The sequence below is a fragment of the Paraburkholderia sp. UCT2 genome (assembly GCF_014397665.1).
In the GTDB taxonomy this organism is placed as follows: Bacteria; Pseudomonadota; Gammaproteobacteria; order Burkholderiales; family Burkholderiaceae; genus Paraburkholderia; species Paraburkholderia tuberum.
Genome location: NZ_VZQO01000015.1, coordinates 57,672 through 112,757, shown reverse-complemented (window position 1 = coordinate 112,757; position 55,086 = coordinate 57,672). Strand labels below are relative to the sequence as shown.

Genomic DNA, 55,086 nt, shown 5'->3' with positions numbered 1-55,086 from the left:
GTTCTTCGTCGTCAGCGTGGTGGGCGTGTTGTCCGCCAACTGCACGACCGATCTGATGCATCGCTATCCCGCCAACGCGGGCGCCGCGGCGGCCGTGTTCGGCGCGGTGCAGCTCGCGCTCGGCGCACTGTCGAGCCTCGCGGTCGGACTGTGGCAGGACGGCACGCCGAAGGGCATGGGTATCGTGGTCGGCGTGGCGGGCTGTCTGTGCTTTGTCGGACGCATGCTCGTGATGCGTTGGCACGGGACGAAGTCGCCGGTTGCGGCTGTGTGAGCGTGTTGTTCGGATCTCGAGGGTGAGCACTGCGCGAGCGCTGTTAAAACGGCGTGAAAACTGGATGACGATCGTGCTATTGCGGCTGTGGGCATCGGCCGACGCGTGAGTTCATCGGACGCGTCTCCGGAAAACACCTGGTGTTGCGCGCGCACCACCGTGCGTCGCGGTTTGCATTGCTATGATGAAGTCACTGTTCCTCGGAGCGGCACTCATGGCGATCAAAGACCTGATGAACGGCGCACGGCAATTTGCCGCATTCGCCGAAGCGCAACGGCTGGCCGACAGCGGCGCTTATTACGATTACACCGACATCGAATACGTGTTGCGCTTTGATCACGGTTTGACGGATGTATCGGCTCTGCTCGATAGCCAGTTGATGCATCGCGATCTGAATCGTCGTTGCGCGGATGCGCGCGAAAAGCTCGAGATGGCGGACGCGTGATGCGTGTTGCGCCGTGCGCGGGTTCGTGCTGGATGAAGCACGGCGATGAATCGCTCCGAGATTTTCACTTCTGGAGTGGTGGATGACCGATAGCACGCACGCCTCACGTTTGCCCCACACCGACAATCCGGCCGCGCTGGCGAAACCCGGCGGCCACTACAGTCATGTCGCGGTCGCGAATGGCTTCGTCTTCGTGTCCGGGCAATTGCCGATCAACGCACAAGGCGAAAAGCTCGCCGATGCGTCGTTCGACGCGCAGGCCGAACAGGTTCTGGCCAATGTGAAGGCGGCGCTCGAAAGCGTCGGCAGCAGCGTCGCGCAACTGGTGCAGGTGCGCGTGTATGTCGTCGATGTCGAACATTGGGCGAGCTTCAATCACATCTGTGCGGGCTGGGCCGGCGAGGCAAGGCCGGCGCGCTCGGTCGTGCCGGTGCCGCAGTTGCACTATGGGTTCAAGATCGAGGTTGAGGCGGTGGCGGTGGTTTAGGTCGTGATGGTGGGTACGGGGGCCGTGCCTGTTTGCAGCATAGAGGATTAATTCAGAAGTGCGGCCCATAACACTCGCGCTGTGCCTTGCAGGGTTGCAAAAAAAGCCAATTCCCGAGCATCGGCTTGTGCATTCGAGCGAGGCTCTATCGATATTCATCGATCTCGACCGTGCCGCCCATGGCTTCCATCATGGTGCGAATATCGTCGGGCACGTCAGGCACGCGGTCGCCGCTCTCGTTGTCCCAATAGCAGAAGAAGCGCATCTGCGCGCAAGTGCGCTCGATGAGTTCTCGCAAATCGGCACGGGGTAGCCCGAGGTGGCCCACCAGATAGCGAAGATGAGGCGTCAGATCGTCGCTCATTATTGCCTCCGCGCTCGAAACGATCCATGTGCCTTGCCGCCAAGGAATGCTGCTCATCATGCCGGACGGCATTAACCTGGGCTGCCCTTTGGCTCCCGCGCGAGATGGTGATACGCCAAAATAGTTCGTCCAGAATTCGGGCGGCTCGGTGTCCTGATAGATCGTGAACGCTGCGTGGGCGAGTTTGTGTTCGGGTGCCATCTCTGTTTCTCTCAGGGTGCCCAGCTATGCATGTTGTCGATGATCGCGCCTCTGAACTCGACATTCCCATCGTCGTGCCAAATAACGTTGTCGTCCCCGCGCATTCGATTGTCTTCTTTCATCATATGGATCATCCTGCCGAAGGTCTTGCGGTCATACCCCAGCATCTTCGCCGCGTAGTTTGGGTTGTTCGTGCTCTCGGCGAGTTCAACCACATCGCCGCTCAACGCATCAGGCACATACTCAAACGGCTGCGCGTCGCCGAGCAGCGTTGATGAGCCTCTATCGCCAGCCCTGGCTGCCCGCGCAGCGTTCAACCGGGTTTGCCAGGTGGCCGGATCATACTGGACGGACAAAATGGGTTCGCCGTCCGGGTGACTGCCTGTCCTCGCTACGGGATTCATTAACGGCGTGCTGCTGTACGGTGACGGAAACAGGCCATTACGCGGACCTTTAACGGCAAGCAGTTTGCCCCGGCGAATCTCTTCGAGAAGAGCAACGATCACCCACCAGCCATCGGTATCAGGGTTGCGGTCCCGTACATCATGAAAAAACAGCCAGTGACTGCCAATGAGATTCCTAATCAGTTTCCGGTCCTCCTCCCACTTCCTGCGATTCAGTGCGGCGATAGCAAGAAATTCCCGGGTCTCCGCCCTGGCCCTCTGAAGGTCTGCGGCCTTGCCGAGGCACGCCTTATAGTGCCATTCGTCGCAGATGACATAACAGGCACCCGGTGGCCGCTGGCAGAACAGCTCCACGGAGTGCATTTCAAATACGGACAGGGACATGGGTGTGTCGATGGTCTATCTGAAGTCGCTGCCGGAGTTGACAGCAGTCAGATAATTACTGTGCGACAGGCAGTCCGTACATGGGCGACCACCCAAAATCTCGACGGCTCTCGACGAAACGGAAAAAAGCGCCCGCACGAACATTGCGGCTTTTCGCGCCCGTAGCGCGGATGTTCGCGGGCAGCGACCGTACCGCTGGTCTATCAGAGCGGAGAACTGCTCCACCTCGGGCCAGAAAAACAAAAACCCCGTAAGTCACTGAACTTACGGGGTTTTTCTTGAAAGCCTGGCGGAGGCGGTGAGATTCGAACTCACGGAAGGATTGCTCCTTCGCCGGTTTTCAAGACCGGTGCCTTAAACCACTCGGCCACACCTCCAAGCCGCAAATTGTAACCTGAAAAGACTTCGCTGCCGAGTCCAGGTGACCCGCCATCACTGCGGATCTTTCAGGAACAGCGCCTGCAGGTCGTTCAGGAACGCCTGGCCGAGCGGCGTCGGCGCGATCCGTTCGTGGTCGCGTGTGATCAGCTTGCGCTGTTCCGCTTCCTGCAACGCCGGCTCGATCGTCGTAATCGACAGGCCCGTGCGCTCGATGAACCGATGCACCGGAAATCCTTCTACCAGGCGCAGCGCGTTCAGCATGAACTCGAACGGCAGATCGCGCGGCCCGACCTCATGCTCTTCCTGCACGCTTGCACCAGCCCTGGCCTGCTCGATGAACGTGGTCGGATGTTTGTAGCGCGCCTGGCGCACGATGCGATTAGGAAACGACAGCTTCGTATGCGCGCCCGCGCCGATGCCGAGATAGTCGCCGAAGCGCCAGTAGTTCAGATTGTGTTTGCTCTGCCGATGCGGCTGCGCATACGCGGACACCTCGTAGCGCCCGTAGCCGGCCTCGGCGGTGCGTTGATGAATCCAGTCCTGCATGTCTGCGGACGCGTCATCGTCGGGCAACGCGGGCGGAAACCTCGCGAATAGCGTGTTCGGTTCGAGCGTCAGGTGATACAGCGACAGATGCGGCGGCGCAAACGACAACGCCGTTTCCACGTCGGCCTGACATTCGGCGAGCGTTTGCTTGGGCAGCGCGAACATCAGGTCGAGGTTGAAGTTGTTGAACGTGGTCGCGGCGACTTCGACCGCGTGGCGTGCCTGCGCCGCGTCGTGAATGCGGCCGAGCGCCTTCAGATGCGTTTCGTTGAAACTCTGGATGCCTACCGACAGCCGGTTCACGCCGCTCGCGCGAAACTGCGCGAACTTGTCGGCTTCGAACGTGCCGGGGTTCGCTTCGAGCGTGATTTCCGCGTCGGCGTCGAGCGGCAGCAGCGCGCGAATATCCGACAGCATGCGATCGAGCCCCGCCGCCGACAGCAAACTAGGCGTGCCCCCGCCGATGAACACCGTATGCACCTGGCGGCCCCAGATCAGCGGCAAGGCCATTTCCAGGTCGGCGCGCAACGCGTCGAGGTAGTCGTTCTCCGGGAACGTCTCGCCTTTCCACTCGTGCGAATTGAAGTCGCAGTACGGGCACTTGCGCACGCACCACGGGAAATGCACGTACAGCGCAAGTGGCGGCAGCGACGTCAAACGGATGCTGCCCGGCGACGTGAACGCACTGACGACACCCTTGCCGATGTCCGCCGGCGTCGATCGGATCGGAATCACGCTTCCTCCGACAGACGCGCGAGCAGTTGCCGCAGCGCGATCGCGCGATGGCTGCTCGCGTTCTTGACCGCCGGCTCGAGTTCGGCGGCGCTCGCGTTCAGCGACGGCAGATAGAAGTACGGGTCGTAACCGAAGCCTTGCTCGCCGCGCGGCGCGTTCAGGATTTCGCCATGCCAGCGGCCTTCGGCGATCAGCGGTTCGGGATCGTCCGCGTGACGCACGAGTGCGAGCACACAGTAGTAATAGCCGCGGCGGTCGCTCACGTCCCGCAGTTCGTCGACGAGGCGCGCGTTGTTCGCCGCGTCGCTTTTCTCGCCGCCGGCGAGTTGCGCGAAGCGGGCCGAGTAGACGCCCGGCGCGCCGCGCAGCGCGCGCACGCAAAGACCCGAGTCATCGGCGAGCGCGGGCAGGCCGGTGAGCCGCGCAGCGTGACGGGCCTTCGTCAGCGCGTTTTCGACGAAGGTGGGATGCGGTTCTTCCGCTTCCGGCACGTTGAGCTCGCCCTGCGCGATCAACTCGATGCCGGCCGCGCCGAGCAGCGCCGCAAATTCGCGCAGCTTGCCCGCGTTGTTCGACGCGAGCACGACCTTTTTCAGCGGCATTCCCGACGTTACGCCGTGAGCATTGTTCCCGTCACCGTCCTGACGAACCTCATTCACTGCTGCACTCCCAGCGCCTCTTTCTGCTTCGCGATCAGCGTGCTGATGCCGTCGCTCGCGAGATCGAGCAGCGCATTCATTTCTTCGCGCGAGAACGGCACGCCTTCCGCGGTGCCCTGAATTTCGACGAAGCCGCCCGCCCCCGTCATTACGACGTTCATGTCGGTGTCGCACTGCGAGTCTTCGTCGTAGTCGAGGTCGAGCACCGGCACGCCGTCGTACACGCCGACCGAAATCGCGGCGACGTAATCCAGGATCGGCGAGCTTTCGATGCGGCCCGTGGCAAGCAATCTGGCGACCGCATCATGCGCGGCGACGAACGCGCCGGTAATGCTCGCGGTGCGTGTGCCGCCATCGGCCTGGATCACGTCGCAGTCGAGATTGAGCGTGCGCGCGCCGAGCTTCTCGAGATCGAACACCGAGCGCAGCGCGCGGCCGATCAGCCGCTGGATTTCCTGCGTGCGGCCGGTTTGTTTGCCGCGCGCGGCTTCACGGTCGCTGCGGGTATGCGTGGCGCGCGGCAGCATGCCGTATTCGGCGGTGAGCCAGCCCTGGCCGCGATCGCGCAGAAACGGCGGTACGCTCTCGCTGACGCTCGCGGTGCAGATCACCTTGGTGTCGCCGAATTCGACCAGCACCGAGCCCTCCGCATGCTTCGTGTAGTGACGCGTGATGCGCACGTCGCGCAACTGGTGGGGCTGGCGGCCGCTGGGGCGTTGGGTGTCGTTGCTCATGTCGGAATGGGTCGGGATGGGCTGGAGGAGGGCGGAGGAAAAACCCTGATTTTACCGCCGATCGGATAGGGCGGTTGCCCATACGGATGGCTGCGACAAAAATGGGATAATGCCGATTCCCCGCCCCGCGTCTCGTACACGCCGGGCGATCCGCTTCTCAGGCCATCGTCTACCGCATGGCCCCAATCGCGAGAAATACGATGATCTACAGCATGACTGGCTATGCGAGCGCCACGCGCGAACTCGTGGCAGCCTCGGGCACGGGTGGCGTCAGCGTGTCGGTCGAATTGCGCACGGTGAACTCGCGCTTTCTCGATCTGAACTTCCGCATGCCGGAAGACGTGCGCGTCGTCGAACCGACGCTGCGCGAGATGCTGATGAACAAGCTGTCGCGCGGCAAGGTCGACATTCGCGTGAATCTGCAGCGCAGCGAGCAGTCGGCGAACGCGGGCGCGATCAACCGCGACGCGCTCGCCCAACTCGCGCAGCAGGAACGCACGGTGCTCGGCACGTTTCCTGAAGCCGGCCGTCTGCGCACCGGCGAAATTCTGCGCTGGCCGGGCGTGCTCGCCGAAAGCGGCATCGCGCCCGAGACGCTGCGCGAAGCGGTGCTCGGATGCGGCAAGCAGGCGATCGCGGACCTGATCGACGTGCGCGCGCGCGAAGGCGCGCAACTCGCGACGATGCTGCTCGCCAACGTCACCGAAATGGAGACGATCGTCGTGAAGATCACCCCGCTTGTGCCCGAGCTGATTGCGCGACATCAGCAGAAAATCGTCGAGCGTTTGCAGGAAGCGCTCGGCATCGCCGCGCCGGATGCGGCCGTGACGATCGTGTCGCGCGAAGAGATCAACGAGCGGATTCGCCAGGAAGTGACGATGTACGGCATTCGCATCGACATCGCCGAAGAGCTGTCGCGCCTCACCGCGCACCTGAACGAAACGCGTCACGTGATCGAGAAGGGCGGCAAGGTCGGCAAGCGGCTCGACTTCATGATGCAGGAGCTGAACCGCGAAGCGAACACGCTCGGTTCGAAGGCGGCGGCGAAGGAACTCGCGGATTCGTCGATGACGCTGAAGCTCTTGATCGAACAGATGCGCGAGCAGGTACAGAATCTCGAATAAGGCTGGAGCACCACACATCATGACCGACCACCATCCACGCGAAACCGGCGCGGCGCGCCATTCGTACGCCGGCGCTTATCCCGGCAACCTGTTCATGGTCGTCGCGCCGTCGGGCGCGGGCAAGTCGACGCTCGTGAACGCGTTGCTCGCGAGCGACGACGCGATCCGTCTGTCGATCTCCTACACGACGCGCCCGCCGCGTCCGAAGGAGCAGGACGGCGAGCACTATCACTTCACGAGCGTCGAAGATTTCATGCAGCGTCACGACGCGGGCGAGTTTCTCGAAAGCGCGGAAGTGCACGGCAACTATTACGGCACGTCGCGCGTGTGGATCGAGGAGCAGATGAAAAACGGCCATGACGTGCTGCTCGAAATCGACTGGCAGGGTGCGCAGCAGGTGAAGAAGCAATTCAATAACGCGGTGGAGATTTTCATTCTGCCGCCGTCGCTCGAAGCGCTCGAAGAGCGTCTGAAAAAGCGCGGCCAGGACGAGCCGAACGTAATCACACGACGCTTGCTCGCGGCGGGCGGCGAGATCGCGCACGCGGCCGAAGCGGAGTACGTCGTGATCAACGAGAACTTCGATCGCGCGCTGGCGGAGTTGCAGTGCCTCGTCGGCGCGACGCGCTCGCGCTTCGCGTCGCAGTACGCGCGTCACACGCAGCTTTTCATGCAGCTCGGCATCCACCTGCCGCATGCGTGAGCGCGGCGTGGTGTCAAGCACATAAGGTAGAATAAGCAACATACTGAGAAGGAACCCAACATGGCCCGCATTACCGTCGAAGACTGCCTCAAACAGATCCCGAACCGTTTCGAACTTGCGCTTGCCGCAACCTATCGCGCGCGTCAGCTCGCTCAAGGCCACACGCCGAAAATCGAAAGCCGCGACAAGCCCACCGTCCTCGCGCTGCGTGAAATCGCATCGGGTCAGGTCGGCGTCGAAATGCTGAAGAAGGTGCCGGTCTAAGGCCCACGGATTTTTCGTTTTCGACTTGCCGGTATTCGCCACACCGGATTGCTCAACGTGCAGAACTGCGTCCAACCCTGACCGCTACCGGAGGCGACCATGAGTGCTACCCCGCCCACCGCCACGGAAGCGGAGCACGACACCGACTCGCCGTCCTCTGCACGCAAGTACATCGACGCGGTCCTCGAGCAATCGTTTCGCCATCTGTTCGGGCCGACCGCCACGCCGGAGCAGCCGCGCCGGCATGACGTCGTCTCCATCGCCAATCTGACGTCTGCGCTGTCCGGCTATCTGCAGCCGGAAGAGATCAAGGACATCAAGGCGGCGTTCCACTTCAGCGACGAAGCCCACCTCGGCCAGTATCGCCAGAGCGGCGAGCCCTACATCACGCATCCGGTCGCCGTCGCGGAAATCTGCGCGGGCTGGAATCTCGACGCCCAGGCGATCATGGCGGCGCTGCTGCACGACGTGATGGAAGACCAGGGCGTGACCAAGGCGGAGCTCGCCGAGCGCTTCGGCGCGAAGGTCGCGGAGCTGGTCGACGGGTTGTCCAAGCTGGACAAGATGGAGTTTCGCAATCGCGAGGAAGCGCAAGCGGAGAACTTCCGCAAGATGCTGCTCGCGATGGCGCGCGACGTGCGCGTGATCCTCGTGAAGCTCGCCGACCGGCTGCACAACATGCGCACGCTCGGCGCGGTGCCGTCGGAGAAACGTCGCCGTGTCGCGCGCGAAACGCTAGACATTTACGCGCCGATCGCTCACCGGCTCGGCCTGAATAATACCTATCGCGAGCTGCAGGACCTGAGTTTCGCGAACTTCAACCCGCACCGTTACGCGACACTCGAAAAAGCCGTGAAGGCGGCGCGCGGCAATCGTCGCGAGGTGGTCGGCAAGATTCTCGAATCGGTGCAGCGCGCGATTGCGGACGCGAAGCTCGACGCCGAAGTCACCGGTCGCGAGAAAACCATCTTCAGCATTTACAAGAAGATGCGCGACAAGCAGCTGTCGTTTTCGCAGGTGCTCGACGTGTATGGTTTTCGCGTGGTCGTCGAGAGCGCGCTCGAGTGTTATACCTGCATCGGCGCGTTGCATGCGCTTTTCAAGCCTGTTCCGGGCAAGTTCAAGGATTACATCGCGATCCCGAAGGTGAACGGCTATCAGTCGCTGCACACCACGCTCGTCGGCCCGTTCGGCGCACCGATCGAGTTTCAGGTGCGCACGCGCAAGATGCACGAGATCGCCGAGGCGGGCGTTGCCGCGCACTGGCTGTACAAGAACGGCAGCGCGGATCTGAACGACGTGCAGATGCGCGCACACCAGTGGCTGAAGTCGCTGCTCGACATTCAGAGCGAAGCGGGCGATTCGAGCGAATTCCTCGAGCACGTGAAGATCGACCTGTTCCCGGATGCGGTCTACGTGTTCACGCCGAAGTCGAAGATCATGGCGCTGCCGCGCGGCGCCACCGCGCTCGACTTCGCGTACTCGATCCACAGCGACCTCGGCAACCAGTGCGTCGCGGTGAAGATCAACAACGAGCTGTTGCCGTTGCGTACCGAGCTGAAGAGCGGCGACATCGTCGAAGTCATCACGGCGCCGTATTCGAAGCCGAACCCCGCATGGCTCGGCTTCGTGCGCAGCGGCAAGGCGCGCTCGGCGATCCGTCATTATCTGAAGACGATGCGTCTGAACGAGTCGGTGCAGCTCGGCGAGCGTCTCGTCGATCAGGCGTTGAAGGGCTATGGCCTTGCGCTATCGGATGTGACGCCGGAGGCGTGGGAAAAGCTCGTGCAGTGGACGGGCAACAAGAACCGTCAGGAAATTTTCGCGGACATCGGTCTCGGCCGGCGGGTCGCCGCGGTGATGGCCAAGCGCATCGAAGTGCTGATGAGCGGGCGCGACGCCGACGACGACGGCTCGCGCTCCGAGTCCGGTTCGACGCCGCACGCGCCGCCGGTCGTCATCACCGGTACCGAGGGCATGTCGGTGCAGCTGTCCGCGTGTTGCCGTCCGATTCCGGGCGACGACATCATGGGCTATATCGGCATCGGTCTCGGCATGGCGATTCATACCACCGACTGCCGCGTCGCGCAGCGTATCCACCGGCGCGATCCGGGCCGCTGGATCGACGTCGCGTGGGCGCCGCAGCCGGGGCGGCTGTTCGATGTCGCGGTCAAGGTACTGGTCAAGAACACCAAGGGCGTGTTCGCCCGCGTAGCGGCCGACATCACATCGGCGGACGCGAACATCGTCCATATCGCGATGGACGAAGATCTGTCGCAGGAATCCACGATTCTGCGCTTCGTGATCCAGGTCAGCGACCGGGTGCATCTGGCCAACGTGATGCGGCGCGTGCGCACGAATCCCGATGTGATGCGCATCACGCGTGAGCGGCCGAGCGAAGAAGGGCATCACCGCCACGACGGCGGCATGCGCATCGACCGCGAGCGCGCGGATTACTGAACGGCTTCCGGCTGGGCGTCAGCGCGGCTTGGACTGGCGCTTCACGCCAGTCAGGCATCTTTCGTGCGGCGGCTCGGGATACAACTCAAGGCAGGTCTCACCTGAACTCCAGGGGGAACGCAGATGAACGTGTCCGACCTCGCTGGCGTGGCGCTCGATTACTGGGTGGCGCGCAGCCTGCACGACTTCGTGCGCGAAATCTACTTTACCGATAGCGGCGAGACTGTTGCGATCCGCGGTAACGATCGTGGTCGTCCGTGGGACGGGCGTTTCACGCCTTCCGCGTCATGGGAGGCGGCTGCCGTTGTGCTCGAGCGCGCGATGCGGCTCGACGTGCGCGAGCAGAGCGATAAAGGCGCGGTATGCGTCGCTGAGTTCAAGGGCGGGCAACGAGCCTCGGAGGGAATGGGCGACTCGCTGCGCATTGCTTTGCTGCGGGCGTTTGTCGTGAGCCGTTTCGGCGATACCGTCGACGACGTGCTGCGCGAGCGCCAGGCACTGACCGGCATGCGGACCGAGACGATCAGCGAGCAAACGGTGGGCGGGGTCGTCGAGGACTTGCCGCACCCGGATGGGCAAATTGGGGATATCCAGTCGCCGCCGCGATGAGTGGTGGCGCACGGGCACGGCATGGTGCGCCAGAAAAAACAAAGGGCCTTCCGGTTGGAAGGCCCTTCAGAGGTGGTGCGGCTGGCAGGATTCGAACCCACGACCCCTTGGTTCGTAGCCAAGTACTCTATCCAACTGAGCTACAGCCGCACGCAAAACGGTGATGCTTACTGTAAAAACTGATGAAACCTGAGAGCTCCCTGTAAGGGCGCTCTCGAATAAGGTGGCGCGGCTGGCAGGATTCGAACCCACGACCCCTTGGTTCGTAGCCAAGTACTCTATCCAACTGAGCTACAGCCGCACACAGAAACGAGATTATAGCCAACAGATTTGAAAAACGGAAGCCCATCACGGCGATTTGTGTCGCCGGCCCGATCGTGTAACCATTTATGAGATTGTTGCTAGTTGCTGTTAATGGATGATTATGAACAAGGCCTTTGTCAAAGAGTCGAGCGAAGACAACGATGACGATCTCGACATCGCCCAGCCCGACGTGCCCGCAGGCACCAAAAACTACATGACTCCCGCCGGTCATCGGCGTATGCGTGATGAATTGCTGCATCTGATCGATGTCGAGCGGCCCGAGGTTGTCAAGCTCGTGTCGTGGGCGGCGTCGAACGGCGACCGCTCGGAGAATGGCGACTACATCTACGGCAAACGCCGTCTGCGGGAAATCGACCGGCGCATCCGATTTCTGACCAAGCGGCTCGATCTAGCCGAGGTCGTCGATAGCAGCCGGCAGGAAAACGTCGACCAGGTGTTTTTCGGCGCGACGGTCGACTATGCGACCGAGGACGGCGAAGAGCATCAGGTGACGATCGTCGGTGTCGACGAGGTCGACCTGGACATCGGGCACGTAAGCTGGATTTCGCCCATTGCGCGTGCGCTGCTGAAGGCTAAAGTCGGCGATACGGTCACGCTATTCACGCCGGCCGGTCCGCAGCCGATCGATATTCTCGACGTCAAGTATCCGCTGCCTGACAGCGGCCGCTAGGCCTCTGGCGAGGACGTGGGCTCACGTGCACGCACGCAGGCCTGCGCACAAAGCGGCAAAAACCCACGTCGGCACGGACATAAAAAAGGCGCCGCGAACGGCGCCTTCTCTACTGCCAGTCCTTGCGCAGTGCTTAGAAGCGGTGACGCAGACCTGCGGTCACAGCGACTTGCTTGTTGTTGCCCGAAGCACCGCCCACGCCATTGATGTAGGCGTTAACGATCGAGTCTTCGTTTGCTGCCTGATACACGCCTTGCAGATACACGTCGGTACGCTTGGACAATGCGTACGCGGTTTGCAGGTTGACCTGGTTCCAGTGCACGTGCGAGCTCGACAGGTTCGCGCGCGTGTACGTGTACGCGCCAGCGATGCTGATTGCCGGCGTCAGCGCGTAACGGGCGTTGGCTTCAAAGTTCTGGAACTGAGCGCTGTTGGTCGGGAAGCCGACGCCGCTCGTTATGCCCGATGCGGACGCGCTGATACCTGCCAAGCCATGCAGGTTCGTCTGCGAGTACACGAGGCCGACCGTTGCCGGGCCGAACGCGTAGTTGGCGCCTGCGCCCCACGTTTGCTGACGCTGAGCGAAGAACGTGTTGTCGCCCGACACCGCGCCACCCGAGTTGAACGCAGCGGCTGCGCTGTTCGCGCCATTGCTGTTCAGTTGCATGTACGCAGCGGCAACGTTCAGGCCGCCCCAGTTATACGACGCGCCCGCACTGTAAGCGCGGTTGTTGGCGAAGCCGGCAGCCTGGTTCGAGAAGCCGTACAAGCCGCCAAACTTGAAGCCGCCGTAGTTCGCGCTCTGGAATTTGGCCGAATTGTTGATACGGAACGAGTTGTTCAAGTTGTCGTTGTCGAACGGGTGCGCGAACTGCGTGCCGCCGTATTGCGTACCGGTCAGTGCCAGCGGGCCGACGTAGTCGACCATGCTGTCGTATTGACGGCCGAGGGTCACGGCACCGAACTGGTCGCTCGACAGACCGACGAAGGCCTGACGGCCGAACAGACGGCTGTTCTGCTTGAGCGTGCCGTCATTAATGCCGAAGCCGTTCTCCAACGTGAAGATGGCCTTCAGACCGCCGCCCAGATCTTCAGCGCCACGCAGGCCGAAACGGCTGCCGTTCACCGAGCCGCTCGTCATCGCCACGTTGGCGCCGTGCTGGTTACTACTCGGATTCGGATGCTGGTTGTTCGTATAAGTGATACCGGCGTCGATCAGGCCATATAGGGTGACGCTACTTTGCGCGTGCGCTGCCGTTACGAAAACGCCCGACAGGGCAGCGACCATGAGTGTCTTCTTCATTGATATAACTCCAAGAGCGAGAGAGGTATAAAACCCTGGCTTGGGAGACCTTCACGCGAGCGCTGCGAGAAGCGGAATCCGCGTGAGAAGCGCGTTGACCAGATCCGCGCCGGTTTCCGATTAGGCAGAGTGTAGAGAGACACTTCCGGGAGTTGGCGTTCCGATTCGCGCAATAAAGTATTACGCGAGGAGAAACGATCGTTAATCGCCATTCGAGCCTTATGGATAAAGGCTTTGCGCCGACTGGGCGGATTCGGCGTCTGAATTTTCCTAAAGTGCGTTGCTGATTCGCGACACCGAACGATGCGGAAAAACAACGGGAAGAAATGCGGGAAAACGATTGTTGTTGTGGCGGCAATAGACGATTGTTAATTGTGTGAATAATCGAACTTGCATATAACCGCTATACTGTAACTTCTGCTTTCCGAAGCAGACTTTTTCGTTGACGAAAAAGATCTCCAAACCTTTGTCAGCGCGACCCTCCAGTCGCGCTTTTTTTATGGCGGACGAGTTTCGCGAATGTCTCTAATGAGCGGGCGCAGGACCTTCCGCGTCGTCCCAGTCCGCCTGCGCGGGCACGCTCCAGTCTTCCATCACATAACGGCGCGCATCCATTGGCGAGGAGAGCAGGTTCTGCCAGTGGTCTCCGTGCCACATTGGATCGAAGTCGAAAACGGTGCATGAATCCCCGATCTGTGCGGGCTGGTCTGATATGACCTTTGCGTGCGAATGAGTGAGCCAGGTGAAGAGACGGTGAATTTCCTTGGACAGCATGGCAACCTCCTGAAGCGCATCGCTACAACTGACTTGCATCATGCGAGTGAGGCGGCGCCGCAACAAGTCGGACAAACACTTACGCAAAGATAGACTTTGTTACATTCGTATTGCATATTTTCGCAAATTTTCCCGTTTTACGGACTACGTTTATTTTCGTTCAGGTAAATTTGACGCGCCGACCTATATCCGTGTAGTTTGAAGTCTTATCTTTTTATACGCTAAACGCATATGAAAAGTTTACTTGACGGTCATTCTCTGTTCCCCGTATAACGGCAAAGCCGAATTTGATTGGCTGTTTCTGTCTTGATCAGATATAGGCAACTGAATCGGGGTTAGATCGATTCGAGGGCAACGCCCGCTTTGGATTAATCACAGAGGGAAAACAGGAAATGGAAACTGGTGTCGTCAAATGGTTCAACGATGCTAAGGGTTTTGGCTTCATCACGTCGGACGTGGGTGGCGAGGATCTGTTCGCGCACTTTTCGGAGATCCGCAGCGAGGGCTTCAAGTCGCTGAAGGAAAATCAGCGCGTGTCTTTTGAAGTCAAGACCAGCCCGAAGGGCAAGCAGGCGGCCAACATTCAGCCGCTGTAAATGCGCTGGGCTGAGCGCGCCGCCCGCCCAGTCGGGAGCGAAAAACCCTCGCCGTCGCGCGAGGGTTTTTATTTTTATCTGGATGTCTCCCAGGTCGGATCTTCGGTAACTGCGTGGTTCAACAATACGCATTATTGTCGGAAGATAATCCATCGAAACGAATTGACTACGTCTGGATTAATGGTCTGGTTTAAGCGTCTGCGGGATTTCAGCACAAAATCGACGACCCGTGCCGACGCAGTTTCCAGCTGCGCACGCGGCGCTGTCTGGATGCGCAACGTCCAACTGGTGCATACTTGCCGCAAATTCATGCGCCCGAATCCCTTGTCCCATGTCTGAACTGCTTTCGCCGGAACCGGCACTCGATGCACCCATCGTTTTCGTAGATCTCGAAACGACCGGCGGCTCCACGAGCGAGCACCGCATTACTGAGGTTGGCGTCGTCGAAGTCGGGCTGGCCGGCGTCTCGCGCTGGAGCAGCCTGATCGACCCGCAGCAGCCGATTCCGTCGTTCATCCAACAGCTGACCGGCATCACGAACGACATGGTGCGCGGCGCACCGACGTTCGAGTCGATCGCGCCCGCGTTGTTCGAGCGTTTGAACGGCAAACTGTTCGTCGCGCACAACGCGAGTTTCGATCGCGGATTTTTACGCAGCGAATTTCGTCGCGCGGGAATCGCGTTCGATCCGGACGTGCTGTGCACGGTGCGGCTGTCGCGCGCGCTGTTTCCCGGCGAAAAGCGCCACGGTCTCGATGCGCTGGTCGAACGCCATGCGCTGGTGCCGTCCGACCGCCACCGCGCGCTCGCCGACGCCGATCTGATCTGGCAGTTCTGGCAGCGTCTGCCGACGCTCGTGCCGCTGGAAGCGCTGCGCGCGCAGATCGAGCGCACGACGCGTCGCTACCGGCTCGCCGGCGACATCACCGAGGATTTGCTCGACACCGCGCCGGCTGGCTGTGGCGTGTATGCGTTTTATGGCGAAGACGATGCGCCGCTGTATGTCGGTCGCAGCGTGCGCGTGCGTCAGCGGCTGCGCTCGCATCTGACTGGCGAGCGGCGTTCGTCGAAGGATATGCGGCTAGCGCAGCTCGTGCGACGCGTCGAATGGCACGCGACTGGCGGAGAACTCGGCGCGATGCTCGCGGAGGCGCAGTGGATCGCAACGCTGCGGCCGGGCCACAACCGCTTGCCGCGCGTGACGAAGAGCGATCCCGCGAACGCGCCGTGGCCGTTCGAGGGGCCCATCGTGTTCGAGGAGCGTGAGGACGCGCAGGGTATCTTCCACGTGGTCGATCGCTGGCGCTACCTCGGACACGCGCCGTCGCTCGTTGCGGCGGCGCAGCTGCATGCGTCGACGCTGGCGGGGTCGTTCGAACTCTCGACGTACCGTATCCTGCAAAGCCATCTGGCGCGAGGCCTGCGCGTGATGCCGTTGAGCGTGTCGCGTGACAGCCCTGAGTCGAGCATCGTCGCGTGACACTTATGCGACGTGCGCGCGCCGTGGCGTTATCGGAATCAGCCGGTGGCGCCGACTCCGCCCGTCTCGCACACGTGACCTAGTGCGTGCGTCAACGCGCTCGAATGCGCAGAGTCATAGCGCGTCAGCGCCTTCCAGTTAGCCAGCGATTGCGCGACCCGCGACGGACAATCGTCCGCCGCGCGCAGCGGCTGCACGCGCGCCAGACTCGCCATCAACGATTGTGTCAGCTTGTCGAGCTGCGGTCGGGTGCTGGTTGCGAGATCGGGTGCGGGACCTTGCGGTGGCTGGGTGCGACGCCAGTTCGCGAAGAGCGCGTTCTGCACGTCTTTGCTCGCATCGATCTGATCCTGGAAGAACGCGCGGGCGAACGCCGGGTCGACGTTTGCCGCCGCGGCGCGCTTTTCCACCTCGGCGAGCAGCGCGTTTTCACGCGGCGTATCGGTGATCGGCTGGTGGTTCGCCCACTTCCAGCGTGCGACCGGTTCCGCGAGCGCAAGGCGCTGCGAAACCAGCGCGATCAGGCTCGTGAGCGCGGTGTCGTCACCGTCGGCGAGGGCGGGGGCGGGCGAGAAGGCGAAGGCGGCGGCGATGACGAGCGCGCATGACGCGCCGAAGCGATGCAAATGATTCATGAGGTGGACGTGGCCGGGCGGCCGTTGACGGAAAAACAGAAGAATAAATGATGCGCCGCAACCTGCGACCACCGGGTCGATTCACACGGATCGTCGGGGCGAAGTGGGCGAGAGAAGGACGCGCGTATGAAGGCGCTCGAGCCGCGTGGCCCAGTGCAACTGCTGTGCTCAGGCGAACTGATCCAGCGTCATGACGGAGGTGTCGGACGCGTAATGAGGACGCGAGTATTCGCTGCGCGCGAAATCGACGAGCGCGATTGCTGCGCCGCGCCAAGGAACCGTTACTTCGGATCGCACGACTTGCGTTGTTCGTCAAAGAAAGCGCGAACATGCTCGGGCAGCTCGGCTCCCAAAAACTCGACGGCCACAGGTTCCGGATCCGGGTAAAGTACTTTGTCCGGGGTCGGAATCTTCGGTGGTTTGGCATCCATGATCTTTCTCCTTTGCGAATCGATTATCGGCCTCGTTCCCTGCATCGCACCAGTGTCCGATGCGAGTCATACACACTCTGTTGCTTTAACGGCACAAGCCGACACACCAGCGGAGGGATTGAATAAAATTTATCGTCTGACTATTGCCTGCGTTTCGCGGTCTGCCTGATCCGCTTAATTGCCAGCGCGAAATCATCTCCTTCCCGCTCCTTCTGCCAGTCCCTCTCGAGCCTTGCCCAGCCTATGCTTCAGCACGACCGATCGATATTGTCGCCGCGCTGCATCTAACGTTGTTGCATGACTAGAACGTGACAAACTTGTGCATTGTCGCATCGACAGGTTTTTCGCTTTTCCTGAACTGAACGTACGCAATTTGCCGATTGCATAACTCGCCGTCTAATTCTTTGTAAACGACCCATTCCCCATCGCGTTGACCGCGCAAAACACTATTTAAAGATTTGGTCGTTAATCAACTGACTGACAGGGTTGGCAAACTCATTCCCGCATTGCTGTGACAAAAGGACCTCATTTGGTGACAAGTCATGCGCAGCGCACCGGGCCACCTATGATTGAAGCGACTACTGATGGCTCGACGTGCGCTGGCAGACGGACACGCGAGGCGCGGCGCGGACGATGAGGTTCTTCATGTTCGGGGAGAGGTCGCGATGGAAAACGCTGTCTACTGGAACGGACGTCAGGTTGGCCTCGAATGCGCCGGCAGGATCTTGTGGTTCGCGTCGGCACCCGCGCAAGCGATAGCCGCATACGGCGCGCCACGCCAGCAGCCGAGCGCACAGGCCGATACCGTCGTTGCGCGCAACCTCGCGATGCCACGGTCGTACGACCCGCTCCACGTTCCCGACCAGGCTGGCCATGCGTTGCGCCACGACGTCGCGCCGGACGCGGCGCAACGCTGACCGCAAACGGCTGTATCAGGCCCGAAGCGACTCGTCGGCGCGCCCTCGAGACCTTACCGATCAAGCGGGGTGTTAGCGCACACACCGCGTCGCGGCGAACTTATACGATGCAATTGCCGTGCTGCCGTCGGCCTCTCACCCGTTGTCGGGCGAACCGGCAACCACACCCGCATCAGTCTGCAAACAGCCGATATCGAAGGCCGGCTGCGCGAGGAGGGTAGGCCTGTCTCGCAACATCGTTGCATCAACACTATTTGCCGCTGGGAGCCGCGCATCGCGTGGCCGCACCTCTTTTACCTGGCGCTGCGTCGTGCTCACTTGCGTGATCGCCGGGCAATTCAATGCTAAAGATCTACGGCCTGACTGGGCTGCGTGCGTTCGGGGCGTTGCTCGCCGTCGTTCATCACTTTGCCGCAACGAAGGGGGCTGCCACTGGGCATTGTGCAACTCGTCGATAACTGGGTGTGGGGTGTTGACATCTTTTTCATGCTGCGCGGCTTCATCCTTGCCTATACGTATCTTCCTTCGCGAGCGACCGCGTTCGGCTGGGTCGACTATCGATCGTTTATCGTCAAGCGGTTTGCGCGCGTGTATCCGCTGTATCTGGCCACTGCGCTCCGCGATGCCAATGCGGCGGTTTCGGCAAATCTCGTACGTGGGTCGCATATGCGTGCATTGATGCGTCGGATAGCGAAGCGCAGGACGGGGCGCGATGAGGCGCCTGAAATCTATTTCCACGTCACGCATACCATGCACTAGCACTTGCGTGGCCTCGCGCGAGCAGGGAGAGGAGCTTCTGGTTTCGGCCCAGTTTGGGTCGTTCAACAAACAGGAGTTGAGTCCTGAGCTCATTGTCAACGAGCGAATCCAACATCCATCAGCGGCTCTTTTAGCGGTCGCGGTTTAAGCGCGTACAGCACCGCATCTACAGCTCGTTCCCAGATGACCAGCGCGTTCCTCCTTGCCCGTCCGCTCAGGCGACGAAGTGTAGTTGAACGAGCCAGTTTCAGCGCTACGCCGGTTGAGCACCTTTCCTTACCGGCTTCACCTGAGTGGAGCGAAAGGCCTAGTCGCGAGTGGCGCGCTGGATTGCGCCATACCTATCAATGCGCGGATCTTTGCGGCAGGCCCACGACCGTAGATCCGCGCGACAACCTGGTGCTGTACGGCGTGCATGCCGTGCAGAAAGCGATTCAGCTTTCGGTGCGCTCAAGAATCGGTATAAGCGGATACCGCACCACTCCGAATACTCCACCAAATAAGATGTGACTGGCTTGAATTCAACCGGCCTTAACTCACGATGCACCACTGGCAGCGAGCTTGACAAATAGTCTGGCTGCTTCGTTGCCATGGGACAAAGCGCGCAGTGCAAGGGAGAGCGCTAGCTGTGCGTCGTGGGAGGCCGCGCTACGATCCTGATCGAAGAGCTTGACGGCGTGGCGCATATGCTGCGCCGCCTGCGTGTGAAGCTCCACGGCCGCCGCATGATGTTTTGCCACGTCCGCGGCACTTGCGCCTGAGCCGGTCGATGGAGGCGTTATTGATGGCGTATTGGCGCTGTGCGCGCCAGCGTCGTGTGCCTGATCGATCGCATGCAACGTGTGGCCATGGGCCATCATCGCCTGATGCGCGGCGTGGACAAAGTCTTGACCGTCATCGAAATGCCGCGACGCCTCGCGGTGATGTCGCGCGGCCTGCTCGTGGTGTGACGCCGCGGCTTCGAGATGACCTTTCTTGCTGTGCTTCGTGTTCATGCCGGCTCCTGTGCAACTTCAGGACTGGTTCGGATGGCGACCGATTCGAAGACACAGTGGCGGGTCGCAACAAGATCCTAATCTACACGCCCTTGCGCCTTCTGTGGCGTTTGCGTCTCGCGGAGAATCGTCGCGCTGTGGCGATCACCGCGCGGTCAGCATCCGGAGGATTTTCTGCACGATGCGGACTCGGCCAGGAGCAATGGCCCTTCGCAAAGATCGTAATAAGGACATTGAGATGTCGGCTTCGATCAGTTAACGGTCGATCACAGACTCATTTCTGCGCGGCGCTTCCGATTCCTTGATGTGTCTCTGCCCTCTGTAATGCCCAGCAGGAAGCTGTCAAACTGCTGACTTCGGCGCGGCCCTGTCTGCGCGGCTTTCACCCCTACCCGGTAAAGTTGGCGTACTGCCAAAATCTCGCGATGCGGCTGCACGCGAACGGCGGGACGACCGGCACGAAAGCATTGCCCCGACGGTTTCCGTCGCCGGCAGCGCCCGGCGTTGAGAAACGCGCGAAAGATGCGACCATACAGCCGTGGCCGGCTGCTCGCGACGTCAAGATGCGCAACGCGATTGCGGCCGCCAGCCACACAGTGCGGGACTGCTGCGCGCTTGCCGCTATACTTCCCCCTCCACCAACGGACACGTAGCCGGCACACATGGCCACGTTCGTGCAATTCGTCTTGCAACTGGACCAGGACCTCGAAGCGCTGCTGGTCCAGCATGGGCCGTTGGCCTACGCAATCCTCGGGGCGATCGTCTTCTGCAGTGTCGGCGTACTGCCGCTCGTCATTCTGCCCGCGGACATGCTCCTGTTCCTGTCCGGCGCGCTCGCTGCCGTCGGCGTGCTGCAGCCTGTGTGGCTCGCGCCGTTGCTGGTCGCGGCCGCGGTTGCAGGAAAAGTGTTCAACTATGCGCTGGCACGTGCCGTCGCGTCGGTATGGAACCCGAAGCGCAGCGGCTGGATCGACAAGGTGACTGCGCGAACGCGCGCGCTCTACGTACGTCACGGCGCCGCGCTGCTGCTGTACTCTCCGTTCATCGCAATCGTCCGGGCGGTCGCGCCCGCGCTCGCCGGCGCGACGAAGATGCCGTTTCGCCGCTTCGTGCGCTTCGCGACCGGCGGCGCGGTGATCTGGATATGCTCACTTGCGGGTCCCGGGTATTTTTTCGGCAACGTGCCGTGGGTCCGCTCGCACCTGCCGGCTGCGATGGCGATCGTGATCGGCGCGGGTGTCGTCGCGCTCGTCGTCAGCCTGCTGTGGCGAGGACGGCGCAAGCGCCGCACCACCGACCCGACGCTACCCGACGAAAAGTCCCGCTGCGACTGACGCGGCGGCCCACAACCCGCCAGGCAGCGCTGCTCGCGAGGAAACGCATGAACCCGGGTCTGCTGAAATGCACATGTGCGGCCGTGCTCGCCACACTGCTCGGGTGGGGACTGTATGTCGGCCGCCCCGTGCTGGTGCCAATTGCGTTCGGCATCATCGCGACGTACGTGGTCTTCGGTCTCGCCAACCTGCTGCGCCGTATTCCCTACCTCGGTGCACGCCTGCGGGACGGCCTGCGCCACGCGATCGCTGCGACGCTGATGCTCTTCACGGTCTACCTGTCGGTCGACCTGCTGCTGTCCGACAGGGACCGGCTGATGGCCGTCGCGCCGAAGTACGAGGCGACGCTGCTCGTACTGTTTACGAAGTTCGCCGCGCTGCTGCACATCGAAACGGAGGCCAACTGGGCTGCGATCCGCCGCGACCTGTTAGCGAGCGTCAACGTGCAGGCGATCATAACCGCCACGCTGTCGTCGGTGTCGTCGCTGCTCGCGGCGATCATCGTCGTGCTGCTTTATGCGACGTTCTTTCTCATCGAGCACGCGAAATACCGCCGCAAGCTCGTGAACTTCGCGGGCGACTCGACGCGGATCGTGTCGGTAATCGACGAGATCAACTCGAAGATCGGTGTCTATCTCGCGATGAAGACCCTGCTCGGCGCGATCCTTGGCATCGCGAGCTGGATCTGCATGCGGCTCGTCGGACTCGAATTCGCGGAGCTTTGGGCGGTGCTGGCCGGCCTACTGAACTTCATCCCGTATGCGGGCTCGTGGATCTCGGTCGCGGTGCCGACGCTGCTCGCCGCGCTGCAGTTCGGCCAGTGGAACGCGGCGATCGTGCTGTTCATCTCGCTCACGCTCGCGAACTTCGTGGTCGGCCATCTCCTCGACCCGTGGCTGATGGGCGGCTCACTGAACCTGAGCCCCGCGGTGATCCTGATCAGTCTGGCGGTGTGGTCGTCGATCTGGGGCATCGCGGGCGCCTTCCTCGCAGTGCCGATCACCGTCGGCCTGGTCATTGCGTTTTCCACATTCGAATCGACACGTCGTTTCGCAGTTTTCCTGACGAACGATGACTAACGTTGTTCGCCTGTCGGTGACCTCCATTAATTTCAGGGATACTTCGCGCGCGTGGCGCGCGCCTCATCACTCTCATAAAGGGATGCGATGCTGGCGAACCGAGGACGTATGTCCGCCGTCGGGAGCGGGTGTTCCCTTCGCGCTACAGCTGTAGGCCGCCGCCTCGAAGGGGTTGGGCGTCGCGGGCAATCGGTGCCTCGAGGAGACAACCAAACTCGCGGGCAAAGTCGACAGAGACGCGCGCGTGGACGGCGCCCTGCTTGTCAAAGAACCGCTGGGTTCCTTCGAGAGTGAACACACCTTCATGCCAGATGTTTGGATGGATGTAGAGGCCCTGCTGTCCATCAAAGCGAAAGCACACGAACTTCTCTGGCGCTATGTCGTCCCCGGGCAGCGCCAAGGGAACGTAGAACGGGCGATGGTCGAGAGGAAAGAACAGTTGTCCACCGTCTGGGTGGTAGTTCGCGTGCCAAAGCAGCATGCGCTCCGGTACATTGGTGTTGTCGTCACCGGCTGCTTCAGGCTCCACTGCGTACGCAAGGATGTAGTTGCCGCCCACAGCCTCGTTTCGACCGTACAGAATGTCCCCGCGCCATTCGCTCACAAATGTGCCTTCGGTCGTGCCTGCCTCATCACCGGTTCCAGGGTCAATGGGCCTTGCACCTACTGCCGGCCACTGCACAATCTCGATCGAACACTCGCTCGGGTCTGCTACAAGCCTGCCGAATCCATCAAGCGTTGTGGGGGTCGCATCGACCACGGGCATTGACACGCGCCGAAGGCCAGAAGGAAGGCTGGGATTGAGGTAATCGATTTCTTGGGTCATTGCGGCAGTCTACAGGAGTAGCACGTACCGACCGCCGATGGTCGAACAAAGAGTTTGACCGCCGCTTGTCCACGTGGAAACGGCCACTGGCACAACGTCGGACCTGACGTCGGAAGTGGGTCGGCTACGGAATGTCCTGCGCCTTCCAGACAAAAGACTACCAGGTCGATATCAGAGAGACGGTCTGCGCTGTCCTTTGCAAACGACCCCACAACCACCGCACCGGCGCATTCAGGCGATTCTCGAAGAGCATCGGCGATCCGAATGAGAAGCGCGATCTGTAATGTCGTAGAGGGCTTGTTTCGCGACCTTTCGAGGAATTCTTCAAAGCTCATCGGAGACCCCACAGGATTGGAAGCTTGTTAGCGGTGGTCCGTTGACGATACGTTCCGGCGCCAGCCTTCGGTAACTGGCCGCGTTAGCTTCGGGGCGCGGCCTGTCACATCAGCCGCGTCCGGCCGTCAAGAGACATTCGATTTGCACGATCGAATGGCGGAAGTCCGGCGTGGATTTGACGCTGAATATCTGTCCACTTCTATAAAAAAATCCGCTCAATCTCTTCAAACTGGATCGCGCTCGAATGTTGGTCGTAGCGTTGCGTCGCGCGCGTCGACGCGTGAGTTTCCGCGCTTGCAACGTCATCAGGCGTCTGTTCGCGCGAAGCGTTTGCGAACAACGAGGCTAAAACTTTCTTCTAACGTCATAGTTGACGAATGCATCAATATTGGGTGTAATATCACAATACGTCCCGGGCAGGTCGACTGACGACATAGCTGGCTGGCCATTGGCAGCCGGCGATACCTGAAAGGTTCCCTTGTAGCCTAAGGCGCCTGCTGGCTGTAGTTTCCCGACTCCTCGTTGGTTCTCGTTTAAATGGATTGAACGCAAAAATGAAAAAGATTTTGATCGCCGCCGCAGTTGTTTTAAGCACTAGCGTGTTTGCAGGCGAAGCCCTCGTACCGAAGGTCTATCGCGAAATCGCCGTGGCGCCGACGAATCAGCGCGAAGCTGAAATCGCGTCGCTGTTCGATCGGTGGAATGAGGCGCTCGCAACGGGCGACGCCGACTCCGTTGCCAGGCTGTACGCACCCGATGCCGTACTGGAGCCAACGGTTTCCAATGAAGTCCGCACGACTCCCGCCAGCATCAAGGACTATTTCGTGAAGTTTCTGAAGCTGAAACCGCACGGTACGATCAACCTCCGCGAGATCCGCTTGCTGAGCGACGATTCGGCGCTGGACACGGGCGTCTATACGTTCGACATGGTGAAGAACGGCAAGCATCAGAAGGTGCATGCGCGCTATACATTCGTGTACAAGAAGGTGGATGGGGAGTGGAAAATCCTCAATCACCATTCGTCGGCGATGCCGGAGTAACACTCCATTGAACAACGGGTCCGTGCCAGGCGATCAGATCTGAATGGCTGAGCGCGTTAGACGCCTCACGCCAATTGCTGCCGCGCATGCTTCACTCGCAGAATCGAGGGGAATTTCGGCCGCCGCCCCTCATAGATCAAATGAACCTGTCAACTGGCGATTGAGTCCGGCTAGCCCCTCGAGAAGAATTTAAGTTCAACGAATTCCAGGCGCCGCTCCGCCCTGTCGCCAGAATTCTGGATTGACACAATTAATTTGCACTACAAACCTCATGGCGGCCTCCGGAAACTTTCTCGAAGTCGACGCGCTCAGGATCGGCCTCCACACGGTCAGGCTGCTTGCCCGCGTCGATACCGATACGCGGCACGATGTCGTGGCTACGCTGAGAGCTGCCTAAAAGCGAGGCCAGCGATCCGGCCGGCGGCAACACCAACCGCGTGCGTTCCAGAGTCCGTTCCATCGCCATTCAAAGCGAACACATGCCACATTCAGTTGAAATCGCCGGCACAGTCATCTTCGGACTGGCCCTGCTCCATACGCTCCTTGCGAAACGCTTCGAGGTTCTGGCCCACCGGCACCCGCACCACGCGGGCCTGTTTCACTTTCTCGGCGAAGTGGAAGTCGTCTTCGGCCTCTGGGCCCTGATCCTGTGTCTGGCTATCGTCGCGCTGGCCGGTTCTGCGCAGGCCGTGGCCTATGCTGAATCGCGCTCCTTCACCGAAGCCCTGTTTGTCTTCGTGATCATGGTGATCGCCGCGAGCCGGCCCATTCTCGACGCGGTCACGACGCTCGTGTCGCACATCGCGCGTGTCCTTCCCGTCAAGACGGAAACAGGCGTCATCTGGCTTTCCCTGACCCTCGTTCCGTTGCTCGGCTCGTTCATCACGGAGCCGGCCGCAATGACGCTGGCAGCGCTGATCCTGCGAGACCGGCTTTTCAGGTCGCCGATCGCCGAACACTGGAAATATCTCACGCTCGCAGTGCTGTTTGTCAACGTGTCGGTCGGCGGCATGCTGACCGCCTATGCCGCGCCTCCGGTGCTGATGGTTGCCGCCGCCTGGGGATGGGACAGCGCGTTTATGGCGGCGCAGTTTGGCTGGAAGGCGGCCATCGCCGTGCTGGTCAACGCAACAGGCCTGCTGCTTTTCATGCACCGCAAGCTCCCGAAGCACGCAGAGCGCAACGACGCGCCCGCCGCCGCGGTTCCCGTTCCGACGGGCGTCACGCTGATACACACCGGCTTTCTCGTCGCGGTGGTGCTGTCGGCCCATCACCCGGTTATCTTCATCGGCCTCCTGCTTTTCTTTTTGGGCTTCACGCAGGCATACGAGCAGTACCAGTCGCCGCTGATGTTGCGCGAGAGCCTGCTGGTAGCATTCTTTCTCGGAGGCCTGGTCGTGCTCGGGGGTTTGCAGCGATGGTGGCTGCAGCCGGTCGTCGCATCGCTCGATGCTTACGCACTTTATGCCGGCGCGCTTGGCCTGACGGCGATCATGGACAACGCGGCGATTACCTATCTCGGCTCGCTGATCGCGGGCCTTCCGGACCAGGCGAAGTACATGCTGCTGGCCGGCGCAGTCGCCGGAGGCGGTCTCACAGTGATCGCCAACGCGCCGAATCCCGCAGGACTCGCCATCGTGCACAAGGGATTCCATGATGAGTCAGTCAGCCTGCTCGGCCTGTTGCTCGCTGCCGTCGTGCCGACGTGCGTCGTCTCGGCAACGCTGCTTTTGCTGTAGGCTGCCGCATCGCTGTCCGGCAGTGCGCCCAACTGGGTGCGATTCGATGGCGCGCAGTCGCAGGACGCCGGGCCACGATGAATAACGTCTTGCGGCGATAACCAACACCGGCCTGGATTTTGCACGAGACCACCACGACTGCGCAGGTCGCGGCCAGCGGCATGACGAACGCGCGTGACGGCAGCCTGCACTTAGCCGCGCAGACCGGCATTCCATCCCCCTTCCAGTATTAGCGACAGTTTCATTGCATCTTGCGCCGGGGCGAATTCGTTTCGCTCCGGCGTTTCGTCGTTTGTAATTGCTTTGCGCCGCGAGGTACCCCGATGACGTTGCAGATGCAGAAAGTATCTGTTGGGTGAAAGGGTATTGTAATGATGCGTTAAACCGATAAACTGGCTTCAACGACTAAGCACACAGGCTTCCGCCCCGGCGGTCGTTGTTTCGCTAACCCAGTATTTTCTGTTTCTGAAATTTAAATTGGAGAATTAACCATGTCTAAAACATTCATTCCGGTTATCGCACTCGTTTCGGTCCTCGCGCTGCCCACGATGGCATCCGCTAGCAGCAACGGCCCCCTCACTCGTGAGCAGGTGCGCGCGGAACTGGTCCAGTTGCAGCAGGCGGGCTACGACCGCAACCACGGTGACGCGCACTACCCCACGCACCTCCAGGGCGCGCTGAAAAGCGTGGCGGCTCAGCAGGCACTCAGTGGCCACGGTGGCGTGAAATCGGGCTCGGCCGCTTCCGGCGCACCGACCCAGGTGGCCTCGGATCATTCGATCTACAAAGGAAGTTAATGGGCTATCAGCCGGATGGCCGGGCGCTTTCAACTGCCCGGCCCGGTGAGCTCCGGCGAGCGGCATCGTCGCCGCTTCATCGTCTGCAACCGGGCCTGCATTCAGCCGCGCAGACCGGCATTCCATCCCCTTCCAGTATTAGCGTTTCATTGCATTTTTGCGCCGGTGCGAATTCGTCATTCGCTCCGGCGTTTTGTCGTTTGTAATTGCTTTGCGCCCACTGGGGTGACGTTGCAGACGCGACAAGTATTTATTGGGTGAAAGGGTATTGTAATGGCGCGTTAAACCGATAAACTGGCTTCAACGACTAAGCACACAGGCTTCCGCCCCCGGCGGTCGTTGTTTCGCTAACCCGTCTTTTCTTTCTGTTTCTGATGGAGGTCTCATGCAAGTCCTGTTCAAGTCCTGCGACATTGAAGCTGCACGCTTGCGTAGCTTCGCGCGCCAACGCACCCAGTTTGTGTTCCGCCGGATGGCCTGGCTGGTTTCCCGGGCCACCGTCAATCTCTCCGACGTCAACGGCCCGCGCCGCGGACTCGATAAGCGTTGCCAGGTGCAGGTGCAGGTGCCCGGTGCGAATCCGGTCGTGGTGACGTCGATTGCGAAAGACTGGCGCGGCGCCCTCGATCTCGCGCTTGCCCGCGCCGTTTCTTCGATCGTCCGCAGGCGCCAGGCGCGCCTCGCGAAGCGCCGCGCGAGTCAACGCGAGTGCACCTGGAGCGCTGAGCCTGATGCCGTCTAAGCAAGCCATGCATGCACGGCTACGGTGGCATCGTACGAGCGGTATTGCTCGCTATTTGCGGTCCGCGATGGAAAGACGCGTTCGGGCGACCTTCGCGAGTTTCTGTCCTACACGAAAGAGATTCTTATGTATTCGCACACAATCAATCAGTTGCGACGCCTTGCGCGTGTCGTGACGCGCGGTACCGCTGTACTGGCCATGGCGCTAGTGCTCGTCGCGGGCACTGTCGCATCCAACCATGCCGAAGCGAAGCGTATTGGCGGTGGTAGTAGTGTCGGCCGCCAGTCGCAGACGGCGTCGCCGTCCGGGCAAGGTCAACGGAGCCAGCAAGCTCAACCGGCGCAGCAGGCCGCGCCGGCGGCCGCTGCCGCGAAGCCAGCCAACCGCTGGATGGGCCCGCTCGCCGGCCTGGCCGCAGGACTCGGCATTGCCGCGCTGATGTCGTCGTTGGGGCTGGGTGAAGGGCTGGCCCAGATGCTGTCGAACGTAGTGGTGATCGGCCTCGTAATTGTCGCCGGCATCATGCTGTTCCGCTTCATTGCCAACCGGCGCCGTCCGGATCTCGCTTATGGGCACGACGCGGCGAACGGGCAGCGCATGAACGGCTCCTGGCTCATGAATCAGAGCGGGCAGGCGGCGCCTGAGACGAATTTCGGTGCCTGGCCGCGCACAGCGATGAATCCCGCCGCAGCGGCACAAACAACGACAGTGCCGGGGCTGCCTGTCGGGCTCGATCAGGCGGTCTTGCTGGCATCGGCCAGGACCTTGTTCCTGCGTCTGCAATGCGCCTGGGACCAGAACGAACAAGGCGACCTTTTCGAGCTGACAACCCCGGAAATGTTCGCGGTGATCAAGCGGGACCTGGAAGATCGGGGCAACCAGCCGAGCCATACGGAAATCACGCAGCTGGACGTGCAATTGTTGAGCACGGAACACAACGGCAGCGAAACGCTGGTTAGCCTTCGCTTTCACGGCCAGATGCGGGAAGACGAGGACGCGCAGACGGCGCAACCGTTTGAGGAGGTTTGGAACATCGTGGGCCACGGGCATGGCGACCCGGCCTGGCGACTGGCGGGGATACAGCAGATTGGCCGTTAGCATCGAGCGCGGTCGGAACCGGCAGCGGCTCGCTGCCGGTTAGCCCACAAGCGCTATTGCGCGACTCGCAAACGGCAAAAAGACCAAAATCCGACGTCACACAAATCTGGGACTCATTTTATGCGCCGAGACTACTTTTCTCTTTGCCTGGCCACTGTCACGATGACATGCCTGCTAAGCGCTTGCGCGGCCTCGCCGCCCAGCAGCCCGTCACCCGTTGTCGGTGCAGATCGCGATGCACATGGTTGTATTGGTTCGGCTGGGTATTCCTGGTGTGAATCCACGCACCAATGCGAACGTCCTTGGGAACTCGCCAGGCAGAAGGGTTTCGCGCTCTCCGCAGAACAGTTTGCTCACTACTGCACGACTGGATCAGCCGATTGATCAATGACTTCAATGCACGGACGCGTCAACGATGGCCTCGGGCGAGCAGCGTGCATGCTCGATAGAAATCGGCTTGGCCCCACTTGTCGGCACTGGCAGATTTCCTGATTATGCCGGCAGAAGGCTGTGTCGCATCCCCATCTCAAGGCGGCCATTCGGCCGACGGACAAGCAAACGGCAGAGCAGGGTCGAACTCGGCCAGATGCACCAGGCTAGGCTCGGCCGACAGTTCGTGAAATATTCGAGAACCTGGCCGTCCGAAAACACATCTAGTTGACGTGAAATGCCTACACAGCGCCTACACAGACGCCAGAAAACAAAAAGCCCAGTCGCGAGGACTGGGCTTTTTGCTTGAAACTTGATGGTGCCGGAAAGAGGAATCGAACCCCCGACCTTCGCATTACGAATGCGCTGCTCTACCGTCTGAGCTATTCCGGCATCAGGAGAAACGAAATTATAGGGACTACTTTAGTGCCTTGACAAGCCCCTTGAGGCATTTTTTTCTTTCGAGATCACTTCTTCGCTTCGAGGTGATAGCGGGTCACGCGATCGACCTCGTTCTTCGAGCCGAGGAACACCGCGACGCGCTCGTGCAGGCTCTTCGGCTGGACGTCGAGAATGCGCTTCTCGCCGTTGGTTGCGGCGCCGCCCGCCTGCTCGACGATGAACGCCATCGGATTCGCTTCGTACATCAGACGCAGCTTGCCCGGCTTGTCCGGCGTGCGCTTGTCGGCCGGGTACATGAAGATGCCGCCGCGACTCAGGATGCGATGCACGTCGGAGACCATCGACGCGATCCAGCGCATGTTGAAGTCGGCCTGACGCGAACCTTCCTTGCCCGCTTTCAGCTCGCCGATGTATTGCTGAACCGGCGGATACCAGTGGCGTTCGTTCGACGCGTTGATCGCGTACTCGCGCGTTTCGACGGGAATGCGCATGTCGCTTTGCGTGAGCACCCACGAGCCGAGCTCGCGATCGAGCGTGAAGCAGTTCACGCCGTTACCGGTGGTCAGCACGAGCACCGTTTGCGGGCCGTACACCGCATAGCCCGCGGCGACCTGCTGCGTGCCCGGCTGCAGGAACGATTGCTCGGTGGCCTGATGGCCGTCCGGGCAGCGCAGCACCGAGAAGATCGTACCGATCGACACGTTCACGTCGATATTCGACGAGCCGTCGAGCGGATCGAACACGAGCAGATATTCGCCCTTCGGATAGTTGGCCGGAATCGGGAAGAATTGTTCCATTTCCTCGGAGGCCATGCCCGCGAGGTTGCCGCCCCATTCGTTCGCCTCGAGCAGAATTTCGTTCGAGAGGATGTCGAGCTTCTTCTGCACTTCGCCTTGGACGTTTTCGCTGCCCGCCGAGCCGAGCGCATCGCCGAGCGCGCCCTTGCTGACGTGGTAGCTGATCGCCTTGCACGCGCGCGCGACGACTTCGATCAGCAGGCGCAGGTCGGCGGGCAGGTTGTTGGTTTCGCGCTGCTGCTCGATCAGGTACTTCGTGAGAGTGGTACGACGTTGCAAAGACATTGCTGTACTCCGGAAGGCTAGAAGAATGATGGGATTTTAACCGCTCGTTTGTGTCGGCTCCGTGCTTTTGGTTGCACGGCCGGCTTCAGGTCTTGCGGCGCGCCTTGGCCGAGACGGTTCCGCTGACGCTGGCCGCGAGGGCCGCGGCCCGGGCGTGTCCGGCCGGCACGCGGGGCAGTTTCGGGCGCTCGGCGCGCGGCATCGGTTCGATTTCCCGTTCGATCTGCTCGCCGGCGGCGGCGGTGGCGACACGCAGGTCGTAGGCGATTTGCAGATTGAGCCAAAACTGCGCGCTGGCGCCGAAGTAGCGCTCGAGCCGCAGCGCGGTATCGGCGGAGATTGCGCGGCGGCCGCGCACGACGTCGTTGATGCGCGGCGCCGACACCCGCAGCGCGAGCGCGAGCGCGTTGACGGACATGCCGAGCGGCTCGAGGAACTCGCTGCGCAGAATTTCGCCCGGATGGATCTCGGCAATGGCCGCGCCCGTATCGATGTCGGAGAAATCGATCCTGTTGAGCGCGGAGCGTTTGATGACCATGTCGGTCTCCCAGTAGTCATTGATCGTCGATGATCTCGACATTCAGCGCGTCCTCGCCGACGAAGGGAAAACAGAGGCGCCACTGCGCATTGATGCGGATGCTCCATTGCCCGCTGCGCTGGCCTTGTCTGCGAACGTCGTGATCATCGAATCGTATAACGTACCGCGTTAAATGTAAACCATCAAACCTGTTCAAACCTGTACATATACTTTCTGCCCGGCGAGGTCCGATTAACAGTCGGCCAAACGGCTAACGGCGCGACACGAGCGCGTGAACGCAGCTGAAAACAACGCGAAAAAAAGCCGGCAACGCGTGCCGGCTTTCCGATGTGACTCGGGAACTCAGAGAGGCATCACGCCAACGCCTTCTCGACGATCTCGCGCACGTCGCGCGACTTGACCTGTGCGGCCACTTTCTCGAGCGCCGCGCGCATGCTGTCGCGCAGCGCCGGCGTGAAGCGTCGCCACAGTTCGAGCGAGCGCGCGAGGCGCGCGGCCACCTGCGGATTGAGCGCGTCGAGCGCGATCACCTGCTCGGCCCAGAATGCGTAGCCGGAGCCATCTGCCGCGTGGAACTGCGCGGGGTTGGCCGCGCAGAAGCTGAAAATCAGCGAACGCGCCCGGTTCGGGTTCTTCAGGTTGAAGGCCGGATGCGTCATCAGCTTGCGCACCGTATCGATCACCGGATGTCGTGCGCCGCCGCGCTGGGTGGCCTGCAACGCGAACCATTTGTCGATGACGAGCGGCTCCTTCTCGAAGCGTCGATAGAAGTCGTCGAGCGCGTGCTGCGCCTCGGGGCTGCCGCCTTGCGGCGCGGCCGCGTTGAGCAGGGCCGACAGCGCGGCCGCGCGGTCGGTCATGTTGTTCGCGGTTTCATATTGCGCGGCCGCGAGACGCACGGCGTCCGCGGAGTCGTCGAGTTCGGTCAGATACGACAGCGCCAGATTCTTCAGCGCGCGATGACCGGCGGCCTCGGGCGTCGTTTCATAGGCGCCCGGCGTGCGATGCTGCTCGTAGACCTTCAGCCAGTCGTCACGCAGCACATTCGCGAGGCGCTTGCGCACGAACTGCCGTGCCGCGTGCACAGCGGCCGGATTCGATTCGGCCATCTGCTCGGCGAGATACGCTTCGGACGGCAGCATCAGTGCGAGCTCGCGGAACGCCGGCGACAGCGTCTCGTCGGTCAAAACGCGCGCGAACGCGGCGACCACCGAGTCGTCGAACTGCAGCGCCGCGCCCGTGGCCGCGCGCGCGGCCAGCGCGAGCAACTCGCGCGTGGCAAGCCGCTGGCCGGCTTCCCAGCGGTTGAACGGATCGCTGTCGTGCGCGAGCAGGAACGCGAGCTGTTCGCCCGTGTAGTCGTATTCGACGATCACCGGCGCCGAGAAATTGCGCAGCAGCGACGGCAGCGGTTCCTGCCCGACGTTGACGAACGTGAAGGTCTGCTCGGTCTGCGTGAATTCGAGCACGCGCGTGGTCGACTCCGACGCCTTCGCCTCGCCGTCGAGCTGCAGCGGCAGATCGCGGCCGTCCTTGCCGATCAGACCGATCGCGAACGGAATCAGCAGCGGCCCCTTCTGCGTTTCGCGCGCGGCCGGCACGGCATCGCCGTAGCCCTGGCGCAGTGTCACGCTGTAGCGCTGCTGCGCGGCGTCGTAGCGCGTGCGCACCGACACGCGCGGCGTGCCGGCCTGGCTATACCAGCGCTCGAACTGCGCGAGGTCGCGGCCGTTCGCGTCGGCGAGCGCGTGACGGAAGTCGTCGCAGGTCACGGCCTGGCCGTCGTGACGCTTGAAGTACAGGTCCATGCCGTGGCGAAAGCCGTCGCGGCCGAACAGCGTCTGATACATCCGCACGACTTCCGAGCCTTTCTCGTAGACGGTCATCGTGTAGAAGTTGTTGATCTCGACGTAGCTTTCCGGGCGCACCGGATGCGCCATCGGGCCCGCGTCCTCGGCGAACTGCATCTGGCGCAGCACCCGCACGTCCTCGATGCGCTTGGTCGCGCGCGCGGCTTCGTCGGTGGCGCCGCCCGCCATGTCGGCCGAGAACTCCTGGTCGCGGAACACCGTCAGGCCTTCCTTCAGGCTCAGCTGGAACCAGTCGCGGCACGTCACGCGATTGCCGGTCCAGTTGTGGAAGTACTCGTGACCGACCACCGCCTCGATGTTCGAGAAGTCGGTGTCGGTGGCCGTTTCGGGGTTCGCGAGCACGTACTTCGTGTTGAAGATGTTGAGCCCCTTGTTCTCCATCGCGCCCATGTTGAAGTCGCTGACCGCGACGATCATGAAGCGGTCCAGATCGAGCTCGAGCCCGAAGCGCTGTTCGTCCCAGCGGATCGAGTGGATCAGCGAATCCATCGCGTGACGGGTCTTGTCGAGATCGTGCGGCTCGACCCAGACCTGCAGCAGCTTTTCCTTGCCTGAGCCGGTCTTCACGCGTTCTTCGAGCGCGACGAGCTTGCCCGCGACGAGCGCGAACAGATAGCTCGGCTTCCTGAACGGGTCTTCCCAGCGCGCGAAATGGCGGCCGTCGGGCAACTCGCCTTGTTCGAGAAGATTGCCGTTCGACAGCAGCACCGGATAGTCGGCCTTGCTCGCGCGCAGCGTGACCGTGAAGCTCGCCATCACGTCGGGGCGGTCAAGGAAATAGGTGATGCGGCGAAAGCCCTCGGCCTCGCACTGCGTGAAGAAGTTGCCGCTCGACACATACAGCCCCGACAGCGTGGTGTTTTCCGCGGGATTGCAGATGCTGGTGAGGGTCAGCTCGAAGCTGTCCGGCACCTCGTCGAGCAGCAGGCCGTGCTCGTGGGGGTGCGCGTTCGGGAATGGCTTGCCGTCGATCGCGGCGCTGACGAACTCCAGTTGCTCGCCCATCAATTCGAGATGCGCGGCGCGCGACGCATCCGGGTTGCGGCGAACACGCATCGTGTTCCTGACGACCGTGCGTTCTGGGACCAGATCGAACTCCAGCGCGACGGTGTCGATCAGGAAGGCGGGCGGCGCGTAATCGGCGCGGCGGATCACATTGGGCGTTGCGGTATCGGCCATGGCGTTCTGTGGTGGTGTACTCGAGCGGTCGGGCGCGCAAACGGCGCGCGAGCCGGGCTTGGTCGAGTCATTGTACAAAGCCTCGGGCAATCGTGCGGAAGGGAAGGGGGCCGAGTCTCGGCGCCGGGTAGCGCTGCCGCTTTCGACGGACAGGGGAAGAACCTTTTACCGGCTGGCGAGGTCAGCGTATTATCGGGCGCCGCGCGTGGCGGAGCGCCGGCATCGTCCGCCGGGCAGCGGATCGCGCGACGGAATAATCTCGACTGAAGCAGAGTTTTAACTGAAGCAGAATAGATGCAATCAGAGGCATCGAGGCAGACCATGAACATCGATCGATGGACCCGCCGCGTCGCGCTGCTGTTCGTCGCGCTGACGGCGCTGCTGTCCGGCTGTACGACCTACGTGACCACGCAGGTCACCGCGTTCTCGGACTGGAGCGGAAGCGAGGCGACGCGCACCTATGCGTTCACGCGGCACGAGGATCAGAAGAACAATCTCGAGCTGAGCGCGTACGAGCGGATCGTTGCGAACGAGCTCGCCTTGCACGCGTTCCGCGAAGTCTCGCACGACGACGCGCGCTATCTGGTCGAGCTCGCCTATGGCATCCGCTCGGACATCGTGACCGTCGCGCAGCCGGTCTACTACAACCCGTGGCCCGGTCCTTACTGGGGCCGGCCGTTCGATATGTGGGGACCGTGGGGGCCTTTCCCGGCGACGTACGTGAACCAGAGCTATCCGGTGTTCACGCATCTGCTCGGCATCCGGATCACCGAGCGCGCGAGCGGCCGGGAGGTCTACAACGTCACGGCGCGCAATGTCGGCGAGGAGTCGTCGCTGGTGCGGGCAATGCCATATCTGGCGCGTAGCGCGCTGGCTGATTTCCCGCTGGCCAACGGCGCGGTGCACACCGTGAAGATTCCGCTCGGCGGCGGTGGCGGCGCGGACGCCAACGAAGTGTCGCTGCCGGCGGCCACGCCCCCCGCGGGCGCGGCGTCGGCGCCGAAGGCCGCGCAGTAGCTCAGACCCCGACCCCGAACAACGCCATCGCGCCCAGCACGACGAACATCACCGCGGCGATGCCGTGCACGAGCCTGGTCGGCAGACGATGCGCGAAGCGGTCGCCGAGCAGGATCGCCGGCACGTTCGCGATCATCATGCCGAGCGTCGTGCCGGCCACCACGCCGAAGAAATCGTGAAAGCGCGCGGCGAGGGCGACCGTCGCAATCTGTGTCTTGTCGCCCATTTCCGCGAGGAAGAACGTGACGACCGTCGCGCCGAACACCCCGAAGTGCGTGCGGTTCGTGTTGGCTTCCTCGTCGTCGAGCTTGTCGGGCACGAGAATCCACAGCCCCATGCCGATAAACGATGCCGCCAGCGCCCAGCGCATGATGGTCGGCGTCAGCATCGAGCCGAGCCACGCGCCGAGCGCGCCGGCTCCCGCGTGATTGATCAGCGTCGCCGTGAGCACGCCGAGAATGATCGGCACGGGCTTGCGATAGCGCGCGGCCAGCACGAGCGAGAGCAGTTGCGTCTTGTCGCCGATCTCGGCGAGCGCGACCGCTCCGGTCGAAATCAGAAAAGCTTGATTCACGTTGAATGGATTCCTCGGGCCGAAGATGAACGAGCGACGACCCACGACACGCCGGGCCCTGTTGCGGCGCGTGTGGATCATCGGTCTCGCCAGGCCAGAGGCTGCGACTGCCATGGCCGTGCAGGCCAAGTCTGTTGACAGGCGCCCCCGCGAACCACACGTGCGACGCACCGGCGAAGCGGTGCGGACGTGCCGCGGGGCGGCTACTCCCCAATGAGGGCCGGAGTATAGCAGGCGCGGGCGCATCGTTGCCACGAATGTTGTTTGCACGGACGACGCGGCGTCGGTGTCTTCGCTCTGCGGTGCATTCGAAGAAAGACGAATGAAAGGTTTTTCGTCGGTTCCGGCGGCATTGTCGCGCCAGCGCCGACGCACGAGATCGCCTTCCGGTGCGGCGTCGCGGCCGATATTGTCAAATCGTCTAACAATGTGTTGCGTGACAGACGCGGATACAGATGGATACGTCTTTCCTCGCCGATCTGATTCAAAATACCCGGTACTATTCGGCCACAAAAGGAGCCCGAGCCGCTATCCACTACACCGATTGTCAGGGGCGCCTGACAAATCGGGTCCGATCGCCGGTGCTGCATTCCCTGACAGGCAGACTGGTCGGTCCCGGGTTGGAACTTCCCGATCCGCGCGGCGGCGCTCGCCGTGACGGCTGTGTATTCCGTCAGGCGCTTGAGCCCCTTCCCCGTTTCCACGCGCGAACACCAATATGCCCGATCTGCACTGGACCATTCCGGTCGGTCGCTGGTCTAGCTGGCCGGCTACCTCGTCTGCCGCACCCGATATCGGCTTCATCGAGCCGATCGTGCGGCGGCGTCTCAGCACGCTGTCCAAGGTGGCGCTCAAGGTCGCGCACGACTGCGTCGCGCAGGAACCCGCGCGCGTGGTGTTCGCTTCGCGGCACGGGGAGTTGCGGCGTACCACCGACATCCTGCGCAGCATCAGCGCCGGCGAGCCGGTATCGCCGACCGCCTTCAGCCTGTCGGTGTTGAACGCGATGACCGGCGTGTTCGGGATTGCGCGCGGCGACCGCTCGGCCGCGAGCGCGGTATCGGCTGGAGCGCAGACGCTCGGCTATGCACTGCTCGAAGCGTACGCGCAATACGCGACGCAACCGGATGCGCCGGTGCTGCTCGTGTATGCCGACGAACCGGCCGATCTCGCGTACGGCACGATCGAAGACGAAGTGCACGGCGGTGCGATCGCGGTGTTGCTCGACAAAGATGCGTCGGCTGGGCACGTTGTTTGCTCTTTGACCCGCGCTGACGAGGAGGTGGCCGAGCGACGCGGCGAGCCGCGATCCGCGTTGAGCGACGCCCCGAGCTTTCCGACCCAGAGCGAGGCGCTGCTGCACTGCCTCGAAACCGGCCAGCCCGCGCGCTGGCAGCGCGCGGGCGCGCTGTGGCACTGGAGGTGGGATGAGCGCGCGGCTTGATTACGCGTGGCGTTTTTGCGCGACTGGCCTTGCTTTCGTCGCGTTCGGCGTGTGCGGCGTGCTGTTTTCGGTACTCGTGTTTCCGCTCGCGTGGCTGTGGCCGCATCGCGCGTCGCGGCAGCGCGCGGTGACCGTCGTGATTCACCGGTTTTTCCGCGCGCTCGTCGCGGTGCTGCGCGGTCTCGGCGTGATGGAACTCGAAGTGTCCGGCGCCGAGGCGTTGCGCGCGGGCGGGCCGGCGATCGTCGTCGCGAATCACCCGACTTACCTCGACGTGATGGTTCTGTTGTCGTTGACGCCGCGCGCGTGCTGCGTCGTGAAGCACGCGCACTGGCACAACCCGTGTTTCTGGGGCATCGTGCGCGCGGCCGAATACGTGAGCAACGCGGACGCGATCGCGCTCGTCGAGGCCGGCGCGAAGCAGCTCGCGGCCGGCTATACGATGATCATTTTTCCGGAAGGCACGCGCAGCCCGGCGCCGAACCGGCTGCACGCGTTCTCGCGCGGATTCGCGCACATGGCGCTGAAGGCCGGCGCGCCGATCGTGCCGGTATTGATGGATTGCGATCCGCCCGCGTTCACGCGGCAGATGCGCTGGTACGACGTGCCGGCGCGCGCTTTCCGGATGCGCGTGAACGTGCTCGCGCCGCTTGGCGTGGGCGAGCTGGCCGCGCACGACACCACCGCGGCCATCGCGGCGCGCAGCGTGACGAATGCCGTAGAAGCCCACATTACCCAGCACCTGTTCGACTATGGATTCTTTAAAACTGGAAATTAAACAGCTTCTGATCGAAGCCCTCGATCTCGAAGACCTGAGCCCCGCCGATATCGACGACGACGCCTCGTTGTTCGGTTCCGACGGCATCGGTCTCGATTCGATCGACGCGCTCGAAATCGGCATCGTGCTGCGCAAACAATACCAATTGACCATCGTGGCGAACGACGAACGCACCCGCGAGCACTTTCGCTCGATCAACACGCTTGCCGCGTTGGTCGAGAGTCAGCGCGAAGCGGCGCACGCTGCGAACGAAACCGCAAGGAAGGGGGTTTAATCGTGACCGAGACTGAGATTCTTGAGCGCATCCGCGCGATCTTTCAGGAAAACTTCGCGATCGAGCCGCAGCGCGTGACGCCCGACGCTCACCTGTTCGAAGACCTCGATCTCGACAGCATCGACGCGGTCGATCTCGCGATCAAGCTGCAGGAGCTGACCGGCCGCCGCATCAAGCCGGAGAACTTCAAATCCGTGCGCACGGTCGGCGACGTGATCGGCGCGGTCGAATCGCTGCTCGCGGCGCAAGGCTGATGCCGGTCGCGCACCCGCGCACGCAGATGTCGCAGCCACGTCCCGCCGCAAGCGAATCCGGCGCGCGGCCTCACTGGAGCAGGACCGTCCTGCAGGTGCTGCTGAAACTCGCTTATCCCGCGCTGATCTTGTGCGCATGGCGCTGGGACGCGCCGCGTCTCGTCGGCGGCATGCTGCTGGTGACTTTATGGCTGCAGCGCTGGGCCGGCGGCGGTCCGGTTGCGATGTCGCTGCGGCAGCTTTCCACGCTCGACTGGAGCGTGGTGGCGATGCTGAGCTGCACATCGGCGACGATCGTCGTCACCGATAGCGAGCTGCTGCTGCGCTTCTATCCGTCGCTCGTCAATCTCGGTTTGCTGATCGCGTTCGGCGCGACGCTCGTGCGCGGGCCGTCGATGATCGAAAAATTCGCGCGCCTCGGCAGTCCTGATCTGCCGCCGGGTGCGGTGCGCTATACGCGGCGCGTGACTCAGGTCTGGTGCGTTTTCTTCGTGCTGAACGGCGCGTTTTCCGTCTACACCGCGCTCTATTGGAGCCGCGCGGCCTGGTCGCTGTACAACGGCGCGATCGCCTACGGACTGATCGGCGCGCTGCTGGCGGGCGAATACGTATGGCGACGTCTGTTCGTGCTGCCGCGCGCCGCGCGAGCGGATTCGGAGGCCGCCTGATGCTCGCGTTGCACGATCTGTTGTCGGCCGATGCCGCGCTTGCGACGTCCGCCGCACCGGTGTGCCGCGATGGCGCCGTGCTGCTCGATCGCGCGGCGTTTCGCGCGCGCGTCGAGCGCTTGATCGAGCTCGTGCGAACGCCCGACGCGCGGCGCTGCGCGCTCTGTATCGACGATCCGTTCGAGTTCGCCTGCGCATTGTTCGCGCTGTTCGCGTGCGGCAAGGAGCCGGTGATTCCGGCCAATGCAACGCCGGGCTATCTCGCCGATCTCGCGCACGCCTACGACTTCCTGCTGACAGATGCGGATCTGCCGCCGTTCGTCGCAGCGACGCATCGCACGGCTCACACCGCCCACCCGATCGACGCCCATGCGCCGATGACGCTCTACACATCCGGCAGCAGCGGCACGCCGAAGCCGATCCGCAAGACGCTCGCGCAATTCAACGCCGAAGTCCACACGCTCGAACGGCAATGGGGCGCATTGCTCGGCGACGCGACGATGCTCGCGAGCGTGCCGCATCACCACATCTACGGTTTGCTGTTTCGCGTGTTGTGGCCTCTCGCGGCCGGCCGCGCCTTCGATCGCGCGACCGGCGTCGAGCCGCTGCAACTGCAGGCGCGCATCGCGCAATGCGGCGCGACGGCGGTGGTGTCGACGCCCGCGCAGCTGTCGCGTTGGCCCGCGTTGCCGGGCTTCGCCGCGCTTACGCCCGCGCCGCGCGCGTTCTTTTCGTCGGGTGGCCCGCTCGCGGCCGACGCCGCGCTGGCCTATGCGGCGAGCTACGGCGCGGCGCCGCTCGAAATCTACGGCAGCACGGAAACCGGCGGGATCGCGTGGCGGCGTCAGGATCAGGGCGACGCGTGGCAGCCGGTCGCCGGCGCCGAGGTGCGCCGCGACGACGACGGCGCGCTGTGCGTGCGCTCGCCGCATCTCGACCACGACGGCTGGCATCGCACCGGCGATCGCATCGCGTTCGATGCCGACGGGCGCTTCCGCTTGCAAGGGCGCCTCGACCGCGTGCTGAAGCTCGGCGGCAAGCGCGTCTCGCTGCCGGAACTCGAGGCGCGTCTCGCGCTGCATCCGTATGTCGCGCAGGCGGCGCTGGTGCCGCTCATAGGCGCGTCGCGCGAACGCGTCGGCGCGGTGGTCGCGCTGACCGAAGCGGGCGGCGCTGCGTTGTGCGACGAAGGCCGCGTCGCGCTGGCGAAAACGCTGCGCCGGCATCTGGCCGATTACTTCGATGCGGTCGTGCTGCCGCGTCATTGGCGTTTTCGCGTGAGCCTGCCATTCGACGCGCGCGGCAAGCTGCCCGCGAGCGCGGTTGCGGCCGCGTTCGCGCCGCTCGCCGAGGGCATGGAAGTGCTCGCCGAAACGCGCGTCGGCGACATGCGCGTCGGCGACATGCTGCACTACGTGCTGCGCGTGCCGCAGTCACTCCAGCATTTCGCCGGCCACTTTCCGGGTCTGCCGATTCTGCCGGGCGTCGTGCAGGTCGACTGGGCAGCGCGGCTCGCAGCCGGGCATTGGCCGCGCGTGCGAGAGGTGGCATCGGTCGATCGTCTGAAGTTCATGGCGCCGGTGTCGCCCGGTGCGGTGCTCGAGCTCACGCTCGCCTATGATGCCGCGCGCCGGCGTGTGCAGTTCGCGTACCGGCTCGACGGACGCGAATGCGCGTCGGGCTTGCTCGTGCATCGGGAGGACGCGTGATGACGTTCGCGCCCTGCATCGTCATTCCGATCTACAACCACAAGGACGCGATCGGAGCGAGCGTCGCGCATCTCGCGGTGCACGGCCTGCCGATCTTCGTCGTCGACGACGGCAGCGACGCGCCGACCCAGCGGGTACTCGCCGCGCTCGCGCTGCAATACGCACAGCAGATGACGCTGCTGCGTCTGCCCGCAAACGGCGGCAAGGGCGCGGCAGTGATGGCGGGCCTGCGCGCGGCGCGCGCCGCGGGCTACACGCACGCGCTGCAGATCGACGCCGACGGCCAGCACGATGCGACCGACGTGCCGCGCTTCATCGATGCCGCGCGCGCCGAACCCGGCGCGGTGATTCTCGGCCGTCCGGTCTACGACGACAGCGTGCCGAAGGCACGTCTGTACGGCCGCTATCTGACCCACGTGTGGGTGTGGATCGAGACGCTGTCGCTGACGATTCGCGATTCGATGTGCGGCTTTCGTCTGTATCCGCTCGCGCTCGCGTGCGAGCTGATCGACAGCGTGCGACTACCCACGCGCATGGACTTCGACATCGAGATCCTGGTGCGTCTCTACTGGCGCCGCGCCGCGTTCCGCTCGATCCCGACGCGCGTGACCTACGCGGCCGACGGCGTGTCGCATTTCGACGTGCTGTGGGACAACGTGCGAATCAGCCGCAGCCATACGCGGCTCGTGTTCGGGATGCTGTGGCGTCTGCCGATGCTGCTCGCGCACAAGCTGATGCCGCGTCGCGGCGCGCTGGCCGACGCCGCCGATGAAGCCCGGCCCGAAGCCTGGTGGCGCATCGCCGAACGCGGCAGCCGCCTCGGCATGAGCCTGCTCGCGCTGAGCTGCAAGCTGTTCGGCCGCCGCTTCACCGCGCTGTGGCTGCATCCGGTCGTCGCGTATTTTCTGCTGACGGGCCGCGCGGCGCGCGCCGCATCGGACAACTACTTCGCGCATCTGAGCGCGGTCGCGCCGTCGGCGGATACGCCGCGCCCGGGCTGGCTGTCCGCGTATCGCCATATGCTCGCGTTCGCGCAATCGGGCTTCGACAAGCTCGCCGCATGGACCGGCCGCGTCGACGACACCGACGTCACGTTCGACGATCCTGCGGCGTTCGAAGCACTGATCGCGAGCGGCAAGGGCGCGCTCGTGATCGGCGCGCACCTCGGCAATCTGGAGATGATGCGCGCGCTCGCCATCCGCGGCGAACACGCGAAGGTCACGGCGGTCGTCTACACCGGGCACGCGCGCCGCTTCAATGAGGTGCTGGCGGCGTCGAATCGCGACTTCGCGCGGCATCTGCTCGAAGTCGGCGACTTCGGTCCCGAGACGGCGGTGCTGATGCAGCAGCGCATCGATGCGGGCGAGCTGCTGGTGATCGTCGGCGATCGGGTGCCGGCGCGCGAGACGGGACGCACCACCGACGCGCAATTTCTCGGCGCGAGCGCGCCGTTCGCGCAAGGACCCTACGTGCTCGCGCATGCGCTCGGCTGTCCGGTCTACCTGTTCTTCTGCCTGAAGGAACGCGACGGTTACCGCATGTATTTCGAGCCGTTCGCCGAGCGCATCGAGCTGCCGCGCCGCGAACGCGCGCAGCATCTGGCAGCGTGGGCGCAACGCTACGCGCTGCGCCTCGAACACTATTGCCGCAAGGCCCCTTACCAATGGTTCAATTTCTTCGATTTCTGGGCCAGCCCCGAGCGAGGCGCAAATGGCCGACCATGATCTGAACGATGTGCGGCACGTACGCGCTGTTACGAGTGCCGCGGCGCATGTGGATGCCGGTGCCGCTGCCGATCGCCAAGGAGTCAACGCATGAGCGAGCCCGCGAAAACGCAGCACGTGCTCGCCGCGAGCGCGACCGTCGAAGTGCCGTTTCACGACGTCGACGCGATGAACGTGTGCTGGCATGGCAATTATCTGAAGTACTTCGAGTTGGGCCGCGCGGCGCTGTTGCGCGCGTTCGACTACGACTATCGCGAGATGCGGGCGTCCGGCTATCTGTGGCCGATCGTCGAGGCGCATCTGAAGTACGTGCGGGCCGCCGTGTACGGACAGAAGATCGAAGTGCGCGCGCAACTGCTCGAATACGAAAACCGCCTGAAAATAGGCTATGAAATCGTCGATTGCGCATCGGGCGCGCGGCTCACGAAGGGCTATACGGTCCAGGTCGCCGTCGATGCCGCCACCGAGGAATTGCAGTTCGTGTCGCCGCCGGTCGTATTCGAAAAGCTGGAGCGCGTATGGGGACGGTGAACCGGTGCGCGCTGGGAGCGCTCGTGTCGCGGCTGGCGGGGGCGATCGTCGCGATAGGGGCGCTTGCATTGGCAGCGGCATCGGCCGATGCGGCCACCGCCAGCAATACGGCTCCAGCCGCCAACGCCGCCAGCAACGCCAACGCCGCGCTCGTCTCGCAGATCGCCGCGCATCTCGCGCAGCCCAAGGGCGTGCGCGCGCAATTCACGCAGACGCAGACGCTTGCCGCGATGAAGCAGCCGCTCGTCAGCAACGGCACCTTGCTGTTCTTCCGCGAGCGCGGCGTGATCTGGCGGATCGACACGCCGTACAAGGCCACCTACGTGATCACCGACGCTGGCGTCGCGCAGCTCGACGCCAGCGGCCGCCGCGTGAGCACGCATAGCGCGCAGGGCGCCCGCGGCGTCGCGCAAGTGTCGAAGATGATGCGCGCGATGCTCGGCGGCGATCTGTCGGCGCTGTACTCGCAGTTCGACGTGAGCGCCGAAGGCAGCGCCGCGCAATGGCGCATGCGACTCACGCCGAATCAACCGCAGCTCGCGCAATCGATCAAGGGCCTCGACATGAGCGGCGGCGATTATCTGCAAAACCTGCGCATCACGCTCGCGAACGGCGACGTGACGAAGCTCGAGTTCGCGAACAGCACGGCCGTCGCCGAGCCCACGCCGGACGAGCGCAGCCTGTTCGGAGCGCCGTGATGGACATGCCGCAGCAGCCAACCGCGAAACATGCGTGGGGCGTGCGCGCCGCATGGCTCGTGCTCGCGCTGCTGGCGGCGCTGTATTGCGGCTGGCGCTTCGCCGGAGCGTCGCCGCTCGAAACCAATCTGCTCGCGCTGCTGCCCGCGACCGAAGCGGACCCGGTCGCCGAGAAAGCGGTCGACACGCTCGCGAGCGCGCTCGGCGATCGCACCGTGCTGCTCGTCACGAGCCGCGACGATGCGCACGCGAAAGCGGCCGCGAAGCAGCTGGGCGCGTCGCTGCAAAAGAGCGGCGCATTCGCCTCGGTGACGGGCGAACTGCCGCCGTTCGACCTGTCGCAGATCTCGGCGCTGTATCTGCCATACCGCTTCGGCCTGCTCGCGCCGGCCGATCGCACCGCGCTCGCGACCGCGAGCGCGGCGACGCTGCACGACATGCTCGCGCAGCGCATCTACAGCCCGCTGCAAGGCGGCCTCAGTACGCAGCTCGCCGACGATCCGTTCGGCTGGCTCGAACGCTGGCTCGGCAATCTGCCGCTCGCGACGTCGAATCTCGAAGTCGAGGACAACCTGCTGGTGTCGCATCGTCACGACGCGCATGGCGACATGACCAGCGTGCTGGTCATCGCGACGCTGCCGGGCTCCGCCTACGAAACGAAGACGCAGCGCGCGGTACACGCGGCGCTCGCCGATGCGCAAAGCGCGTTGCGTCAGACGTTTCCCGACGTATCGGTTGCACGCACGGGCGCCGTGTTCTACGCCGAGGCCGCGCGCAGCGCTTCCGAACGCGAGGTGCACGTGATCGGCATCGCGTCGCTCGCCGGCATCGCGCTGCTGATGATGTGGGTGTTCCGCTCGCCGCGTCTGTTGCTGCTCGGCTTCGTATCGACCGCGCTCGGCATCGTCTGCGCGCTCGCGGCGACGCTGCTCATCTTCGGCAAGCTGCATCTGTTGACGCTCGTGTTCGGCGCGAGCCTGATCGGCGAGGCCGTCGATTACTCGATCCAGTATTTCGTCGTCTATCTCGGCGCGGGCCGCGACTGGGATGCGCGGCTCGGCGCGCGGAGGGTACGGCCCGCGCTGGGCGTTGCGCTGGCGACGAGCCTGCTCGGCTACGCGATCCTGATGTGGGTGCCGTTCCCCGCGTTGAAGCAGATCGCGTGCTTCGCGATGGTGGGCATTACGACCGCGTTCGCGTCGGTACTGTGGCTGCTGCCCGCGCTGCTCACGCGCGCGCCGAAGCACAGCCCTCGGCGCCTGTTCGCGGGCGCGGCGCGGCTGCTCGCGCGCTGGCAGCATGCGCTCGGCGGCAAGCGCGCCTGGCTGGTCGCCGCGCTGCTGCTGATCGCGTCGGTGCCCGGCTGGCTGCGTCTGAGCAGCGACGACGACATCCATCTGCTGATCCAGCGCGATGCGTCGCTGGCCGCGCAGGAAGACACGGTGCGCGAGGCGGTCGGCGTCGATAACAGCGCGCAGTTTTTCGTCGTGCGCGGCGCGACCCAGGAAGCGGTGCTGCAACGCGCCGAAGCGCTCGGTGCGAAGCTCGATGCGCTGAACGGCAGCGCCGATAGCGTCGGCGGCTACCAGTCGGTCGCGCAGTTCGTGCCGTCCGCGCAACGTCAGCGCGAAGATCGCGCGCTGCTCGCGCGGCATGTGTTCGGCGACTTCGCCGCATTGCGTGCGACGCTGCTGCAAGCGGGCTTCAAGGACGAAGTCGCCGATGCGTGGCTCGCCGGCTTCGCTCAGCCGCCCGCGCCGCTCACCGTCGAGCGCTGGCTCGCGGCGCCGTGGTCGCAGCCGTATCGGCATCTGTGGCTCGGCGCGGTGGGATCGAACGACAAGAATCGGGCTCATCAACCTGGCTACGCGGCCGTCGTGATCCCGCAAGGCGTGACGCCGCGCAACGAGCCCGCGCTGATCGCGCTCGCGCGCGGCCTGCCCGGCGTCGTGTTCGTCGATAAGGCCGCGAGCGTGTCAAGGCTGTTCGGCGCGTATCGCGTGGATAGCGGCTGGTGGCTCGGCGGCGCGCTCGTGCTCGTGTGCGTGCTGCTGATGCTGCGCTACGGGGCGCGCGGGGGTATCGCCACGACCTTGCCCGTGCTGTTCGCGGTCGGCGTCGCGCTGGCGGTGTTCGGCTACGCGGGCGTGCCGCTCAATCTGTTCAACTGGCTCGCGCTGATGCTGGTGCTTGGCGTCGGCGCAAACTATGCGGTGTTCCTGCGCGAAGGCTGCGCGCGCGCAGAGGCGGATCTCGGCGCGGTGTGGACCGGCGTGCTGCTGTCGGCGGCGACCACGTTGTTGTCGTTCGGCATGCTCGGCGTGAGCGCTATGCCCGCGCTCAAAAGCTTCGGCACCACGCTCGCGCTCGGCATCGCGGTGGCGGTGCTGCTCGCGCCTCTCGGCATGCCATCGACAGCGCGCTCGGGCAAGTCATCGGAACCACGGAGGGCGGCATGAAAGCGCCAACAGTTTATTTGCACGCGCTAGGCATGATCAACGCGCTCGGCGGCGACGTCGACGAGATCGTGCCGGCGCTCGCCGCCGCGCGCTCGCCCGGCATGGGCAACGTGCATACCGGCATCGGCGACGCGTTCGTCGGCAGCGTGCTCGCGCCGCTCGATCTCGCGCCGCGCGCCGACCTCGCGCGCTACGACTGCCGCAACAACCGGCTGCTGCTCGCGGCGCTCGCGCAGATCGCGCCAGCGCTCGAAGCCGCGCGCGAGCGCTACGGCCCGCAGCGCATCGGCGTCGTGCTCGGCACCAGCACGTCGGGCATCGAGGCGGCCGAAACCGCGTTCGTCTATCACGCACGAGCCGGCGCGTTGCCGGCCAATTTCAACTATCGGCAGATGGAAATCGGCACCGCCGCGCCGTTCGCTGCCGCCGCGCTCGGCGTGCGCGGGCCGGCGTTTACGATTTCGACCGCGTGTACGTCGAGCGCGAAGGCGTTCGCGTCGGCGCGTCGGCTGCTGCAATTGCAGCTATGCGATGCGGTCGTCGTCGGTGGTGTCGATTCGCTATGCGAATTGACGGTGCAGGGCTTTGCGTCGCTCGAATCGACCAGCAGCGCGCGCACCAATCCGATGAGCCGCAATCGCCGCGGCATCAACGTCGGCGAGGGCGCGGCCGTGTTCCTGATGAGCCGCGACGAAGCGGCGGTGCGGCTCGCGGGCCTCGGCGAATCGAGCGACGCGCATCATATTTCGGCGCCGGACCCGCAGGGCGTCGGTGGCGAACTCGCGCTTCGCGAAGCGCTCGCGGACGCGGGCATCGCGGCTTCGGCGGTCGGCTATGTGAATCTGCACGCGACCGCCACGCAGAAGAACGACGAAATGGAAGCGCATCTGATGGCGCGCGTGTTCCCCGGCGGCGTGGCCGCGAGCGGCACCAAGCCGTTGACCGGCCACCAGCTCGGCGCGGCCGGCGCGACCGAACTCGGCTTCGCGTGGCTCACGCTCGCGCGCGAGAACGCGACGCTGCCGCCGCATCTGTGGGATGGCGAGGCCGATCCCGCGCTGCCCGCGCTCGATCTCGTCGCGGGCGCGCGCCATCTGCCGCGCGGCACGGGCACGCAGTACGCGATGAGCAATTCGTTCGCGTTCGGCGGCAGCAATGTCAGCCTGATTCTCGCCCGGTAAAGCGCATGACGACTCCGCCACTCACTGTCGAGCAACTCGTGCGTCAGCCGATCGAAGCGATCATCCCGCATCGCGGCAGCATGCTGCTGCTCGATGCGATCGACACGTTCGCCGACACCACGCTGAGCGCCTTCGCCAACGTCGACCCGCACGCATGGTATGCCGACGCCGCCGGCGCGATGCCCGCGTGGATCGGCATCGAGCTGATGGCGCAGGCGATCGCCGCGCACATCGCGCTCGTCGCGATGCGCGGCGGCGGCCACGCGCGTCCCGGCGTGCTGCTCGGCTCGCGCAGCTATCAGGCGCTGCAGCCGGTGTTCCAAAGCGGCGCGCGTTTGCGCGTTCACGTGAGCGAGCTGCTGCGCAGCGACGCGGGCCACAGTGCCTACGAATGCACGATCGACGACGGCGACGCGCGCTGTGCCGAAGCGGTGATCAAGGTGTTTCAACCGCCCGATTTCCAGTCATTCATCGAAGGGAGTATGAGTTCATGAGCCGGCGAGTTCTCGTTACCGGCGCAAGCCGCGGCATCGGCCGCGCGATTGCGTACAAGTTGGCCGCCGACGGGTTCGCCGTGACCGTGCATTGCCGCACCGGACGCAGCGAAGCCGACGCGGTCGCGACGGGCATCGCCGCGCAGGGCGGCACGGCGCGCGTGCTGCAATTCGACGTGCGCGAGCGCGCCGTGTGCCGCGAGGCGCTCGAAGCCGACGTCGCCGCGCACGGTCCGTACTACGGCATCGTGTGCAGCGCGGGTGTCACGCGCGACGCGGCGTTTCCGGCGCTCACCGAAGAAGACTGGGACGTCGTGATCGAAACCGGTCTCGATGCCTTCTACAACGTCGTGCATCCGCTGACGATGCCGATGGTGCGCGCGCGCCAGGGCGGCCGTATCGTCACGATCGCGTCGGTGTCGGGCGTGATGGGCAATCGCGGCCAGGTCAATTACAGCGCCGCGAAAGCGGGACTGATCGGCGCGACCAAGGCGCTCGCGGTCGAACTCGCGTCGCGCAACATCACCGTCAATTGCGTCGCGCCGGGGTTGATCGAAACCGGCATGCTCGAACAGGTGACGCTCGATCACGCGCTGAAGACCGTGCCGATGAACCGCGTCGGCCAGCCGGCGGAGGTCGCGTCGGTGGTGAGCTTTCTGATGTCGGATGGCGCGTCGTATGTGACGCGCCAGGTGATCGGCGTGAACGGCGGGATGGTCTGATGAAGCGCGTCGTCATCACCGGCATGGGCGGCGTGACTGCGTTCGGCGATAGCTGGGACGCGGTTCAAGCGCGCCTGAAGCGCGGCGAGAACGCGGTGCGGCGCATGTCCGAGTGGGATTACTTCGAGTCGCTGCATACGCGGCTCGCGTGTCCGCTGCCCGGGTTCACGATCCCCGCGCATTACCCGCGCAAGAAAGTGCGTTCGATGGGCCCGGTGTCGCTGTACTCGGTGCGCGCGAGCGAACTCGCGCTCGCCGACGCGGGCCTCGCCGACGACACGCGCATCGCGGATGGCCGCATGGGCGTCGCGTACGGTTCGTCGTCGGGCTCGGTGCAGCCGATCCGCGCGTTCGGCACGATGCTCGAAACCGGCTTGATGAGCAACGTCACGTCGAATAGCTACGTGCAGATGATGCCGCACACGACGGCCGTCAACGTGAGCCTGTTCTGGGACCTCAAAGGCCGCATCATCCCGACCTCGTGCGCGTGCGCGTCGGGCAGCCAGGCGATTGGCTATGCGTACGAGGCGATCCAGTCCGGCAAACAGACGCTGATGCTCGCGGGCGGCGCGGAAGAGCTGTCGGGTCCCGCGGTCGCCGTGTTCGACACGCTGTACGCGACCAGCACGCGCAACGACGAGCCGCATCTGACGCCGCGTCCGTTCGATGCCGCGCGCGACGGCCTCGTGGTCGGCGAGGGCGCGGCGACGCTCGTCCTCGAAGAATACGAGCATGCGCTGGCGCGCGGCGCGCGGATTCACGCGGAAGTGGTCGGCTTCGGCTGCAACTCGGACGGCGCGCACATGACGCAACCCACCGCCGACACGATGGCGCTCGCGATGCAACTCGCGCTGCGCGACGCGCAATTGCCGCCCGAAGCGATTGCCTACGTGAACGCGCACGGTACGTCGACTGATCGCGGCGACATCGCCGAAAGCCATGCGACCGCGCAGACCTTCGGCGCGCGCATGCCGATCAGCTCGCTAAAAAGCTATGTGGGCCATACGCTAGGCGCGTGCGGCGCGATCGAGGCGTGGTGGACGATCGAGATGATGAAGCGCAACTGGTACGTGCCCACCCTGAATCTCGACCACCTCGATCCGGCTTGCGCGCCGCTGGATTACATCGTCGGCGGCGCGCGCGAGATCGACGCCGAGTACGTGATGAGCAACAACTTCGCGTTCGGCGGCATCAACACGTCGCTGATTTTCCGGCGCGTTCGATGAGCACAGGCCTGCAACGCGTGGTCGTGACCGGCATGGGCATCGTGTCGTGTCTCGGCAATACGCTCGACCAGGTCTGCGCGGCGTTGCGCGCGGGGCACTCGCGAATCGAGCGTATCGATGCGTGGCGCGAGCGCGGATTTGCATCGCAAGTCGCGGGCATGGCGTCGGTCGCGCACGAGGCGCCGTTCGAGCGCAAGCTCGAACGCTTCATGGGCGACACCGCGCGCTTTGCGTGCCACGCGGCGCGACGCGCGATCGACGATGCAAGGCTCGACCTCGCTTCATTGCAGTCGCCGCTCGCGGGTGTCGTGATCGGCTCGGGCGTCGGCACGATGGCGAGCTACGACGCGGCGCTCGCCATCGCGCACACGCGCGGCGTCGACAAGGTGCCGCCGTACACGGTGCCGCATACGATGGGCAGCACCGCGTCGGCGAACGTCGCGCAGATGTTCGGGCTCGAAGGCGTCAGCTATTCGCCGTCGTCGGCATGCACGACGTCGGCGCTCGCGATCGGGCAAGCGATGCAGCTGATCCAAACCGGCCGCCAGCAGATCGTGCTCGCGGGCGGCAGCGAAGCGCTGCACGACAACACGACGCTGATGTTCGACGCGATGGGCGCGCTGTCGCGCCGCTTCAACGACACGCCCCGGAGCGCGTCGCGACCGTACGACACGCAGCGCGATGGCTTCGTGATCGCATCGGGCGGCGGCGTGCTCGTGCTCGAAGCGCTCGACCATGCGCTCGCGCGCGGCGCGCGCATCTACGCGGAGCTGAGCGGCTTCGGCGATTGCACCGATCGCGCGGGCATGGTCGCGCCGCGTGCGGCCGGCATCGCGCGCGCGATGCGCGGCGCGCTCGAGCAGGCGGGCCGGCGTCCCGACTACGTGAACACGCATGCGCCGTCCACACCGCTCGGCGATCTCGAAGAGCTGCACGCGTTGCGCGACGTGTTCGGTGCATCGGCGCAAGGGTTGCCCGCGTTTTCGTCGACCAAGGGCATGACCGGGCATTCGCTCGGCGCGTGCGGCGCGCACGAAGCGATCTATACGCTGTTGATGATGCGCGACGGCTTCATCGCGGCGACCGCGCTGGTCGATACGCCGGAGCCGCAAGTGCGGGACATGCCGCTCGTGCGCGTGACGCGCGACGCGCGCATCGACACGGCGATGTCGGTTTCTTTCGGGTTCGGCGGGAGTTGCGCGAGCCTGATGTTCGAAGCGTGGCGAGGCTCGCATACGGCGCGGCAACGCACGCAAACCGTTGGAGGAGTGATTTGAACAGCGATTCTTCAAAGCGGACCGTGGTCGACGTCGCGATCATCGGTGCGGGTCCCGCCGGCGCGGTGGCCGCCGCGCTGCTGCGTAAGGCGGGCCGCTCGGTGCTGGTGCTGGAGCGTCAGCACTTTCCGCGCTTCTCGATCGGCGAGAGCCTGTTGCCGCAAAGCATGGCGTACCTCGAAGAGGCAGGCATGCTGCAGGCCGTCGTCGAGGCGGGCTTCCAGTACAAGAACGGCGCGCACTTCGTATATCGCGACCAGAGCTCGTCGTTCGACTTTCGCGACAAGCATTCGCCGGGCTGGGGCACCACGTACCAGGTCGAGCGCGCGCTGTTCGACGACGTGCTGATTCGCTGCGCGGCCGCGCAGGGTGCCGACGTGCGGTTCGGCCACACGGTGAGTGCGGTGCGCACGGACGCGGCACCGGTGCTCGACGTCGTCGATGAAAGTGCCGGCGCGTATCGGGTCGAAGCGCGTTTCGTGCTCGATGCGAGCGGCTTCGGGCGCGTGCTGCCGCGCCTGCTGAAGCTGGAGGCGCCGACGCGCATGCCGACGCGCGCCGCATTGTTCACGCACGTGCGCGACGGGCTCGCGCTCGACGCCATCGATCGCAACAAGATCTGCATCGCGACGCATCCCGAGCGTCGCGACGTATGGTTCTGGATGATTCCGCTCGCGGGCGGCCGTTCTTCGGTAGGGTGCGTCGCCGAAGCGAGCTTTCTCGACGTGCCGGAGGCACAGCGCGAGGCGGCGCTGCGCGCGCTGATCCGGCAGGAGCCGACGCTGAACCGGCTGATCGGGCAGGCGCCGTTCCTGATGCCGGTGCGGCAGATCGGCGGCTACGCAGCGAATGTCGCGAGTCTGCACGGGCCGGGCTATGCGCTGCTCGGCAATGCGGGCGAGTTTCTCGATCCGGTGTTTTCGTCGGGCGTGACGATCGCGCTGCGCTCCGCGCATCTGGCGGCGCGCGCGCTGAACCGGCAGCTCGACGGCGCGACGGTCGACTGGTCAGCCGATTACGACGTGCCGTTGCGCAAGGGCATCGATACGTTCCGGGCATTCGTCGAGCGCTGGTACACGGGCGAGCTGCAGGACATCATCTACTACCCGGAACAGGTGACGCCGATCCGCCGCATGATCTGCGCGGTGCTCGCCGGTTACGCGTGGGACGAGTCGAATCCGTATGTCGCGGATCCGGTGCGGCGCCTCAACGCGTTGCACGAGGTGTGCAAGGCGGGCTGAGGCGGGCCTCGTCTCTAGTCAGCGGCAATGCAGCTTCGAGCCAGCCTCAAGCCGCGATCTTCGCGCGCCCCGGCACGCGCTGGCGCGCGTCGTCGCGGCGGTGCACGCACTTGCCGGCCGCATACGTTTCATACACGGCGCGATCGTCACCGAGCAGCGCGAATGCGAACAGCAGCTCCTCGAGCGATTCGCGCCGCGCGGTGCGGCGCGCGAGCAGCGGCGTCGCCTGCGGATCGAGCACGACGAAGTCCGCTTCCGAGCCGTCCCTCAGCGTGCCGATCTTGTCGCCGAGATCGAGCGCTTCGGCCGCGCCGGCGGTCGCGAGATAGAACATGCGCGTCGCCGTCAGATGATGGCCGCCGAGGCGCGCAACCTTGTGCGCTTCGTTCATCGTCTGCAGCATCGAGAACGATGTGCCGCCGCCGACGTCGGTCGCGAGCGCGATCGGCATGCCGGCCGAGTCGGCCTTGTCGAAGTCGAACAGGCCGCTGCCGAGGAACAGGTTCGAGGTCGGACAGTGCGAGGCGAGCGCGCCGGTTTGCGCCATGCGCCTGCGGTCCTCGTCGTCGAGGTAGATGCAATGGCCGTACACCGCGCGACGGCGCAAGAGCCCATAGTGATCGTAGATGTCGAGATAGCTGCGGTGGCCGGGGAACAGCTCGGCGACCCATTTCACCTCGTCGGTGTTCTCGGCGACGTGGCTCTGGATGAACACGTCCGGATGCAGCCGCGCGAGCGCGCCGCATGCTTCGAGCTGCGCCTCGGTCGAGGTCGGCGCAAAGCGCGGCGTCAGCGCGTACATCTGGCGGCCGCGATCGTGCCAGCGGCCGATCAGCTCGGCGCTGTCGTCGTAGCCCGATTGCGCGGTGTCGCGCAGGAACGCGGGGCAGTGGCGGTCCATCAGCACCTTGCCAGCGACCATGCGCAGATTGCGCGCTTCGCTCTCGGCGAAGAGGGCGTCGGCGGATTCCTTGTGGACCGTGCAGTACACGAGCGCGGTCGTCGTGCCGCAGGCGAGCAGTTCGTCGAGAAAAAAGCTCGCCGTGTCGCGGGCGTGCGCGATGTCGGCGAAGCGGCGCTCGGTTGGGAACGTGTACGTGTCGAGCCACGGCAGCAGACCCGGCGCCGGCGACGCGATCATGTCGGTCTGCGGATAGTGGATGTGGGTATCGATGAAGCCCGGCACGATCAGCTTGTCGCGCCGCTCCACGACCTGCGTGCCGGGCGCGAGCCGCGACGCGAGCGCCGCATACGCGTCCGCCGCGACGACGCGGCCGTCTTCCACGATCAGGAGACCGTCCTCGTGAAACACCACGGCGTTCGGCGCGTGCGCCGGATCGCCGTTGAAGGTCAGCAGAGGGGCGCGGAATGCCGCTTGCGCCGCCGCTTGCGCGGTATGAGCCGATTCAGTCATGGAAAAGCTGTCTCCGAATGTTGAAAGCTGGGCGGCGCAGGCAGCGGCAGCGGCTTCCCGGTTCAGGTCGTTGCCGTTTGCCCGACCGAAGCGAAGCCGCCGGCCGCCGACGTCGGTCGAGGCCTGTCAGTTGAAATCCGTCGGCGCGCGGCTCAGTGCCGCCACTCAGTGCCGCCAATACGCGTCGAGCTTACCGATCAGCATCGCGCGTTCCTCGGGCGTCACGAACGACGCCTCGAAGCCGTTGCGGATGATCGTGTAGACCTCGGCGTCGTCGAGCTTCAGCGCGTCGATCGTCGCCAGATAGTTCGCGTTCACGTAGCCGCCGAAATAGGCCGGATCGTCGGAATTGACGGTCACCGCGACGCCGCGATCGAGCAGGTCTTTCAGCGTGTGCCTGGTCAGGTCGTCGAACACGCACAGCTTCAGGTTCGACAGCGGGCACACGGTCAGCGCGACGCGCGTATCGGCGAGACGCGTGACGAGCGCGGGGTCCTCGATGCTGCGCACGCCGTGATCGACGCGGTCGACCTTCAGCACGTCGAGCGCCTCGTAGATGTAGGACGGCGGGCCTTCCTCGCCCGCATGCGCGACGAGCTTCAGACCGAGCGCGCGCGCCTTCGCGAACACGTGCTCGAACTTCGACGGCGGATGGCCGCGTTCCGACGAATCGAGCCCCACGCCGATCAGCCGATGCTCGTACTGCTCGAACAGCGGCAGCGCTTCGTCGAAGGTGGCGAGCGCATCGTCCTCGGACAGATGGCGCAGGAAACACAGGATCAGCTTGCTCGACATGCCGCGCTTCTCCGCGTCGGCGAGCGCGCGTTCGATGCCGGCCACGACGGTCGCGATCCGCACGCCGCGCTCGGTATGCGTCTGCGGGTCGAAGAAGATTTCGCTATGCACGACGTTGTCGGCGAGACAGCGCTCGACGTAGGCCATCGTCATGTCGTAGAAGTCCTGCTCGTGCAGCAGCACGCTCGCGCCCGCGTAGTAGATGTCGAGGAACGATTGCAGGTCGGTGAACGCATAGGCGGCGCGCAAGGCTTCCACCGAGTCGTAGGCGAGCTTCACGCCGTTGCGTTGCGCGAGCGCGAAAATCAGCTCGGGTTCGAGCGAGCCTTCGATGTGGATATGCAGCTCGGCCTTCGGTGCGCGCGCGGTTTTGTCGGCGAGCGTAACGGAGGAAACAGGGGTAGCGGTTGTCGGGTTCATCGTGGTTTGGAATTGTGTGTTGGGTAACGAGCGGCT

Annotated in this window: 57 protein-coding genes, 4 tRNA genes, 1 pseudogene and 1 riboswitch (1 of these 63 cut by a window edge); of the genes and pseudogenes, 39 read left to right on the top strand and 23 right to left on the bottom strand. The window is 63.9% G+C overall.

Going from position 1 to position 55,086, the window contains the following annotated elements; genetic code table 11:
- The 3 genes from F6X39_RS15035 to F6X39_RS15025 all read left to right on the top strand — a co-directional run.
- Positions 1 to 274: the 3' portion of a Bcr/CflA family multidrug efflux MFS transporter gene (locus F6X39_RS15035; protein WP_187617177.1), read on the top strand. Its footprint begins 947 nt before the window's first position; only the last 274 of its 1,221 coding nucleotides appear in the window; the start codon falls outside the window, past its left edge; the stop codon is at positions 272 to 274.
- A gap of 214 nt (positions 275 to 488) precedes the next feature.
- Positions 489 to 719 (top strand): hypothetical protein, encoded by a 231-nt coding sequence (locus F6X39_RS15030; RefSeq protein WP_187617176.1) that lies wholly within the window; start codon positions 489 to 491, stop codon positions 717 to 719.
- Positions 720 to 801: 82 nt separating this feature from the next.
- Positions 802 to 1,206, top strand: a complete 405-nt coding sequence (locus tag F6X39_RS15025) for a RidA family protein (RefSeq protein ID WP_187617175.1) — start codon at positions 802 to 804, stop codon at positions 1,204 to 1,206.
- Between the two features lie 145 nt (positions 1,207 to 1,351).
- Here the strand turns inward: F6X39_RS15025 and F6X39_RS15020 are convergent, their stop codons facing one another.
- From F6X39_RS15020 to rph, 6 genes are all read right to left on the bottom strand, one after another.
- Positions 1,352 to 1,771 carry a DUF4279 domain-containing protein gene (locus F6X39_RS15020; protein ID WP_090801462.1) on the bottom strand — a complete coding sequence of 140 codons (420 nt, stop codon included), beginning with the start codon at positions 1,769 to 1,771 and terminating at the stop codon, positions 1,352 to 1,354.
- An 11-nt stretch (positions 1,772 to 1,782) separates the two neighbouring features.
- Positions 1,783 to 2,559, bottom strand: a complete 777-nt coding sequence (locus F6X39_RS15015) for a hypothetical protein (protein ID WP_184058069.1) — start codon at positions 2,557 to 2,559, stop codon at positions 1,783 to 1,785.
- Between the two features lie 287 nt (positions 2,560 to 2,846).
- A tRNA-Ser gene (locus F6X39_RS15010) sits at positions 2,847 to 2,936 on the bottom strand.
- A gap of 55 nt (positions 2,937 to 2,991) precedes the next feature.
- A complete protein-coding gene (gene hemW, locus F6X39_RS15005; RefSeq protein WP_187617174.1) occupies positions 2,992 to 4,221 on the bottom strand; it encodes a radical SAM family heme chaperone HemW in 1,230 nt (409 codons plus the stop codon).
- Positions 4,218 to 4,823 (bottom strand): RdgB/HAM1 family non-canonical purine NTP pyrophosphatase, encoded by a 606-nt coding sequence (gene rdgB, locus F6X39_RS15000; RefSeq protein ID WP_222945225.1) that lies wholly within the window; start codon positions 4,821 to 4,823, stop codon positions 4,218 to 4,220. Before rdgB ends, hemW begins: the two co-directional genes overlap by 4 nt.
- Positions 4,824 to 4,876: 53 nt before the next feature.
- Complete coding sequence (rph, locus tag F6X39_RS14995; protein WP_090801456.1) at positions 4,877 to 5,614, bottom strand: ribonuclease PH; 738 nt, start codon at positions 5,612 to 5,614, stop codon at positions 4,877 to 4,879.
- A 200-nt stretch (positions 5,615 to 5,814) separates the two neighbouring features.
- Between rph and F6X39_RS14990 the strand changes: the two genes are divergently transcribed.
- From F6X39_RS14990 to F6X39_RS14970, 5 genes are all read left to right on the top strand, one after another.
- Positions 5,815 to 6,738 carry a YicC/YloC family endoribonuclease gene (locus F6X39_RS14990; protein ID WP_187617172.1) on the top strand — a complete coding sequence of 308 codons (924 nt, stop codon included), beginning with the start codon at positions 5,815 to 5,817 and terminating at the stop codon, positions 6,736 to 6,738.
- Between the two features lie 19 nt (positions 6,739 to 6,757).
- Entirely contained in the window at positions 6,758 to 7,441 is a 684-nt protein-coding gene (gene gmk / locus F6X39_RS14985; protein ID WP_090801453.1) for a guanylate kinase, read from the top strand.
- Positions 7,442 to 7,501: 60 nt separating this feature from the next.
- The gene (gene rpoZ / locus F6X39_RS14980) at positions 7,502 to 7,705 is read left to right on the top strand and encodes a DNA-directed RNA polymerase subunit omega (protein ID WP_008921215.1); all 204 of its coding nucleotides are present in this window, start codon (positions 7,502 to 7,504) and stop codon (positions 7,703 to 7,705) included.
- 99 nt (positions 7,706 to 7,804) lie between these two features.
- Positions 7,805 to 10,165, top strand: coding sequence for a RelA/SpoT family protein (locus tag F6X39_RS14975; protein ID WP_184023294.1), 2,361 nt, complete (start codon positions 7,805 to 7,807; stop codon positions 10,163 to 10,165).
- A gap of 123 nt (positions 10,166 to 10,288) precedes the next feature.
- Positions 10,289 to 10,774 (top strand): phage protein NinX family protein, encoded by a 486-nt coding sequence (locus F6X39_RS14970; protein ID WP_187617171.1) that lies wholly within the window; start codon positions 10,289 to 10,291, stop codon positions 10,772 to 10,774.
- Between the two features lie 73 nt (positions 10,775 to 10,847).
- Here the strand turns inward: F6X39_RS14970 and F6X39_RS14965 are convergent.
- Positions 10,848 to 10,924: transfer RNA gene (locus tag F6X39_RS14965), tRNA-Arg, on the bottom strand.
- A 74-nt stretch (positions 10,925 to 10,998) separates the two neighbouring features.
- Positions 10,999 to 11,075, bottom strand: a tRNA-Arg gene (locus tag F6X39_RS14960).
- Positions 11,076 to 11,198: 123 nt separating this feature from the next.
- Between F6X39_RS14960 and greB the strand changes: the two genes are divergently transcribed.
- Positions 11,199 to 11,768: a transcription elongation factor GreB gene (gene greB, locus F6X39_RS14955; RefSeq protein WP_184023299.1), complete on the top strand. Its 570-nt coding sequence runs from the start codon at positions 11,199 to 11,201 to the stop codon at positions 11,766 to 11,768.
- Between the two features lie 133 nt (positions 11,769 to 11,901).
- Here the strand turns inward: greB and F6X39_RS14950 are convergent, their stop codons facing one another.
- Entirely contained in the window at positions 11,902 to 13,071 is a 1,170-nt protein-coding gene (locus F6X39_RS14950; protein WP_187617170.1) for a porin, read from the bottom strand.
- 525 nt (positions 13,072 to 13,596) lie between these two features.
- The gene (locus tag F6X39_RS14945; RefSeq protein ID WP_187617169.1) at positions 13,597 to 13,845 is read right to left on the bottom strand and encodes a hypothetical protein; all 249 of its coding nucleotides are present in this window, start codon (positions 13,843 to 13,845) and stop codon (positions 13,597 to 13,599) included.
- 392 nt (positions 13,846 to 14,237) lie between these two features.
- Between F6X39_RS14945 and F6X39_RS14940 the strand changes: the two genes are divergently transcribed.
- Both F6X39_RS14940 and F6X39_RS14935 read left to right on the top strand, forming a co-directional pair.
- A complete protein-coding gene (locus F6X39_RS14940; RefSeq protein ID WP_018421456.1) occupies positions 14,238 to 14,441 on the top strand; it encodes a cold-shock protein in 204 nt (67 codons plus the stop codon).
- A 331-nt stretch (positions 14,442 to 14,772) separates the two neighbouring features.
- A complete protein-coding gene (locus tag F6X39_RS14935; protein ID WP_187617168.1) occupies positions 14,773 to 15,921 on the top strand; it encodes an exonuclease domain-containing protein in 1,149 nt (382 codons plus the stop codon).
- A 38-nt stretch (positions 15,922 to 15,959) separates the two neighbouring features.
- Here F6X39_RS14935 and F6X39_RS14930 read toward each other — a convergent pair whose 3' ends face one another.
- Together F6X39_RS14930 and F6X39_RS14925 are read right to left on the bottom strand one after the other, a co-directional pair.
- A complete protein-coding gene (locus F6X39_RS14930; protein ID WP_184023301.1) occupies positions 15,960 to 16,556 on the bottom strand; it encodes a chorismate mutase in 597 nt (198 codons plus the stop codon).
- Between the two features lie 281 nt (positions 16,557 to 16,837).
- A complete protein-coding gene (locus F6X39_RS14925; protein ID WP_018421453.1) occupies positions 16,838 to 16,987 on the bottom strand; it encodes a hypothetical protein in 150 nt (49 codons plus the stop codon).
- A gap of 665 nt (positions 16,988 to 17,652) precedes the next feature.
- Between F6X39_RS14925 and F6X39_RS14920 the strand changes: the two genes are divergently transcribed.
- Positions 17,653 to 17,904 (top strand): hypothetical protein, encoded by a 252-nt coding sequence (locus F6X39_RS14920; RefSeq protein ID WP_187617167.1) that lies wholly within the window; start codon positions 17,653 to 17,655, stop codon positions 17,902 to 17,904.
- A 441-nt stretch (positions 17,905 to 18,345) separates the two neighbouring features.
- On the top strand, positions 18,346 to 18,663 hold the full coding sequence (locus tag F6X39_RS14915; protein ID WP_187617166.1) for an acyltransferase: 318 nt from the start codon (positions 18,346 to 18,348) through the stop codon (positions 18,661 to 18,663).
- A gap of 536 nt (positions 18,664 to 19,199) precedes the next feature.
- On the opposite strand, the gene F6X39_RS14910 is transcribed toward F6X39_RS14915, so the two are convergent.
- Entirely contained in the window at positions 19,200 to 19,658 is a 459-nt protein-coding gene (locus tag F6X39_RS14910) for a hypothetical protein (protein WP_184041107.1), read from the bottom strand.
- 662 nt (positions 19,659 to 20,320) lie between these two features.
- Here F6X39_RS14910 and F6X39_RS14905 point away from each other — a divergent pair.
- Both F6X39_RS14905 and F6X39_RS14900 read left to right on the top strand, forming a co-directional pair.
- Positions 20,321 to 20,992: a DedA family protein gene (locus F6X39_RS14905; RefSeq protein WP_187617165.1), complete on the top strand. Its 672-nt coding sequence runs from the start codon at positions 20,321 to 20,323 to the stop codon at positions 20,990 to 20,992.
- Between the two features lie 47 nt (positions 20,993 to 21,039).
- On the top strand, positions 21,040 to 22,071 hold the full coding sequence (locus F6X39_RS14900; RefSeq protein WP_187617164.1) for an AI-2E family transporter: 1,032 nt from the start codon (positions 21,040 to 21,042) through the stop codon (positions 22,069 to 22,071).
- Positions 22,072 to 22,213: 142 nt separating this feature from the next.
- Here the strand turns inward: F6X39_RS14900 and F6X39_RS14895 are convergent, their stop codons facing one another.
- The gene (locus tag F6X39_RS14895) at positions 22,214 to 22,897 is read right to left on the bottom strand and encodes an ureidoglycolate lyase (protein ID WP_187617163.1); all 684 of its coding nucleotides are present in this window, start codon (positions 22,895 to 22,897) and stop codon (positions 22,214 to 22,216) included.
- Positions 22,894 to 23,232: a nucleotidyltransferase domain-containing protein gene (locus F6X39_RS37605; protein ID WP_187617162.1), complete on the bottom strand. Its 339-nt coding sequence runs from the start codon at positions 23,230 to 23,232 to the stop codon at positions 22,894 to 22,896. The genes F6X39_RS14895 and F6X39_RS37605 overlap by 4 nt, the downstream gene beginning before the upstream one ends.
- Positions 23,233 to 23,787: 555 nt before the next feature.
- On the opposite strand from F6X39_RS37605, the gene F6X39_RS14885 reads away from it, so the two are divergent.
- The 7 genes from F6X39_RS14885 (at position 23,788) to F6X39_RS36805 (ending at position 29,033) form a co-directional block, all read left to right on the top strand.
- Positions 23,788 to 24,273, top strand: coding sequence for an SgcJ/EcaC family oxidoreductase (locus tag F6X39_RS14885; RefSeq protein ID WP_187617161.1), 486 nt, complete (start codon positions 23,788 to 23,790; stop codon positions 24,271 to 24,273).
- A gap of 271 nt (positions 24,274 to 24,544) precedes the next feature.
- Complete coding sequence (locus F6X39_RS37600) at positions 24,545 to 24,670, top strand: PliI family lysozyme inhibitor of I-type lysozyme (protein WP_143037115.1); 126 nt, start codon at positions 24,545 to 24,547, stop codon at positions 24,668 to 24,670.
- A gap of 82 nt (positions 24,671 to 24,752) precedes the next feature.
- Entirely contained in the window at positions 24,753 to 26,012 is a 1,260-nt protein-coding gene (locus tag F6X39_RS14875) for a putative Na+/H+ antiporter (RefSeq protein WP_187617160.1), read from the top strand.
- 491 nt (positions 26,013 to 26,503) lie between these two features.
- Entirely contained in the window at positions 26,504 to 26,809 is a 306-nt protein-coding gene (locus F6X39_RS14870) for a DUF4148 domain-containing protein (protein ID WP_187617159.1), read from the top strand.
- A 385-nt stretch (positions 26,810 to 27,194) separates the two neighbouring features.
- Positions 27,195 to 27,551, top strand: coding sequence for an HPF/RaiA family ribosome-associated protein (locus F6X39_RS14865; protein WP_184027342.1), 357 nt, complete (start codon positions 27,195 to 27,197; stop codon positions 27,549 to 27,551).
- Positions 27,552 to 27,677: 126 nt separating this feature from the next.
- Positions 27,678 to 28,649, top strand: a complete 972-nt coding sequence (locus F6X39_RS14860; RefSeq protein WP_187617158.1) for a Tim44 domain-containing protein — start codon at positions 27,678 to 27,680, stop codon at positions 28,647 to 28,649.
- A 120-nt stretch (positions 28,650 to 28,769) separates the two neighbouring features.
- Positions 28,770 to 29,033 (top strand): hypothetical protein, encoded by a 264-nt coding sequence (locus F6X39_RS36805; RefSeq protein WP_409259755.1) that lies wholly within the window; start codon positions 28,770 to 28,772, stop codon positions 29,031 to 29,033.
- A 362-nt stretch (positions 29,034 to 29,395) separates the two neighbouring features.
- Here F6X39_RS36805 and F6X39_RS14855 read toward each other — a convergent pair.
- The 5 genes and pseudogenes from F6X39_RS14855 to pepN all read right to left on the bottom strand — a co-directional run bounded on the left by F6X39_RS14855 (position 29,396) and on the right by pepN (position 34,150).
- Positions 29,396 to 29,471, bottom strand: a tRNA-Thr gene (locus tag F6X39_RS14855).
- A gap of 74 nt (positions 29,472 to 29,545) precedes the next feature.
- Positions 29,546 to 30,562 carry a class 1 fructose-bisphosphatase gene (locus F6X39_RS14850; RefSeq protein WP_187617157.1) on the bottom strand — a complete coding sequence of 339 codons (1,017 nt, stop codon included), beginning with the start codon at positions 30,560 to 30,562 and terminating at the stop codon, positions 29,546 to 29,548.
- A gap of 85 nt (positions 30,563 to 30,647) precedes the next feature.
- Positions 30,648 to 31,100, bottom strand: coding sequence for a HigA family addiction module antitoxin (locus F6X39_RS14845; RefSeq protein ID WP_187617156.1), 453 nt, complete (start codon positions 31,098 to 31,100; stop codon positions 30,648 to 30,650).
- Positions 31,101 to 31,116: 16 nt separating this feature from the next.
- Positions 31,117 to 31,227, bottom strand: a pseudogene (locus F6X39_RS36800) (type II toxin-antitoxin system RelE/ParE family toxin); the annotation flags it as partial.
- A 226-nt stretch (positions 31,228 to 31,453) separates the two neighbouring features.
- Positions 31,454 to 34,150, bottom strand: coding sequence for an aminopeptidase N (gene pepN, locus F6X39_RS14835; protein ID WP_187617154.1), 2,697 nt, complete (start codon positions 34,148 to 34,150; stop codon positions 31,454 to 31,456).
- A 321-nt stretch (positions 34,151 to 34,471) separates the two neighbouring features.
- Here pepN and F6X39_RS14830 point away from each other — a divergent pair, with 321 nt between their 5' ends.
- A complete protein-coding gene (locus F6X39_RS14830) occupies positions 34,472 to 35,167 on the top strand; it encodes a DUF4136 domain-containing protein (protein ID WP_187617153.1) in 696 nt (231 codons plus the stop codon).
- A gap of 1 nt (position 35,168) precedes the next feature.
- Here the strand turns inward: F6X39_RS14830 and F6X39_RS14825 are convergent, their stop codons facing one another.
- Positions 35,169 to 35,741 (bottom strand): TMEM165/GDT1 family protein, encoded by a 573-nt coding sequence (locus F6X39_RS14825; RefSeq protein WP_184027431.1) that lies wholly within the window; start codon positions 35,739 to 35,741, stop codon positions 35,169 to 35,171.
- Between the two features lie 11 nt (positions 35,742 to 35,752).
- Positions 35,753 to 35,965, bottom strand: a riboswitch (yybP-ykoY riboswitch).
- A 494-nt stretch (positions 35,966 to 36,459) separates the two neighbouring features.
- On the opposite strand from F6X39_RS14825, the gene F6X39_RS14820 reads away from it, so the two are divergent.
- The 16 genes from F6X39_RS14820 (at position 36,460) to F6X39_RS14745 (ending at position 52,421) form a co-directional block, all read left to right on the top strand.
- Positions 36,460 to 37,185 (top strand): beta-ketoacyl synthase chain length factor, encoded by a 726-nt coding sequence (locus tag F6X39_RS14820; protein WP_187617152.1) that lies wholly within the window; start codon positions 36,460 to 36,462, stop codon positions 37,183 to 37,185.
- A complete protein-coding gene (locus tag F6X39_RS14815) occupies positions 37,169 to 37,963 on the top strand; it encodes a 1-acyl-sn-glycerol-3-phosphate acyltransferase (protein WP_187617151.1) in 795 nt (264 codons plus the stop codon). The genes F6X39_RS14820 and F6X39_RS14815 overlap by 17 nt, the downstream gene beginning before the upstream one ends.
- Entirely contained in the window at positions 37,938 to 38,237 is a 300-nt protein-coding gene (locus F6X39_RS14810) for a phosphopantetheine-binding protein (RefSeq protein WP_187617150.1), read from the top strand. The genes F6X39_RS14815 and F6X39_RS14810 overlap by 26 nt, the downstream gene beginning before the upstream one ends.
- 2 nt (positions 38,238 to 38,239) lie before the next feature.
- Entirely contained in the window at positions 38,240 to 38,491 is a 252-nt protein-coding gene (locus F6X39_RS14805; protein WP_187617149.1) for an acyl carrier protein, read from the top strand.
- Complete coding sequence (locus F6X39_RS14800; protein ID WP_187617148.1) at positions 38,491 to 39,159, top strand: hypothetical protein; 669 nt, start codon at positions 38,491 to 38,493, stop codon at positions 39,157 to 39,159. The genes F6X39_RS14805 and F6X39_RS14800 overlap by 1 nt, the downstream gene beginning before the upstream one ends.
- A complete protein-coding gene (locus F6X39_RS14795) occupies positions 39,159 to 40,868 on the top strand; it encodes an AMP-binding protein (RefSeq protein ID WP_187617204.1) in 1,710 nt (569 codons plus the stop codon). Before F6X39_RS14800 ends, F6X39_RS14795 begins: the two co-directional genes overlap by 1 nt.
- Entirely contained in the window at positions 40,868 to 42,592 is a 1,725-nt protein-coding gene (locus F6X39_RS14790) for a glycosyltransferase family 2 protein (RefSeq protein ID WP_187617147.1), read from the top strand. The genes F6X39_RS14795 and F6X39_RS14790 overlap by 1 nt, the downstream gene beginning before the upstream one ends.
- Before the next feature lie 90 nt (positions 42,593 to 42,682).
- Positions 42,683 to 43,123, top strand: coding sequence for an acyl-CoA thioesterase (locus F6X39_RS14785; protein ID WP_187613231.1), 441 nt, complete (start codon positions 42,683 to 42,685; stop codon positions 43,121 to 43,123).
- Positions 43,111 to 43,821, top strand: coding sequence for an outer membrane lipoprotein carrier protein LolA (locus tag F6X39_RS14780; protein ID WP_187617146.1), 711 nt, complete (start codon positions 43,111 to 43,113; stop codon positions 43,819 to 43,821). Before F6X39_RS14785 ends, F6X39_RS14780 begins: the two co-directional genes overlap by 13 nt.
- On the top strand, positions 43,821 to 46,280 hold the full coding sequence (locus F6X39_RS14775; protein ID WP_187617145.1) for an MMPL family transporter: 2,460 nt from the start codon (positions 43,821 to 43,823) through the stop codon (positions 46,278 to 46,280). The genes F6X39_RS14780 and F6X39_RS14775 overlap by 1 nt, the downstream gene beginning before the upstream one ends.
- Positions 46,277 to 47,461, top strand: coding sequence for a beta-ketoacyl-[acyl-carrier-protein] synthase family protein (locus F6X39_RS14770; RefSeq protein ID WP_187617144.1), 1,185 nt, complete (start codon positions 46,277 to 46,279; stop codon positions 47,459 to 47,461). Before F6X39_RS14775 ends, F6X39_RS14770 begins: the two co-directional genes overlap by 4 nt.
- Before the next feature lie 5 nt (positions 47,462 to 47,466).
- Complete coding sequence (locus F6X39_RS14765) at positions 47,467 to 47,955, top strand: hotdog family protein (protein WP_187617143.1); 489 nt, start codon at positions 47,467 to 47,469, stop codon at positions 47,953 to 47,955.
- Positions 47,952 to 48,677 carry a 3-ketoacyl-ACP reductase FabG2 gene (locus F6X39_RS14760; RefSeq protein ID WP_184070780.1) on the top strand — a complete coding sequence of 242 codons (726 nt, stop codon included), beginning with the start codon at positions 47,952 to 47,954 and terminating at the stop codon, positions 48,675 to 48,677. The genes F6X39_RS14765 and F6X39_RS14760 overlap by 4 nt, the downstream gene beginning before the upstream one ends.
- Positions 48,677 to 49,903: a beta-ketoacyl-ACP synthase gene (locus tag F6X39_RS14755; RefSeq protein WP_187617142.1), complete on the top strand. Its 1,227-nt coding sequence runs from the start codon at positions 48,677 to 48,679 to the stop codon at positions 49,901 to 49,903. The genes F6X39_RS14760 and F6X39_RS14755 overlap by 1 nt, the downstream gene beginning before the upstream one ends.
- A complete protein-coding gene (locus F6X39_RS14750; protein ID WP_187617141.1) occupies positions 49,900 to 51,180 on the top strand; it encodes a beta-ketoacyl-[acyl-carrier-protein] synthase family protein in 1,281 nt (426 codons plus the stop codon). Before F6X39_RS14755 ends, F6X39_RS14750 begins: the two co-directional genes overlap by 4 nt.
- Positions 51,177 to 52,421, top strand: a complete 1,245-nt coding sequence (locus tag F6X39_RS14745; RefSeq protein ID WP_187617140.1) for an NAD(P)/FAD-dependent oxidoreductase — start codon at positions 51,177 to 51,179, stop codon at positions 52,419 to 52,421. Before F6X39_RS14750 ends, F6X39_RS14745 begins: the two co-directional genes overlap by 4 nt.
- Before the next feature lie 46 nt (positions 52,422 to 52,467).
- On the opposite strand, the gene guaD is transcribed toward F6X39_RS14745, so the two are convergent.
- Together guaD and F6X39_RS14735 are read right to left on the bottom strand one after the other, a co-directional pair.
- On the bottom strand, positions 52,468 to 53,835 hold the full coding sequence (gene guaD / locus F6X39_RS14740; protein ID WP_187617139.1) for a guanine deaminase: 1,368 nt from the start codon (positions 53,833 to 53,835) through the stop codon (positions 52,468 to 52,470).
- Between the two features lie 165 nt (positions 53,836 to 54,000).
- Positions 54,001 to 55,050, bottom strand: a complete 1,050-nt coding sequence (locus tag F6X39_RS14735) for an adenosine deaminase (RefSeq protein ID WP_187617138.1) — start codon at positions 55,048 to 55,050, stop codon at positions 54,001 to 54,003.
- Between the last annotated feature and the right edge of the window lie 36 nt (positions 55,051 to 55,086).

Coding starts and splice junctions, on each gene's coding strand:
- greB (WP_184023299.1), top strand. CDS start 11,199: ATGAACAAGGCCTTTGTCAAAGAGTCGAGCGAAGACAACGATGACGAT.
- F6X39_RS14785 (WP_187613231.1), top strand. CDS start 42,683: ATGAGCGAGCCCGCGAAAACGCAGCACGTGCTCGCCGCGAGCGCGACC.
- F6X39_RS14950 (WP_187617170.1), bottom strand. CDS start 13,071: ATGAAGAAGACACTCATGGTCGCTGCCCTGTCGGGCGTTTTCGTAACG.
- F6X39_RS14800 (WP_187617148.1), top strand. CDS start 38,491: ATGCCGGTCGCGCACCCGCGCACGCAGATGTCGCAGCCACGTCCCGCC.
- gmk (WP_090801453.1), top strand. CDS start 6,758: ATGACCGACCACCATCCACGCGAAACCGGCGCGGCGCGCCATTCGTAC.
- F6X39_RS14850 (WP_187617157.1), bottom strand. CDS start 30,562: ATGTCTTTGCAACGTCGTACCACTCTCACGAAGTACCTGATCGAGCAG.
- F6X39_RS14735 (WP_187617138.1), bottom strand. CDS start 55,050: ATGAACCCGACAACCGCTACCCCTGTTTCCTCCGTTACGCTCGCCGAC.
- F6X39_RS14830 (WP_187617153.1), top strand. CDS start 34,472: ATGAACATCGATCGATGGACCCGCCGCGTCGCGCTGCTGTTCGTCGCG.
- F6X39_RS14940 (WP_018421456.1), top strand. CDS start 14,238: ATGGAAACTGGTGTCGTCAAATGGTTCAACGATGCTAAGGGTTTTGGC.
- F6X39_RS14870 (WP_187617159.1), top strand. CDS start 26,504: ATGTCTAAAACATTCATTCCGGTTATCGCACTCGTTTCGGTCCTCGCG.
- F6X39_RS14765 (WP_187617143.1), top strand. CDS start 47,467: ATGACGACTCCGCCACTCACTGTCGAGCAACTCGTGCGTCAGCCGATC.
- rph (WP_090801456.1), bottom strand. CDS start 5,614: ATGAGCAACGACACCCAACGCCCCAGCGGCCGCCAGCCCCACCAGTTG.
- F6X39_RS14750 (WP_187617141.1), top strand. CDS start 49,900: ATGAGCACAGGCCTGCAACGCGTGGTCGTGACCGGCATGGGCATCGTG.
- F6X39_RS14885 (WP_187617161.1), top strand. CDS start 23,788: ATGAAAAAGATTTTGATCGCCGCCGCAGTTGTTTTAAGCACTAGCGTG.
- F6X39_RS37605 (WP_187617162.1), bottom strand. CDS start 23,232: ATGAGCTTTGAAGAATTCCTCGAAAGGTCGCGAAACAAGCCCTCTACG.
- F6X39_RS14945 (WP_187617169.1), bottom strand. CDS start 13,845: ATGCTGTCCAAGGAAATTCACCGTCTCTTCACCTGGCTCACTCATTCG.
- F6X39_RS14845 (WP_187617156.1), bottom strand. CDS start 31,100: ATGGTCATCAAACGCTCCGCGCTCAACAGGATCGATTTCTCCGACATC.
- F6X39_RS36805 (WP_409259755.1), top strand. CDS start 28,770: ATGCGCCGAGACTACTTTTCTCTTTGCCTGGCCACTGTCACGATGACA.
- F6X39_RS14905 (WP_187617165.1), top strand. CDS start 20,321: ATGGCCACGTTCGTGCAATTCGTCTTGCAACTGGACCAGGACCTCGAA.
- F6X39_RS14875 (WP_187617160.1), top strand. CDS start 24,753: ATGCCACATTCAGTTGAAATCGCCGGCACAGTCATCTTCGGACTGGCC.
- F6X39_RS14930 (WP_184023301.1), bottom strand. CDS start 16,556: ATGAATCATTTGCATCGCTTCGGCGCGTCATGCGCGCTCGTCATCGCC.
- F6X39_RS14970 (WP_187617171.1), top strand. CDS start 10,289: ATGAACGTGTCCGACCTCGCTGGCGTGGCGCTCGATTACTGGGTGGCG.
- F6X39_RS14790 (WP_187617147.1), top strand. CDS start 40,868: ATGACGTTCGCGCCCTGCATCGTCATTCCGATCTACAACCACAAGGAC.
- rpoZ (WP_008921215.1), top strand. CDS start 7,502: ATGGCCCGCATTACCGTCGAAGACTGCCTCAAACAGATCCCGAACCGT.
- F6X39_RS14795 (WP_187617204.1), top strand. CDS start 39,159: ATGCTCGCGTTGCACGATCTGTTGTCGGCCGATGCCGCGCTTGCGACG.
- F6X39_RS14780 (WP_187617146.1), top strand. CDS start 43,111: ATGGGGACGGTGAACCGGTGCGCGCTGGGAGCGCTCGTGTCGCGGCTG.
- rdgB (WP_222945225.1), bottom strand. CDS start 4,823: ATGCCGCTGAAAAAGGTCGTGCTCGCGTCGAACAACGCGGGCAAGCTG.
- F6X39_RS14990 (WP_187617172.1), top strand. CDS start 5,815: ATGATCTACAGCATGACTGGCTATGCGAGCGCCACGCGCGAACTCGTG.
- F6X39_RS14770 (WP_187617144.1), top strand. CDS start 46,277: ATGAAAGCGCCAACAGTTTATTTGCACGCGCTAGGCATGATCAACGCG.
- F6X39_RS15030 (WP_187617176.1), top strand. CDS start 489: ATGGCGATCAAAGACCTGATGAACGGCGCACGGCAATTTGCCGCATTC.
- guaD (WP_187617139.1), bottom strand. CDS start 53,835: ATGACTGAATCGGCTCATACCGCGCAAGCGGCGGCGCAAGCGGCATTC.
- F6X39_RS14760 (WP_184070780.1), top strand. CDS start 47,952: ATGAGCCGGCGAGTTCTCGTTACCGGCGCAAGCCGCGGCATCGGCCGC.
- pepN (WP_187617154.1), bottom strand. CDS start 34,150: ATGGCCGATACCGCAACGCCCAATGTGATCCGCCGCGCCGATTACGCG.
- F6X39_RS14925 (WP_018421453.1), bottom strand. CDS start 16,987: ATGGATGCCAAACCACCGAAGATTCCGACCCCGGACAAAGTACTTTAC.
- F6X39_RS14860 (WP_187617158.1), top strand. CDS start 27,678: ATGTATTCGCACACAATCAATCAGTTGCGACGCCTTGCGCGTGTCGTG.
- F6X39_RS14820 (WP_187617152.1), top strand. CDS start 36,460: ATGCCCGATCTGCACTGGACCATTCCGGTCGGTCGCTGGTCTAGCTGG.
- F6X39_RS15015 (WP_184058069.1), bottom strand. CDS start 2,559: ATGTCCCTGTCCGTATTTGAAATGCACTCCGTGGAGCTGTTCTGCCAG.
- F6X39_RS14895 (WP_187617163.1), bottom strand. CDS start 22,897: ATGACCCAAGAAATCGATTACCTCAATCCCAGCCTTCCTTCTGGCCTT.
- F6X39_RS14815 (WP_187617151.1), top strand. CDS start 37,169: ATGAGCGCGCGGCTTGATTACGCGTGGCGTTTTTGCGCGACTGGCCTT.
- F6X39_RS14975 (WP_184023294.1), top strand. CDS start 7,805: ATGAGTGCTACCCCGCCCACCGCCACGGAAGCGGAGCACGACACCGAC.
- F6X39_RS14900 (WP_187617164.1), top strand. CDS start 21,040: ATGAACCCGGGTCTGCTGAAATGCACATGTGCGGCCGTGCTCGCCACA.
- F6X39_RS14865 (WP_184027342.1), top strand. CDS start 27,195: ATGCAAGTCCTGTTCAAGTCCTGCGACATTGAAGCTGCACGCTTGCGT.
- F6X39_RS14810 (WP_187617150.1), top strand. CDS start 37,938: ATGGATTCTTTAAAACTGGAAATTAAACAGCTTCTGATCGAAGCCCTC.
- F6X39_RS14910 (WP_184041107.1), bottom strand. CDS start 19,658: ATGAACACGAAGCACAGCAAGAAAGGTCATCTCGAAGCCGCGGCGTCA.
- F6X39_RS14775 (WP_187617145.1), top strand. CDS start 43,821: ATGGACATGCCGCAGCAGCCAACCGCGAAACATGCGTGGGGCGTGCGC.
- F6X39_RS37600 (WP_143037115.1), top strand. CDS start 24,545: ATGGCGGCCTCCGGAAACTTTCTCGAAGTCGACGCGCTCAGGATCGGC.
- F6X39_RS15025 (WP_187617175.1), top strand. CDS start 802: ATGACCGATAGCACGCACGCCTCACGTTTGCCCCACACCGACAATCCG.
- F6X39_RS14935 (WP_187617168.1), top strand. CDS start 14,773: ATGTCTGAACTGCTTTCGCCGGAACCGGCACTCGATGCACCCATCGTT.
- F6X39_RS15020 (WP_090801462.1), bottom strand. CDS start 1,771: ATGGCACCCGAACACAAACTCGCCCACGCAGCGTTCACGATCTATCAG.
- F6X39_RS14755 (WP_187617142.1), top strand. CDS start 48,677: ATGAAGCGCGTCGTCATCACCGGCATGGGCGGCGTGACTGCGTTCGGC.
- F6X39_RS14920 (WP_187617167.1), top strand. CDS start 17,653: ATGGAAAACGCTGTCTACTGGAACGGACGTCAGGTTGGCCTCGAATGC.